42 protein-coding genes, 2 rRNA genes, 1 other RNA gene and 1 pseudogene (1 of these 46 running past the window's edge) are annotated in these 56,824 nt (G+C 31.5%); 25 read left to right on the plus strand and 21 right to left on the minus strand.

Features of this window, described 5'->3' with window-relative positions; all coding sequences use genetic code 11:
* The 5 genes and pseudogenes from AJ936_RS04895 to AJ936_RS10575 all read left to right on the plus strand — a co-directional run.
* Positions 1–1,673: the 3' portion of an L-lactate permease gene (locus tag AJ936_RS04895; protein WP_070210398.1), read on the plus strand. It extends 10 nt beyond the left edge of the window; only the last 1,673 of its 1,683 coding nucleotides appear in the window; its start codon lies beyond the left edge, outside the window; the stop codon is at positions 1,671–1,673.
* A gap of 119 nt (positions 1,674–1,792) precedes the next feature.
* Positions 1,793–2,533 carry a (Fe-S)-binding protein gene (locus AJ936_RS04900; protein ID WP_074470023.1) on the plus strand — a complete coding sequence of 247 codons (741 nt, stop codon included), beginning with the start codon at positions 1,793–1,795 and terminating at the stop codon, positions 2,531–2,533.
* Entirely contained in the window at positions 2,530–3,969 is a 1,440-nt protein-coding gene (locus AJ936_RS04905) for a LutB/LldF family L-lactate oxidation iron-sulfur protein (protein WP_070274135.1), read from the plus strand. Before AJ936_RS04900 ends, AJ936_RS04905 begins: the two co-directional genes overlap by 4 nt.
* Entirely contained in the window at positions 3,962–4,618 is a 657-nt protein-coding gene (locus tag AJ936_RS04910; RefSeq protein WP_070274136.1) for a lactate utilization protein C, read from the plus strand. Before AJ936_RS04905 ends, AJ936_RS04910 begins: the two co-directional genes overlap by 8 nt.
* A 138-nt stretch (positions 4,619–4,756) precedes the next feature.
* A pseudogene (locus AJ936_RS10575) lies at positions 4,757–5,374 on the plus strand (bacteriohemerythrin).
* 241 nt (positions 5,375–5,615) lie between these two features.
* Here the strand turns inward: AJ936_RS10575 and AJ936_RS04930 are convergent.
* From AJ936_RS04930 to AJ936_RS04940, 3 genes are all read right to left on the minus strand, one after another.
* Complete coding sequence (locus AJ936_RS04930; protein ID WP_002933934.1) at positions 5,616–6,647, minus strand: Cj0069 family protein; 1,032 nt, start codon at positions 6,645–6,647, stop codon at positions 5,616–5,618.
* Positions 6,648–6,725: 78 nt separating this feature from the next.
* The gene (gene sppA, locus AJ936_RS04935; RefSeq protein WP_044779857.1) at positions 6,726–7,622 is read right to left on the minus strand and encodes a signal peptide peptidase SppA; all 897 of its coding nucleotides are present in this window, start codon (positions 7,620–7,622) and stop codon (positions 6,726–6,728) included.
* Positions 7,610–8,839, minus strand: coding sequence for a metal-dependent hydrolase (locus tag AJ936_RS04940; protein WP_044779858.1), 1,230 nt, complete (start codon positions 8,837–8,839; stop codon positions 7,610–7,612). The genes sppA and AJ936_RS04940 overlap by 13 nt, the downstream gene beginning before the upstream one ends.
* Before the next feature lie 90 nt (positions 8,840–8,929).
* Here AJ936_RS04940 and aroQ point away from each other — a divergent pair, with 90 nt between their 5' ends.
* The 8 genes from aroQ to fliY are packed head-to-tail and all read left to right on the plus strand — an operon-like array spanning position 8,930 to position 15,174.
* Positions 8,930–9,409 carry a type II 3-dehydroquinate dehydratase gene (gene aroQ, locus AJ936_RS04945; RefSeq protein ID WP_002860905.1) on the plus strand — a complete coding sequence of 160 codons (480 nt, stop codon included), beginning with the start codon at positions 8,930–8,932 and terminating at the stop codon, positions 9,407–9,409.
* Between the two features lie 2 nt (positions 9,410–9,411).
* Complete coding sequence (folK, locus tag AJ936_RS04950) at positions 9,412–9,885, plus strand: 2-amino-4-hydroxy-6-hydroxymethyldihydropteridine diphosphokinase (RefSeq protein ID WP_070274138.1); 474 nt, start codon at positions 9,412–9,414, stop codon at positions 9,883–9,885.
* A 9-nt stretch (positions 9,886–9,894) separates the two neighbouring features.
* Positions 9,895–11,349, plus strand: coding sequence for a flagellar biosynthesis protein FlhF (gene flhF / locus AJ936_RS04955; RefSeq protein WP_070274139.1), 1,455 nt, complete (start codon positions 9,895–9,897; stop codon positions 11,347–11,349).
* On the plus strand, positions 11,342–12,208 hold the full coding sequence (gene flhG / locus AJ936_RS04960) for a flagella biosynthesis ATPase FlhG (RefSeq protein ID WP_002854691.1): 867 nt from the start codon (positions 11,342–11,344) through the stop codon (positions 12,206–12,208). The genes flhF and flhG overlap by 8 nt, the downstream gene beginning before the upstream one ends.
* Positions 12,209–12,226: 18 nt before the next feature.
* Positions 12,227–12,583, plus strand: coding sequence for a hypothetical protein (locus AJ936_RS04965; protein ID WP_002854547.1), 357 nt, complete (start codon positions 12,227–12,229; stop codon positions 12,581–12,583).
* Entirely contained in the window at positions 12,564–13,256 is a 693-nt protein-coding gene (locus AJ936_RS04970; protein WP_002871494.1) for an RNA polymerase sigma factor FliA, read from the plus strand. The genes AJ936_RS04965 and AJ936_RS04970 overlap by 20 nt, the downstream gene beginning before the upstream one ends.
* Positions 13,256–14,335 carry a flagellar motor switch protein FliM gene (gene fliM / locus AJ936_RS04975; protein ID WP_002851710.1) on the plus strand — a complete coding sequence of 360 codons (1,080 nt, stop codon included), beginning with the start codon at positions 13,256–13,258 and terminating at the stop codon, positions 14,333–14,335. The genes AJ936_RS04970 and fliM overlap by 1 nt, the downstream gene beginning before the upstream one ends.
* On the plus strand, positions 14,332–15,174 hold the full coding sequence (gene fliY, locus AJ936_RS04980) for a flagellar motor switch protein FliY (RefSeq protein ID WP_002860902.1): 843 nt from the start codon (positions 14,332–14,334) through the stop codon (positions 15,172–15,174). The genes fliM and fliY overlap by 4 nt, the downstream gene beginning before the upstream one ends.
* 48 nt (positions 15,175–15,222) lie before the next feature.
* Here fliY and AJ936_RS04985 read toward each other — a convergent pair whose 3' ends face one another.
* Together AJ936_RS04985 and AJ936_RS04990 are read right to left on the minus strand one after the other, a co-directional pair.
* Complete coding sequence (locus tag AJ936_RS04985) at positions 15,223–15,822, minus strand: C39 family peptidase (protein WP_070274140.1); 600 nt, start codon at positions 15,820–15,822, stop codon at positions 15,223–15,225.
* Entirely contained in the window at positions 15,807–16,661 is an 855-nt protein-coding gene (locus AJ936_RS04990; RefSeq protein ID WP_044779860.1) for a hypothetical protein, read from the minus strand. Before AJ936_RS04990 ends, AJ936_RS04985 begins: the two co-directional genes overlap by 16 nt.
* A 129-nt stretch (positions 16,662–16,790) precedes the next feature.
* Here AJ936_RS04990 and AJ936_RS04995 point away from each other — a divergent pair, with 129 nt between their 5' ends.
* The 4 genes from AJ936_RS04995 to mnmA all read left to right on the plus strand — a co-directional run bounded on the left by AJ936_RS04995 (position 16,791) and on the right by mnmA (position 19,920).
* Positions 16,791–17,378 (plus strand): hypothetical protein, encoded by a 588-nt coding sequence (locus AJ936_RS04995; protein ID WP_044794145.1) that lies wholly within the window; start codon positions 16,791–16,793, stop codon positions 17,376–17,378.
* Between the two features lie 20 nt (positions 17,379–17,398).
* Positions 17,399–18,178 carry a hypothetical protein gene (locus AJ936_RS05000; RefSeq protein ID WP_052858888.1) on the plus strand — a complete coding sequence of 260 codons (780 nt, stop codon included), beginning with the start codon at positions 17,399–17,401 and terminating at the stop codon, positions 18,176–18,178.
* A gap of 120 nt (positions 18,179–18,298) precedes the next feature.
* Complete coding sequence (locus AJ936_RS05005; RefSeq protein ID WP_002851677.1) at positions 18,299–18,904, plus strand: TIGR00730 family Rossman fold protein; 606 nt, start codon at positions 18,299–18,301, stop codon at positions 18,902–18,904.
* Entirely contained in the window at positions 18,904–19,920 is a 1,017-nt protein-coding gene (gene mnmA, locus AJ936_RS05010; protein ID WP_002870919.1) for a tRNA 2-thiouridine(34) synthase MnmA, read from the plus strand. The genes AJ936_RS05005 and mnmA overlap by 1 nt, the downstream gene beginning before the upstream one ends.
* A 27-nt stretch (positions 19,921–19,947) precedes the next feature.
* Here the strand turns inward: mnmA and AJ936_RS05015 are convergent, their stop codons facing one another.
* Positions 19,948–21,756, minus strand: a complete 1,809-nt coding sequence (locus tag AJ936_RS05015) for a DASS family sodium-coupled anion symporter (RefSeq protein ID WP_070274141.1) — start codon at positions 21,754–21,756, stop codon at positions 19,948–19,950.
* A 190-nt stretch (positions 21,757–21,946) separates the two neighbouring features.
* An RNA gene (ffs, locus tag AJ936_RS05020) (signal recognition particle sRNA small type) lies at positions 21,947–22,044 on the minus strand.
* A 190-nt stretch (positions 22,045–22,234) separates the two neighbouring features.
* On the opposite strand from ffs, the gene AJ936_RS05025 reads away from it, so the two are divergent.
* Positions 22,235–22,912 carry a hemerythrin domain-containing protein gene (locus AJ936_RS05025; protein ID WP_070274142.1) on the plus strand — a complete coding sequence of 226 codons (678 nt, stop codon included), beginning with the start codon at positions 22,235–22,237 and terminating at the stop codon, positions 22,910–22,912.
* A 2-nt stretch (positions 22,913–22,914) separates the two neighbouring features.
* On the plus strand, positions 22,915–24,786 hold the full coding sequence (locus tag AJ936_RS05030; protein WP_070274147.1) for a flagellar assembly protein A: 1,872 nt from the start codon (positions 22,915–22,917) through the stop codon (positions 24,784–24,786).
* A gap of 3 nt (positions 24,787–24,789) precedes the next feature.
* Here AJ936_RS05030 and AJ936_RS05035 read toward each other — a convergent pair whose 3' ends face one another.
* The 4 genes from AJ936_RS05035 to AJ936_RS05050 are packed head-to-tail and all read right to left on the minus strand — an operon-like array spanning position 24,790 to position 29,570.
* Positions 24,790–26,427, minus strand: a complete 1,638-nt coding sequence (locus AJ936_RS05035) for a flagellar hook-basal body complex protein (protein WP_070274143.1) — start codon at positions 26,425–26,427, stop codon at positions 24,790–24,792.
* Positions 26,428–26,430: 3 nt separating this feature from the next.
* Positions 26,431–27,309, minus strand: coding sequence for a flagellar basal body rod modification protein (locus tag AJ936_RS05040; RefSeq protein WP_141080068.1), 879 nt, complete (start codon positions 27,307–27,309; stop codon positions 26,431–26,433).
* 58 nt (positions 27,310–27,367) lie between these two features.
* Positions 27,368–29,230 carry a flagellar hook-length control protein FliK gene (locus AJ936_RS05045; RefSeq protein ID WP_079861668.1) on the minus strand — a complete coding sequence of 621 codons (1,863 nt, stop codon included), beginning with the start codon at positions 29,228–29,230 and terminating at the stop codon, positions 27,368–27,370.
* 16 nt (positions 29,231–29,246) lie between these two features.
* Positions 29,247–29,570, minus strand: coding sequence for a hypothetical protein (locus AJ936_RS05050; protein ID WP_002782892.1), 324 nt, complete (start codon positions 29,568–29,570; stop codon positions 29,247–29,249).
* A 134-nt stretch (positions 29,571–29,704) separates the two neighbouring features.
* On the opposite strand from AJ936_RS05050, the gene typA reads away from it, so the two are divergent.
* From typA to AJ936_RS05065, 3 genes are all read left to right on the plus strand, one after another.
* Positions 29,705–31,513: a translational GTPase TypA gene (typA, locus tag AJ936_RS05055; RefSeq protein WP_070274145.1), complete on the plus strand. Its 1,809-nt coding sequence runs from the start codon at positions 29,705–29,707 to the stop codon at positions 31,511–31,513.
* Complete coding sequence (locus AJ936_RS05060; protein WP_070274146.1) at positions 31,513–32,160, plus strand: poly(A) polymerase; 648 nt, start codon at positions 31,513–31,515, stop codon at positions 32,158–32,160. The genes typA and AJ936_RS05060 overlap by 1 nt, the downstream gene beginning before the upstream one ends.
* Positions 32,161–32,337: 177 nt before the next feature.
* Positions 32,338–33,381: a c-type cytochrome gene (locus AJ936_RS05065; RefSeq protein ID WP_052949435.1), complete on the plus strand. Its 1,044-nt coding sequence runs from the start codon at positions 32,338–32,340 to the stop codon at positions 33,379–33,381.
* A gap of 23 nt (positions 33,382–33,404) precedes the next feature.
* Here the strand turns inward: AJ936_RS05065 and AJ936_RS05070 are convergent, their stop codons facing one another.
* Positions 33,405–34,754, minus strand: a complete 1,350-nt coding sequence (locus AJ936_RS05070) for a DUF2130 domain-containing protein (RefSeq protein WP_014516886.1) — start codon at positions 34,752–34,754, stop codon at positions 33,405–33,407.
* 103 nt (positions 34,755–34,857) lie between these two features.
* On the opposite strand from AJ936_RS05070, the gene AJ936_RS05075 reads away from it, so the two are divergent.
* Positions 34,858–36,060 carry a multidrug effflux MFS transporter gene (locus AJ936_RS05075; protein WP_002930130.1) on the plus strand — a complete coding sequence of 401 codons (1,203 nt, stop codon included), beginning with the start codon at positions 34,858–34,860 and terminating at the stop codon, positions 36,058–36,060.
* Positions 36,057–36,758 (plus strand): SIMPL domain-containing protein, encoded by a 702-nt coding sequence (locus AJ936_RS05080; protein WP_002872991.1) that lies wholly within the window; start codon positions 36,057–36,059, stop codon positions 36,756–36,758. The genes AJ936_RS05075 and AJ936_RS05080 overlap by 4 nt, the downstream gene beginning before the upstream one ends.
* 82 nt (positions 36,759–36,840) lie before the next feature.
* On the opposite strand, the gene AJ936_RS05085 is transcribed toward AJ936_RS05080, so the two are convergent.
* The 3 genes from AJ936_RS05085 to AJ936_RS05095 are packed head-to-tail and all read right to left on the minus strand — an operon-like array spanning position 36,841 to position 43,608.
* Positions 36,841–38,037 carry a hypothetical protein gene (locus AJ936_RS05085; protein ID WP_014516884.1) on the minus strand — a complete coding sequence of 399 codons (1,197 nt, stop codon included), beginning with the start codon at positions 38,035–38,037 and terminating at the stop codon, positions 36,841–36,843.
* A gap of 58 nt (positions 38,038–38,095) precedes the next feature.
* Positions 38,096–39,904 (minus strand): pentapeptide repeat-containing protein, encoded by a 1,809-nt coding sequence (locus AJ936_RS05090; RefSeq protein ID WP_014516883.1) that lies wholly within the window; start codon positions 39,902–39,904, stop codon positions 38,096–38,098.
* On the minus strand, positions 39,904–43,608 hold the full coding sequence (locus tag AJ936_RS05095) for an Eco57I restriction-modification methylase domain-containing protein (protein ID WP_044779352.1): 3,705 nt from the start codon (positions 43,606–43,608) through the stop codon (positions 39,904–39,906). Before AJ936_RS05095 ends, AJ936_RS05090 begins: the two co-directional genes overlap by 1 nt.
* A gap of 229 nt (positions 43,609–43,837) precedes the next feature.
* Between AJ936_RS05095 and ggt the strand changes: the two genes are divergently transcribed.
* The gene (gene ggt / locus AJ936_RS05100) at positions 43,838–45,508 is read left to right on the plus strand and encodes a gamma-glutamyltransferase (protein ID WP_044779351.1); all 1,671 of its coding nucleotides are present in this window, start codon (positions 43,838–43,840) and stop codon (positions 45,506–45,508) included.
* Positions 45,509–45,542: 34 nt separating this feature from the next.
* Here ggt and ccsA read toward each other — a convergent pair whose 3' ends face one another.
* From ccsA to AJ936_RS05130, 6 genes are all read right to left on the minus strand, one after another.
* A complete protein-coding gene (gene ccsA / locus AJ936_RS05105) occupies positions 45,543–48,248 on the minus strand; it encodes a cytochrome c biogenesis protein CcsA (protein WP_044779350.1) in 2,706 nt (901 codons plus the stop codon).
* Positions 48,241–48,825, minus strand: coding sequence for a thioredoxin family protein (locus AJ936_RS05110; protein ID WP_044779349.1), 585 nt, complete (start codon positions 48,823–48,825; stop codon positions 48,241–48,243). Before AJ936_RS05110 ends, ccsA begins: the two co-directional genes overlap by 8 nt.
* 42 nt (positions 48,826–48,867) lie before the next feature.
* Positions 48,868–50,937: a rhodanese-like domain-containing protein gene (locus AJ936_RS05115; protein ID WP_079396991.1), complete on the minus strand. Its 2,070-nt coding sequence runs from the start codon at positions 50,935–50,937 to the stop codon at positions 48,868–48,870.
* A 40-nt stretch (positions 50,938–50,977) separates the two neighbouring features.
* Positions 50,978–52,948: a cytochrome c3 family protein gene (locus AJ936_RS05120; RefSeq protein WP_044779347.1), complete on the minus strand. Its 1,971-nt coding sequence runs from the start codon at positions 52,946–52,948 to the stop codon at positions 50,978–50,980.
* Between the two features lie 418 nt (positions 52,949–53,366).
* Positions 53,367–53,483: ribosomal RNA gene (gene rrf, locus AJ936_RS05125) — 5S ribosomal RNA — on the minus strand.
* A 279-nt stretch (positions 53,484–53,762) separates the two neighbouring features.
* Positions 53,763–56,821 (minus strand): 23S ribosomal RNA (locus AJ936_RS05130).
* Between the last annotated feature and the right edge of the window lie 3 nt (positions 56,822–56,824).

Below are 56,824 nucleotides of genomic sequence, written 5' to 3' on the forward strand. Positions count from 1 at the left end.
TTTTAACATGGCAACAAGTTTACGACCCTTTTTCAAACATTTGGCTAAGTGCTTTAGTGGCATTTTTACCTATACTATGTTTTTTAGTTTGTTTGGTTGTTTTAAAACTTAAAGGTTATCAAGCAGGTTTTTTAACTGTTATACTTGCTACTTTGGTAGCTTTATTTGCCTATAAAATGCCTTGGAATTTAGTGGGCGCAAGTTTTATTCAAGGCTTTACAAATGGTATGTGGCCTATAGCTTGGATTATCATTGCGGCAATCTTTCTTTACAAACTTTCTATTAAGTCGGGTTCTTTTGAAATCATTAAAAAAAGCGTGATGAGTATTACTCCAGATCATAGAATTCAAGTGATTTTAATAGGTTTTTGTTTTGGTTCATTTTTAGAGGGTGCTATAGGTTTTGGTGGCCCTGTGGCTATAACTGCTGCACTTTTAGTAGGACTTGGTTTGCGTCCTTTGCAAGCTGCAGGACTTTGTCTTATCGCAAATACCGCTCCTGTTGCTTTTGGTGCGGTGGGAATTCCTATTATTGCTATGGCAAATCTTGTCGGCATAGAACAGCATTCAGTTTCTGCCATGGTAGGTAGAATGCTAGTTCCTTTAAGTCTTACTATACCTTTTTTCATAGTTTTTTTAATGGATGGATTTAAAGGCGTTAAAGAAACTTTTCCAGCTATTTTAGTTGCGGCACTAAGTTTTACAACTACTCAATTTTTAAGCTCAAATCACTTAGGAGCAGAATTACCTGATATTATCTCAGCTGTAGTTTCTTTAGCGGTTACAACTGTATTTTTAAAATTTTGGAAACCAAAAAATATTTTTAGATTTGATAATGAAAGCAATTTCACTCAAGATAACACCTTAAGTTTTAATCAAATTTTAAAAGCTTGGTCGCCTTTTATTTTACTTATTGTTTGTATTATCATTTGGACACAACCTTGGTTTAAAGCTCTCTTTGATAAGGACGGAATTTTAAGCTATACAAGCATTACTTTACAATTTAGCAATATCACAACTGGAATTTTAAGCCCTTCTATCACAGGCATAGGAGAAGCTAAGCCTTTATCTTTGGCCTTGGGTGTAGATTTAATCAATGGAAAAACCGTAGCTCAAGCAGGAACAGCGATTTTACTTGCCGCTTTTCTAACTATAGCTATTTTAAAAATCAAAGCTGAAGATGCAGCAGAATGCTTTTGGGCTACTTTAAAAGAAATGGCTATACCTTGTATCACCATAGGTTTAGTTGTGGCTTTTGCTTTTATTTCTAAAAATAGTGGTATGAGCACTACTTTAGGACTTGCTTTTGCACATACAGGTGATGCTTTTTCTTTCTTTTCACCAATCATTGGCTGGATAGGGGTATTTTTAACAGGCTCTGATACAAGTGCTAATTTACTTTTTGGAACCTTGCAACAAGTAAGTGCTCAAAAACTAGGTGTTAGTGAAGCTTTATTTTTAGCAGCTAATTCAGTAGGTGGAGTCGTTGGAAAGATGATCAGTCCACAAAGCATTGCTATAGCTTGCGCAGCAGTTGGGCTTGTAGGAAAAGAATCTGATCTTTTCAAATTCACATTAAAATATTCTGTAGCTTTTATTATTTTAATAGGAATTTGGACTTGCATTATAGCTTTTTTCTTACAAGAAATCATCCCTGAAGCTATAGTGAAATAATTAAAAATTTAAGTTTTGCTTCAACAAATATTCGTTTTTAGAATATTTGTTGGAAAATTTACTTTGCTTTTATTTTTACAGGATTAAAATATTTATCCTAAATTATCCCAAAAGGAGAGATCATGAAAAAGGTGTATTTTTACGCCACATGCTTAGGAAGTGCTGCTATGCAACAAAGCGTTTTAAATGCAATAAAACTTTTAAGGCGTGAAGGTATTGAAGTGATTTTTAAAAAAAATCAAACCTGTTGCGCTCAACCTTCTTTTAACTCAGGTTATTTCGATGAAAGTCGTGAGATTGCTTTATATAATGTGGATTTATTTGATAAAGATTACCCCATCGTTGTGCCAAGCGGATCTTGTGCGGGTATGATGAGTCATGACTATAAAGAACTTTTTAAAAACAAACCTGAATTTTCTAAAGTCAAAGATTTTAGCTCTAGAGTCATAGAACTTTCACAATACCTTGATGAAGTTTTAAAAGTAGATTATGAAGATAAAGGTGCACCTATAAAAGTAACTTGGCATTCTAATTGCCATGCTTTAAGAGTGCAAAAAAGCATACAAGCGAGTAAAAATCTTATCAAAAAACTAAAAAATGTAGAATTAGTAGAACTTCAATACGAGGAAGAATGTTGTGGTTTTGGCGGAACTTTTTCAGTAAAAGAGCCTGAAATTTCAAATGCTATGGTAAGAAGTAAAATTAAAGATATACAAAATAGCGGTGCAAAATATCTCATCAGTGGCGATGGAGGTTGTCTTTTAAACATAGACGGCACAATGAAAAGAATGGGTTTAGATATAAAAGGCATACATTTATATGACTTTTTACTTAAACGCTTGGAAGGAGAAAGACTATGAGTCAAAAAATTCCTCACGAACAAATCGTTCAAATTAAACTCAATGACAAGCAAATGCAAGAAAATTTAATGACTGCCATGCATACTTTACAAAAAAATAGACTCAATGTTATTGATGCTAGATTTAAAGACTGGCAGGGTTTAAGAGCTAAAGCTAAACAAGCTAAAAACAATGCCTTAATGAGTTTAGAAGAAAGGCTTTTAGAATTTGAAAAAAATGCTACAAAAAATGGCATTAAAGTGCATTGGGCAAGTAGTGATGAAGATGCCTGTGAAATCGTCTATGAAATCATGAAAGAAAAAAATATTACCAAGCTTTTAAAAGGTAAATCTATGGCAAGCGAAGAAATAGGCCTAAATCACTACCTAGAAAAAAAAGGTTTAAAAGCTATAGAAACCGATCTTGGAGAGCTTATTTTACAGCTTAATGAAGAGCCTCCTTTACATATAGTTGTACCTGCTATACATAGAAACCGCCATGAAATCGGAGAAATTTTCAAAGAAAAATTAGGAGCAAATTTAGAGAACGATGAACCTGAAAGTTTAAATGCGGTAGCTAGAGAACATTTAAGAAAAGATTTTGAAGACTTAAAGCTTGGACTTAGTGGGGTCAATTTTGCCATGTCAAGAGAAGGGGCTTTTTGGCTTATAGAAAATGAAGGAAACGGTAGAATGTGCACTACAGCACCTGATATTCATATCGCACTTTGCGGCATAGAAAAAGTCATGGAAAGCTTTGAAGATGCGGCTACTATGGTTTCTTTACTCACTCCTTCAGCCACAGGACAATTTATACCAACTTATAACAATATCATCACAGGCCCTAGAAAAAATGGGGATTTAGATGGTCCTAAAGAAGTGCATGTGATTTTATTTGATCACCATCGCTCTAAAATGTTAGCTCATGAGGATTATTATGAGGCTTTGCGTTGTATTCGATGTGGGGCTTGTATGAATTTTTGCCCTGTTTATGATCAAATCGGTGGACATGCCTATCAAACCACTTATCCAGGACCTATAGGAGAAGTAATCAGTCCTAATATTTTTGGTATAGATCATACAGGAGATATTTTAAATTTCTGTTCACTTTGTGGGCGTTGTTCTGAAGTTTGTCCAGTGCAAATTCCTTTGGCTGATCTTATTCGCAAATTAAGATGTGATAAAATAGGACAAGGTAAAAATCCACCTTTAGGAGCAAATAATGTTCATCACAATGCCTTAGAAGCCTTTGCTTTTAAACAATTTAAAAATATCGCAACCAATGGTAATAAATGGCGTTTTTCACTTTCAAAAGCACATTATTTTAACTGGACGGTACAAAATTTCGCAAGCGTTTTGCCTGTGATTAAAAAATGGTACGCTTTTAAAGAATTACCTCAAATTAAAATGGATCTTTATAAAGAAGTGCAAAAACTAGAAGGAGTAAGCTATGAGTAAAATCGATGAAATTTCAAGCAAAAGTAAAGCAAGCATTTTAGAACATCTTAAAAAAGCTTACAAAGAAACAACGTTCACACGCATTGAAAGTATAGATCCTGTAGAACATATCCAAACCACCCAAGATATGCTTGCAGAAATGAAACAAAAAATGAGTGATAACAAATATATCGTTGAAAATGCTACAAAAGACACCTTAGAAGAAAAAATCAATGAAATTATCGCAAAATATAGCTTTAAAAGTATGATTTATGGGGCGGAATTAAATTTAAATTTAGAACAAATCAAAGCAGAAAAAAAGATTTGCTTTGATAAAGAAATCGAAAATTTAAGATCTGAGGTTTTTCATAGTGATTTTTCCATCATTCATGCAAGAGCAGGGGTAAGCTCTCACGGAGTTGCACTTGTACCTTCAAGCAAAACTCAACCTAGAATGCTAAGCCTTGCACCTAAACTTTGTATAGTGCTACTTAAAAAAGAAAATGTTGTTAAAAGTCTTAGCGAGGCTTTAAATTTGGTAAAAAAAGAAAATGAAATCTTACCTACTAATATCTTACTTATAGCAGGGCCTTCAAGAACAGCAGATATAGAACTTATCACTGTTTTTGGTGTTCATGGGCCACAAATTGCACATATTATTATTTACTGATTCTATACTAGAATCAGTAAGTCTTAATTTTTAATATTAATTATATATATTTTTTATATTAACAAATATAAAAAAAATATAATATTTCACTCAAATATATGAAATTAATTTTAAATACAAAAATTAAAGAAGGTGCTTTTGGATAAACTAATTCCAACTTGGAATGAAAAATACAGTATTCATGACACAATGATTGACATTCAACAGCAAAAACTTTTTGAACTTGCAGCAAAAATAGAAAATATGGTTTATAAATTTGTTCAAAGAGATGAGTTAAAAGAAATTTTAATAGAACTTTTTAATTATAATAAAAGAACATTTTAGCAACGAAGAAGATTATATGCAATAAATTCATTATCCTTGTTTAAATGAACACAAAATCATGCATAAAATATCCTTCATGATATGTCTTATCTTATACAAAACATAAAAACCACTAATGATTTAAAAGAGAAGCTTTACACAGTTTCTAAAAAATGGCTTTTAGAACATATACTCTATGAAGATACGAAAGTTGAACAATACAGAAGATCTTCTTTAGCTTCTGAAGATGATGGGGAAGTAAGCTTTGAAGAAGTCAAAGAAGAAAAAGATGATGAAAATGCAGTTTATCTTTATACATGTGAATGCATAGGACAAATGTATGATGTACCTTTTGGAATTCATCAAAAAATTCAACTTAAGAGTGTAAAATTTAAATGTAAAAAATGTAAAGAAGCCATACAGTTTTATAAAAAATATTCAGAAAATTTCTAATTAACTATTTATGCGTTAAAATAATAAATAAAGTATAAGTTAGACAAAGAAGGAAATTTAATGGATAAAAAATAAAATATTTTATTTTGGATAAATTTGACTATTCCTATCCTGTACCAACCAAAGATATAAAATGCTCGTTTTGTAAAAATTTTTTCCCAATAAAATATAGCTCAAACTTAAAAACAATAGAAAAAGAATGTCCATTTTGCAATAATAAAATGGACATTAAACTTAAAAACTAAGCCTTAGTTTTACTTACAATATTAATAATATTTGAAGCCACTTCATCAGCAAGCTCTAAATGAGAAGTAAAGCCTACACAAGAACAATTAATCTCGCCTAAAACATATTTATCATTGCCCTTTTCATCAGTATCTAAAATAAAATCAGCCGTCCAAATCAATGGTAAGTCGTAATTGCCTAATCTTTCCCTTACCTTAGGAAGCTCGCCTAAAAACATATCCACCAAAGTTTTCCAATCTTCTGGCTTATCATAACGATATTTTGCCCCACTAAAAAGCGTAGCAGAAAAAGCATCGGCATCTTCGGCTGGTTTTTTATGTACTACATTTACAGGAGTGTTATAAAGCATTAAAAGTCTGATTTCACCTTCTTTAATGCGCGGTAAAAAAGTCATATCCACAAGCATACCATTATCACCTATGATATATTGCTCACAAAAATCCATAAATTCCCCAAGCTCTCTATGTTCTACATGATTATCCTTAGCTTCCGTACACTTGATTTTTGTGTTTAAAGGCAAACTATCTCCACTAACGCTACCCTCTACACTCACACGCCAAATTCCCTCTCCTGTAGAGCCACGATTTTGCTTTAAAACCCTTTCACCTTTAGCCAAACTTTTTGGAAAATTTTCTTTAAAAGTCTTAATATCATAGTAAGCATAAGTATCGCTTGGAACAAGATCAGTATCTGCTAATTTTGTAAGTGCATCTTTAGCACCATAACCTATCATAGCATCAGGATGAGGCATACCTACAAGCTTATCAGCACAAAGTTTTCTTAACATATCAAAATACTCATTTTCTTCTTTAAGATTACCAGGATTGATGCGAGAAACATAACCATCAAAATTTTCTTTCACATATTTGTAAATTTCATCTTTTTTACTCACTTCAAAAAAAATCACCTCAGCATTCCAACCCTTAGCTTTTAAGGCATTTACCATAGGTATAGTATCTTTTCTATAACCATCTTCACCTTTATCACTCCCACCTTTAACTTCAAAAAAAACAATATTTTTTTTCATTATTTTACTCCTTATCTAAAATATAAATAATTATTGCATAAAAATATTACAAAAATTAAATAAAAATATTTATATATTTTATCTAGCGTTTATAAAACTGCTATTAGTCTTATAAGCGATTTCGATTAAGCTTTTACTTATCAAGCTTGATACTTGTCCTTCTAGGCGGTTAAGAAATTTATCAATCTTATTTTCTTCTTTCCAAACGGGATTTGAAACATTAGCAAGTTTTTCAAGCTCCTTTTTAGCATTTTCATAATTACTAAGCTCATCTATAAGACCAAGCTCCTTAGCCTTGGCAGCTAAAAACACTCTTGCATTTGCCCATTGGTCTTTTTTGTTAAGATCTAATGCTCTTTCCTTAGCAACAAAACCTGTAAAAAGATCATAACTTTGATCAATTAAACCCTGTAAAAAATTTCTTTCATTCTCATTCCAAGCTCTTGCAAAAGTTCCAGCACTTTTAAATTCACCTGCTTGAATAGTTTGTTCTTTAATACCGAGTTTATTAGCCAATCCACTTAAATCAGCTCCTTGCATAATCACACCGATAGAGCCTATAAAACTTGCCGGATTGGCTAAAATTTTATTGGCTCCAACTCCTGCTAAATAACTTCCACTTGCCATAGTTCCGCTTGCATAGACAAGCACGGGCTTTTTAATTTTTAAATCCTTTATAGCTAGAGCTAGTTCCATACTAGGAGCAAAAGCTCCACCAGGAGAGTCTATAACAAAAAGCACTCCTTTGATATTGCTATCATTTTTAGTATTGATAATTTTTTCTAAAACCGCAGAGCTATCAAAAATTTCACCCTTTAAATCAATGCGTTCTAAATTTGCAAGATTGGAGCTTGAATTTGCACTAGGCATTAAAATCCATATAACAATCAACAATAAAACAAAGGTTTTAAAATAAGTATTGATAAATTTTATTCCACACCCTAAAGCCTTAAAAAATGATTTTAAAATTTGCATTCTTTTCCTTTTATAAATAATTTATCCACTTCCTTAGCATTTAAAATAAACTGCAAAGGAGCTTGCTTTTTATCACATTCTCCTAGCTCAAATACGCTAAAATCAGCAATTTTACCTTTTTTAAGCTCTCCTAAATTTAAATTTAAAGCCCTTGCAGGATAAAGTGTTACCATTTGCAAAAGCTTAGATGCTAACTCTAATAAATCAAAATTCTTATGTATAAGCAAATTCGCGCGCATTTCATCAAGTAAGGACAATGAAATATTTGAGCTAAGTCCATCGGTTCCTAAATGGATATTTAATCCACTTTTTAAAGCCGTTTTTAAATCTAAGCTTTTTTGACTTAAAAGACGATTTGAAAATGCACAATGTGTAATAGAATGTAAATTTTTATCTAACCATTCATATTCTTTTAGATAAACACAATGCGTAAAAAGAGTCCTTACTCCTTTAAAGAGTTTAGCAAAATCCTTTGGTGTATAAAGAGGCTTAGGATGAAGTGTGAAATTTTCAAGCCATTTTTTAAACCTCCCTTTAGACTCTCTAAGCCAGATATTTTCAGCCTTACTTTCTAAAAAATGCGTACTAACTAGTAAATTTTGCTTTTTAGCTAAATCAAGAGCAAAATGAGCCAAACTAGGATGAGTTGAATAAGGAGAATGAATCGAAATTGCTGGGATAAAAAAATCATTTTTAAATTTCGAAGAATTTTCAAATCTTTTTAAAAATTCTTGTTTTTTATCTTCAACTTGATTTTCATTTGTGCCTAGAATTTCATTAAAAAATACTACACGTATACCCTTTTGACTAGCCTTTAAACAAGGATCTAAATCACTCCCAAAACTTGAAATTTCACCTATGGTGCCTATGCCGCTTTTTTGCATTTTTTTAATGCTTTGAAGTATTAATTCTTCTTTGGCCTGCGCATTTAACATGGAACGAGAATTTATAACACTTTTAAGCCAAGTTAAAAATTCTCCAAAATGCAAAGTTGTTGAATTTGCACTAAATTCTAAGTGTGTGTGAGGATTTATAAAAGTAGGTAAAATAACCGAATTTTTAGGTGTTTTGATGATTTTAGCCTTAGGATATTTTTTTCTTAAATTATCCAATTTACCTAATTCTAAAATTTTATCTTCAAAAACAAAGGCTTGATTTTCTAGTATCGTAAAATCTTCATCACATAAAAAAAGATATCTTGCAGCAGCTATAAACACGATTTTCCTTTCAAAAATTACATTGTAGCAAAAATTTATTTTTAAAATGTTATAATATAAGGTTAAAAATAAATTTTTAAGGTTAAATCCATGAAAATAATGATTATCCAAGGCCCAAATGTTAATATGCTTGGCGTAAGAGAAGTGGGAATTTATGGTGCTATGAAAATGGAGCAAATTCATGAGCAAATGAAAATAGCTGCCACTCAAAGCAATGTAGAACTTGACTTTTTCCAAAGTAATTTTGAAGGTGAAATCGTAGACAAAATTCAAGAATGCCTTGGAACAGTTGATGGAATTATTATCAATGCAGCAGGCTATACTCATACTTCAATAGCTATTCGAGATGCTATTGCAGCGGTAGCTTTGCCTACAATTGAAGTGCATATTAGCAATGTTTATCGCAGAGAAGAATTTCGCCAAAAAAGTCTTATAGCGCCTGTATGCTCTGGAACTATTGTTGGTTTTGGTCCTTTTGGCTATCACTTGGCTTTAATGGGTGTAATTCAAATTTGCGAACAAATAAAAAATTTGCACGCAATGCAACAAGCACAACAAACAAATAAATAATAATGCTAAAAATTCAAGGAGTAAAACACTTTGAAAAAAGTCGTTTTTTTCCTTTTTTTAGTCAAAATATACGATCTTTTAAATATTTAGCCCTTATAGGCTTAGGAAGCAATATAGAGCCTGAAAAAAAAAGATTTGATATGCTTTTTCGAGTAATGATGGATGATAAAAGATTTAAAATTTTATCCACATCTCCTATGTTGATAAATGAAGCCTTTGGTTTTAAAGAGCAAAAAGATTTTACCAATGCTGTTATGTTGATGCAAACTAATTTGCATGCACGAGCACTTTTGAAAGTTTTACTTTATTATGAAGTAAAATTTAAACGCAAGAGAACTTTCAAAAACGCTCCTAGAACGCTTGATTTAGATCTTTTATACTTTTCACAAAAAGTCAAGCGTGATAAGTGGTGTGAGGTGCCTCATAAAGGGGTTAAAGAAAGAGTGAGTGTAATTTTGCCTTTAGGCATGATATAAGGATATAATATGGGACAACTTATACATACTTTTACTGTTGAAGATACAGAACAAATTATACCCAAAGTAAAAGAAGATTACGGAGATAAAGCTTTAATTATAACAAATAAACAAATTCGTCCTAAAACCTTAAATCGCAATGCACTTTATGAGGTTATGGTAGCCATAGAAGAAAGCGACTATGAAGAACACTTAAAAAAACAAGGAAAATCTTTACCTGCAAAAAAAAGCTCGCCAAAACCATCTTCTACCTCTCTTACAGAAGAAAAAATTAGATCTCAAATCCCTCAAGAAGATGAAGATGTAGTCTTGGATTTCTCAAACACTCGCTTAAATACAAATTTAAACACTGTAAAAAACAATGACTTAACTAAAAAAACCTATCAAGATTTTCCACAAAACAAAATCAACCCTCATCAAAATAAGACTCTAGGCTTTGATGATTTTAAAGAAAAACTAAGTGAAGTTAGCAATGAAATTTCTAAAGTCACAAACACACCTTTAGAAAATTACACCCCTAATCCAAATTATAATAAAAAAATAGAAAATTTTGAAAAGCAATTTGAAAAACAAATCAACAAGCTTAACGATAAAATAGATCTTCTTGCAGATATGATGTGGGATGATAAAGCTGAAGCTAGAAAAAATCTTATGATACCTCCTGAATTTGCAAGTATTTATAAGCAAGCCAAAGAAAGTGGAATGCTTGAAAATCATCTAGAAGCGATTATGAAGGCAACTATAGAAAATATGCCAGCTGCTATGAAAACCAACAAAGATGCGGTTCAAAGATATTTTCACTCACTTTTAAGAAATATCTTGCCTTGTCGCGTTGAAAGCGATATAAAAAAACAAAAAATCATGATGCTAGTGGGCCCAACAGGAGTCGGAAAAACAACAACCTTAGCTAAGTTAGCTTTTCGCTATGCTTATGGAGATAAGCGTTATAAAACAGGTATTATTACGCTTGATACTTATAGAATCGGTGCGGTTGAACAACTTTTTCAGTATGCAAAAATGATGAAACTTCCTATTATTGATAGCATAGAACCAAAGGATTTAGATGAAGCAATAAAAAGCTTAAATAATTGCGAAGTAATTTTGGTTGATACTATAGGAAATTCACAATACGATCAAAGTAAACTTTCTAAAACTAAAGAATTTTTAATGCACTCAAATGCAGAAATTGATGTAAATTTAGTGGTTTCTGCAAACACCAAACATGAAGATTTAATGGAAATTTATAAAAATTTTTCATTCTTAAATATTGATACTTTGATTATTACTAAATTTGATGAAACAAAGGTTTTTGGAAATATCTTCTCTCTTATTTATGAAACAAATATTCCTCTAAGCTTTTTCTCTACAGGACAAGAAGTGCCAGATGATTTAGAAGTAGCCAATAGTGATTTTCTAGTTCATTGTATTTTAGAAGGGTTTAATAAAGGAAAAAATAATGAATAACCAAGCAAATAAACTTCGCAATCTCATGAGTCAAAATGGAACCAAAAAATCCCAAAATACTCATTTTATAGCTATTACAAGTGGAAAAGGTGGTGTTGGAAAAAGTACGATTAGCGCAAATCTAGCCAATGTTTTAGCAAATAATGGCTATAAAGTTGGGCTTTTTGATGCTGATATTGGCTTGGCAAATTTGGATGTCATTTTAAATGTACGCATACAAAAAAATCTCTTGCATGTTTTACGTGGAGAATGCTCCTTGGAAGATATTTTAATAGAAGTTAAGCCAAATTTATGGCTCATCCCAGGCGAAAGTGGAGATGAGATTTTAAAATATAATGATAAAAATATTTACGAGAGATTTTTAAATCAAGCAAGTATTTTAGATGAGCTTGATTTTCTTATTATCGACACAGGCGCGGGTATTGGTGGAAATATTTTAAATTTTTTAGAAATGGCTGATGAAGTTATAGTAGTAACTGTTCCTGATCCTGCAGCAATCACTGATGCGTATGCAACCATAAAAACAACTTCTAAGACAAAAGAAAATTTACTAATGCTCTTTAATGTTGTAAAAAACGAAAATGAAGCTTTAAAAGTGTTTGAAAATATTAAAAAAGTTGCAGATGCAAACATTAAAAATCCTTTAAATTTAGAATTCTTAGGTCATTTAAGCGCTTCTAAAGATGTAAGTGGTAGTATTAAAAAAAGAACTTTATTTAGCGATGAAAACACAGCCTCAAGTGATGAGCTTAAAGCCCTAGCTTCCAAGCTTTTATATAGATTGGAACGGAAAGTGCTTGATAATGTTTCTAATCGTAGTTTTTCAAGTTTTTTTAGAAAAATTATTGAAAGATTTTAGCAATAAAGAGAAGAGATTATGAGGCCAGAAAATTACGTAGCATTTTTTACTGTTTGTGGATTTTTTATAGGACTTGCATTTAGCATTATTAGTATAGATGAAGCCTTTGATATACTGATTTTTACTTGTTTTATTACTTTTATGTTTTATGTTTTTGTTCATATTGCCATTATGAATTTTATAGATGTAAAGAAAATTAGCGGTAGAATCTTTAATAAACACGATTATGAAAAAACTAGCAATAATATTATCAACGATTTAGTTATTCGTGAAAAGAAAATGGATATAATTTTAGAAAAGCTCAATGAAGAAAGAGAAGAGCTAAAGAAAAATGAATCCAAAGAAAGACGAAGAAATGCTAAAAGAGCCGCCTAAAGCTTATGCACAAATGCTAAAGAAAGAGCAAGATGAGCTTGTGCTTTCTTACATGCCAGCTCTGCGTGCTATGGCTTTTAGACTAAAAGAACGCTTGCCTTCAAGCATAGATGTTAATGATCTTATTAGCATAGGCGTTGAAGAAATGATAAAGCTTTCACGCCGTTACGATAAAGAACAAAATGATAACTTCTGGGGTTTTGCAAGAAAAAGAGTTAATGGCTCTATGCTTGATTATCTTAGAAGTCTTGATGTAATGAGTCGCAATAATCGCAAAATTATTAAAGATATTGATGTAATCATGGATGAATATTTCCTTGAGCATGAATGCGAACCTGATGATGAATATCTAGCCAAAAAACTTGATTTGGATGTAGAAAAAATCAAAGAAGTAAGAACAGCTCATGCTATTAGCTATACCCTGCCCATCGATGAGCAAATCGAACTTTACAACGAAGACAATACTTTAGAAAAAATTGAAAAAGAAGAACTTTTAGAAAAAATTCACGAAGTGCTAGATGATCTTAAAGAGCGCGATCAGTTAATCATTCAGCTTTATTATTATGAAGAATTAAGCCTAAAAGAAATCAGTGAAATTTTACAAATCAGTGAAAGTAGAATTTCACAAATTCACAAAAAACTTCTTAAAAAACTTAGAGAAAGGCTAATGTAATGGCTGAGATACTTTCCCAAGAAGAAATTGATGCCCTGCTTGAAGTTGTTGATGATAACACCGACACACCCATAGCCTCAAATTCAAAAGATGAAAAAGATGAAAGAAATATCGTTGTATACGATTTTAAGCGTCCAAACAGAGTTTCAAAAGAACAACTTAGGACAATCAAAGGCATACATGATAAATTAGCAAGAAATTTAGCCTCTCAAATTTCATCGATGATGAGAAGTATTGTTGAAACTAAACTTCATTCAGTCGATCAAATGACTTATGGAGAGTTTTTAATGTCTTTGCCAAGCCCAACAAGTTTTAACGTTTTTTCTATCAAACCTTTAGATGGAAACTGTGTTTTAGAAATCAATCCAAGCATAGCTTTTCCTATGATAGACAGGCTTTTAGGTGGTCAAGGTGATAGCTATGAAGCTTCGCGTGAGCTTACGGATATTGAGCTTAATTTGCTTGATTCTATTTTGCGTATCATTATGCAAAGACTTAAAGAAAGCTGGGCTACTGTAACTGAAATTTATCCTAGTATTGAAGCTAAAGAATCAAGTCCAAATGTTGTGCAAATCGTATCTCAAAATGAGATTGTTATCATGGTGGTAATGGAAATCATCATAGGAAATTCAAGCGGTATGGTAAATATCTGCTATCCTGTAGTACATTTAGAAAGTATATTAAGCCGTTTAGCAAACCGCGATATTATGATGGGTGAAACCTCAGCCAAAAAATCACGTAACAAAGAACTTAAAACTTTAATCGGTCGTGCTGAAGTGGTATATGAGGCAATTTTAGGAAAAACCTTAATTAATGTTCATGAATTTTTAGAACTTAAACAAGGTGATATTTTAAGGCTTGATAGAGAAGCAGATGATAAAGCTATAGTAAGCATCGATAAAAAAGATGTTTTCTTAGCACAAATTGGATTGCATCGTTTTAGAAAATCTATTAAAATTTTAGAACTCATACGCACAGATAAAGATGAAATCAAAGAAATTTTGGAAAAATACGAAGAAGAACGTAAAGCTAAAGCTAGTGTTTATGATGAGCCTGAAGAGGAGGATGAAGAAATATGATCAATGATTTTTTAAAAATGTTTACAAATGAATGCATCAGCACCATTGAAGGTTTAACAGGAAAAAGTGCTGAATTTAGCGAATATAAAGAATTTGATGTCAATGCAAGTGATACTTTAAAAGCACCTTTAGTGTATGCTATATTTGATATAGCAAATGGTGGAAAAATAGGAATTTTAGCCGGTGCTGTTTTAATGAGTGCTATTGGTGAATGGATGATGGGTGAAGAAGAGATCACCAAAAACGATAAACTAGGTCCTGATGAAATGGATGCAGCTAAAGAAGCCATCCAAAATATCATTTCAGCATTTTCTACAACTTTAGGAGCTCAAAAAGACATTCCAAAAATGGATTTTAGTATAGAATCTTGTGAATTTGTGCCTGAAAGCGTAGATTTTAAAGATTTTAAAAAATTATTTTTATATGATGTAAAAATAGGCGATTTAGAAGAACAAGTTTCTTTAGCCATGGATCAAACACTTCACAACATTCTAAGTGGAAAACCTGCTGAAACAGGAAATACAAGCACTGATTCTAATCACAACGCTGAAGAAAAAGCGATAATGCTTAGCGAAGAGCTTAAAAATATCAATCTTATCATGGATGTGCGTTTGCCTGTTCGTGTGCGTATAGGCAATAAAAAAATGCTTTTAAAAGATGTTTTAACTATGGATATAGGCTCAGTTGTGGAGCTTAATCAACTTGCAAACGATCCGCTTGAAATTTTAATCGGAGATAAAAGAATTGCTTATGGCGAGGTAGTAATTGTCGATGGTAACTTCGGCGTTCAAATTACAGAAATTGGTTCCAAAAAAGAAAGATTAGAACAACTAAGATAAAAAGTTTTAGCCTACAAATTAAGAATAATAAATATAAACGAATTAAAACTAAAACAAACTAAAAGGGCTGAAATCAAAATGTAAAGATTTTGGAGTATTTAACTTAAAAGGTTTTAGCTCTTTTTTAGGAGCAACAATTAAAGCATAACCACCTTTATTATATCTATCCCAAATACTAAAAAATTGACTTTTAGAACTTATATATTCTCCATGACTTGGATCAAGCACTTGTAAATAATTACCTTTATGATTGATAATTATAACAAAATGTGGAAAGCGTGGATCATCTTCAATTTTTACAAGCATTGGAATATTTACAAGTTTATCCAAGTTTTCTCTATTGATTTGATATGAATTGCTTTGAAAGCCCAGTTTTTTAACTGCATCGCTTAAATCTGCAAAGCTTACCATATCCGTATAAAGTTCTTGTCCGCTCATAATCTTTAAAAGTTCAAGTTCATCAAACTTTTTTTGATCATCAAGTATATTAAGTAAAGTTGCTAAAGATGAAGCCCCACAAGATTGCTCATAAGTTTGTCTTATTACTCTTTCGTTTTTAATTTCTTGATAAGACTTAACTACCCATTCGGCTTTTGCACTCAAAGCAAGAATGAGTAAAAATAATAAAATTTTTAGAATTTTTTCCATAAGCTTATCCCAAATATACTATCAGGAGAAGCAGAGCTTCCTCCAAAACTAGCATTAACAGAAACTGCGGTATCTGAATTAATGCTATAAGTCGAACCTAGACTTAAAGTTGGAATAGAACGCACTTCAGAATTTTGATAACCATTAATTTTTTGCTCGGTTTGAAATCTTTGCTCTGCTCCTAAATCTAAAGTAATTTTAGGACTTAGAATAATAGATAAATCCCCACCCACATAAATACTATTTCCATACTCTATTTTAAGGGTTTTAAATTTTCTTGATTGATTATAACCAAATCCTGTATAAATACTATAAACCACAGGATCGCTATATCCCCTTAAACTAGCTTGTAAGCTTTGTGATTTTAGATAAAAGTTTTTGGTTTGATTGATTGCTTTTTCTCTTTGAACGACTGCAGTTTGAAAGGTAATTTGTGGAATTAAATCTGCAATGCTATCGCCTGTATAAATAAAACCTAGCCATAAACTATCAAAACCTATTCTGTTTTTACTAGAATACTCATTTGTAAAAAAGTTTGTATATTCTTGTCTTGCATAACTTCCGTCCCCTGAAATAAGTATGTCAAACTTAGGTGTTATGGTATAAATGAAAGTTTGAGTTAAAAACACCTGCTTTGTATCATTCCAAATTGTAGGATCTCCGCCTATTGTTATATTAGGATAAAGAGAATACGAGTTTGCATTTCCTGTGCTAAGCAAAGAAAAGCTTGTAATGCTTCTTAAGCCTATTTGCTTTTTAAATAAACTGTCTATATTTAGTTCATCACTAGCAAAAACACAATTAACTAAAACCATAAATGCTAAACAAATCTTTTTCATTGTTGCCTTTCTAAATATTTTCAAATTTTTTTAAAAGCAATGAATGTTCCAAATAAAAAAATTTGATTTTAATATATAATTTGTGATATTATTCAAATAAAGAGTAAAATAATTAAATAAGGAGAAATTATGCTTAAAAAATTAGCAAGTTCATTGATTTTAGGTTCTTTGTTGGCAAGTTCTGCTTTTGCTGGGGATTTTTTAGCTAAAGTTAGTAATGGTGCTTTAAGTGATAATTCTCAAGGGGTTAAAGCTCTTAATTTAGATGAGATGAAACAAGTTAAGGGTGGGTATGTTTTTGGGGATTATAAAATTTTTAAAGACAGACGCAATTTAACCTCAGAAGTTTATGCTATTGTAGATTTTACGCAATATGAACTCGAAAATCTTAACAAAGGTTTGTGCGGTGCAGGAGAAGATAAATGTCAAAATCCTAGTAGAGACAGATTATTTGCTTGGTTGCAAGTCAGTGCGAATTCCCCTGCTGATTATCGTCCTGTATATAAGGTAAAAAGACAAATTAAATATTCAAATTTAGGACAGCCTTATGTTTTATTTACTTATGGGGTTGCTGTTTATAATGTAAATAATGGACAAATCTATCAGTATAATTCCTCTCCTATGTTAAATAACAATAGAATTATAAGAGAATTCGCCCATCAATATAAGAGCGTGATAGAAGATGCTATGGGTGGTTGGAATCCAAGGTTATTTTAGTATTTTAAAAAAGGATTTTTATGATAAGTCTTAATTCTCACTATCCTAATATCAATTATCCAAATAATGCTTTAAGCATTAAAAAAGATGAAAATAATGAATATACTTATACTAAAAAAGATGAGCCAAAAAGTGAAGAAGATGCTTATTGGGAAGATTTTGTGCAAAAATATTTTGGAGAAATGCTTAGTGAAGAATATGCGAACAAATACGGCTATAATGGAGACCCAGATGTTAAAGAAGTTGAAAATTCCTTGCTTGAGCGAATGCGAAAAGATAAATTAACTGAAGAGGAATGGGAAATTCTTAACGGAGCGTATGACATTGATAATATTGAATTTATTCCAAGAGATAAGATTGCCAGAATACGCGAAGCCAATCTTCTAAAAACTCTTACAAGTGCGAGTGAATTCGCAAGAATATGGGTTGCTGAAAAAGATGAAAGAAAAAAACGATTTATTGACGCACTTGATGTTAAACCACTTACTCAAGAAGAGATAGATAGGTTTTTAAATAAACAACAAAGCTCAAATTCTACCCAAGAAAGCAACGAAAATGGTCAAAACCCAGATGAAAAACCCTTCAAAGCCATTCAAGGCGAAAGCAAAAACAAAGAAACTTATAAAGATAATAATATAAGCAGCGAATTCTTAAAAAAGCTTTTAGAAAATAGTTTTAATAAGGCTAAAGAATTAGAACTTCTTTTTGGTATGAAATTTAGTGATGATGATGATGCAGGAGAATTTAACAAAATCCTTTCTTCAAATTCTGCACCAAAAAGTATAGATATTAAGGCTTAAGGATTTAAAAGTCTTTAAATTCCTAATCTTAATAAAATAAACCTATTAAAACTTATATAATAAAGAACTTATTATAAATTTTTAGCTAGAATGGAATTTATTTTAACTAAAGGTTGAAAAATGAATGAAAAAATAAGCCAAGATTTAGAAAAATTTGCTAACATACCAAACCTAAAAAATGCCGTAACTTTTTTTGGTTCAGCAAGACTTAAAGAAGATAATTTTTATTATCAGCAGGCTAAAATTTTGGCACAAAAATGTGTTCAAAATGGTTTTTGTGTGATAAGTGGTGGAGGAGGAGGCATTATGCGTGCAGCCAACGAAGGTGCTTTTTCACAAAAAAATAATACAAATTCAATGAGTTCTGTAGGGTTTAATATATTTTTACCTCACGAGCAAAAACTTAATGATTTTGTAGAATATAATATTACTTTTGAGAGCTTAGCCATACGCAAAATGGCTCTTATTGAAAAGAGTCTAGCTTTTGTGATCTTCCCAGGCGGCTTTGGAACACTTGATGAATTGTGTGAAATTCTTACATTAAAACAATTAGAATTTAAAAAAGATGTTCCTATTATTTTGTTTGGGAGTGAATTTTGGCGAGGTTTTGATGAGTTCGTCAGAAATTCTTTACTCAAACTTGAAGTGATTTCTAAAGGAGATGAGTTAAAGTATAAAATCACTGACGACTTGGATTTTATAATTAATACTTTAAAGGAAATTTAATGAAAATTCTAGTCGCTATGAGCGGTGGAGTTGATAGTACAGTCACTGCTTATAAACTTAAAAATTTAGGTCATGAAGTTATAGGTTGTTATATGAAGCTTCATGGCAAGCCAAATTACCACGAAGAAAATATCAAAAAAGTAGAAAAAGTTGCAAACTTTTTGCAAATTCCTTATCATATTTTAGACTTACAAGAAGATTTTAAAAACAAAGTTTATATGCCTTTTGTAGATACTTATAAAGAGGGTAAAACACCAAATCCTTGCGCTTTATGCAACCGTTTTATCAAACTTGGAAAACTTTTAGAATTTGCTAAAAGTTTAGGTTGTGAAAAACTTGCCACAGGGCATTATGCAAGACTTGAAAACAACTTAATAAAAACCGCAGTAGATGAAAGCAAGGATCAAAGCTATTTTTTAGCTAGTGCAGATAAAGAAGCTTTAAAATATCTTATTTTTCCGCTAGGCGAAATGAAAAAAGAAGATGTGAAAAAATTTGCTTCCACTATAGAGGTTTTAAAATCTTTTGCCACTCAAAAGGAAAGTTCTGAAATTTGCTTTGTTGAAGATACTTATGTGCAAGTTTTAGATCAGTTTATGGATACAAAAATTCCTGGAGAAGTATTAGATAGTAGCGGAAAAGTAGTAGGCAAACATGAGGGCTATATGCACTATACCATAGGCAAAAGAAGAGGCTTTGAAGTGCGTGGGGCACATGAGCCACATTTTGTTTTAAAAATCAATCCTAAGCAAAATCAAATCATCGTAGGAACCAAAGAAGAACTTAAAATCAGTGAATTTAAGCTAAAAAATATCAATCTTTTTATAGACACTAAAGAGCTTGATTGCGAAGTAAAAATCCGCTATCGTTCAAAATCTACACCTTGTAAGGTAGAAATTTATGAAGATAAAAGCGCAAAAATCACTCTAAAAGATCCTGTTTATGGACTTGCTAGCGGACAAATGGCAGTCTTTTATGATCATGATAAAGTCATAGCAAGCGGTTTTATAGAATAATTTCTAGGAATTAATTCCTAGAAATTATTAATAAAATCCTAAAATTTTCCACCAAATAAGTCCAACAGCTATCATCACTACTATATCAACTATGGAAATCACAAAACCTATACTCCACCATTTTTTAAGAGTTACATAGCCTGTTCCAAAAATAACAGGAGCTGTTCCTGTTGCATAGTGAGTTAATGCCATCATAACATTACCTGAAGCTATCATAATAAAAGCATAAAGAAGTGGTGGTGCTCCTAAAGCAAGCCCTGCACTATAAAAAACAAAAAACATTGCTGATATATGAGCTGTAGTAGAAGCAAAGAAATAGTGTGTATATAAAAAAGCAAGGCTTAAAAATATCATAATAGAAATTTCCCCAAGTCCCATAGCAGAAGCAAATTCACCTAAAGCTTCAGCTAAAAACTGTGTAACACCAAGTTTGCCAAGTAAAGTTGCCATCATTACAAGAGCTGAAAACCATACTAAAGTATTCCAAGCAGCTTTTTCAGCTAAAACTTCCCCAAAAGTTAAAACTCCGCTAATCAACACCAAAGACAACCCAAGCAAAGCCACGCTAGTCGCATCAAGAGAAATTCCAAAAAACAAGCCCAAAGTTCCAGCCCATAAAAGTAAAAGCGAGACAAAAACACTGAGCATTATTTTTTCACTATTTTTCATTTTTCCAAGTTCTTTCAATTTATCTTTAGCAAAAGTGGAAGCATTAGGCGTGGATTTAATTTCTGGTGGAGAGAGAAAATAAAGCACCAAAGGCATCAAAAGCATAGCAGCTATACCAGGTAAAAACATTCCTAAAGCCCATTGCCCCCAAGTTAAATGCACTTCTAAATTTGTAGCTTGTGCTATAAGATCAACCACCAAAGGATTTGGAGCTGTAGCTGTAATAAACATAGCTGATGAAATAGGATTAGCTTGATAATTTACCAAAGAAAGATAAGTGCCTATTTTATTTTGCGTTCCATCTTCAGGAGTGGATTTAAAACTTCTTGCAATAGCTTGAACTATAGGATTTATGATAGCCCCTGCTCTTGCAGTATTTGAAGGAGTAACTGGAGCTAAAATGGTTTCACAAAAAGCTATAGAATAAGCAATACCTAAGGTTTTTTTACCAAAAATACTGATAAAATGATAAGCCAAACGCTCTCCAAGTCCTGTTTTAATAACTCCACGAGCCACAATAATAGAAATCACTATAAGCCAAATAAGAGAATTTGAAAAACCACTTAAAGCATCTTTTATACCTGTTTTAGATTTTAAATTTGATATAGCAGTATTTACCTTTTCATCTATACTCTTTTGAGATAAAAAATCAAGTGCTAAAGTATTTAAAGCTGAAATTTTAGTCTCATCAATAAGTTGTTGCGTAGAAGTTTTTGAAGTAGCTTTGGTGTAAATTTTACTTAGATTTTCAATTTGATAATTTACATCTGTACTTGATTTTAAAATTTCATCAACCTTTGCTTTTAAATTTCTACTTATATTAGCATTGATTAAAGCCTGCAAAGTAGCGGCTTCAACTGCCTCATCCATAGTTGTTTTATAGATATTAGAATTATCTCTTAAAACAATTCCTTCAAGAGTTTTTATATGTGTAGCGCGCACAGAACTTTGGGTAGTGGTAATGCCACTAAGAGCTATTATGGCAATAGCTATCATACAAACAGCCCCCAAAGGCATTACTTGTAAAATCACTGCCATAATCACAGCAATAAAAAGCCCAAGAAAATGCCAAGAATTATCTTCCAAACCTACAGGAGTAGGTATAAGCCAAAACACAGCTGCAATTAAAATACACAGCACCAACAAGGGAATTTTCTTTCTATCCATTGTTTATCCTTTGATATTGGTAATGTAATTTACAATGCTTAAATTTTAATTAACTAATATTTTAATAAATCTTAAAATTACAATTTTTAAATAAATTTTTAATTTATTGTTACAAACATACATAATTTTTTACATTATAAAGAAGCTAGTCTAATTGAAAAATAAATAGGGAATTTTAAATGAAGAAAACCCTTCCCCAGATAACTGCGGCACACACTAAAATCAAGTGCTCTGCTGTGTTCCCACCCTGAAGCGGTGCTTAAAAATAGCATTGCACAGGTCTAAGAAAAGGCAAAGAAATTATATCATAATATACTTAAAAAGTGTTGAGCTATAAAAACTAAATATAAAAATGTATAAATATGTAACAAATTGGTTATATTTTATATAAATTTTTAAATTTAATTTGCAAAATTATTGTTTTTTTCAAGGAAATACGATTATATAGATATATTATATAAATTTTTAAGGAAAAATCATGGAAATCAAATGGAGTAAAGATTTTAGCATTAAAAACATACAATTAGATAAACAACACGAACTAATTTTTGAAATTGCTGAAATTGCAAACGATTTAGCTTTAAAAATTCAAGATAATGATGTGCAACACAAAAATGATTTAAAACAAATTCTTACAAAATTATTTCAATATATTAAAATTCATTTCAAAGATGAAGAAAAATTTATGGAAAGCATTGATTTTCCTTTAATTGAAGAACATAGAAAATCTCATCAAATATTATTAAAAAAGACTAAAGAACTTTTAGAACACTCAAATGATATTGTTAAAATGTCATTTGAACTTTCAACATTGACCAAAGATTGGATTTTAGATCATTTTGCTATTGAAGATTTATGGATAGCTAACTTCACAAAAAAAGCTCTACATCTTCAAGAGATTCATTATAATCTAGAGCAATACATAAAATTAAAATCAATTAGGCAAGATTTAAAGACTGAAAAAACCTATGATTATATTTGCAACTGTTATTTGCGTACTCATGCAGTTCCACAAACCATACACGAAGAACTTGTTAGCAAAGAAAATACTTTAAAATGTGAAAAATGTGGACAAATTTTAGTGCATTTAGATCATATTGATTTAAATCAAAATTATGAAATGTTAAATCATATCCTCGAAAACATAGGAGTGTAATGATGAGCTATGAAATAAAAACTTTAGAAACTTTTAATCCTTTTGAAAGTTTAAAATATGAACAAGCCAGCACAGATCAAATTCTTGATTTTAGAATTATAGATTTTAAACTTCTGTGTTCTAATATAAAACCAGCAAAAACAAAAACTTATGAAAGAAAGGATTTTGACTTATTTTATGCGGATGATTTTTTTGTAAAAAATTACAATACCATGGTGCAAAAATTTCTTATAGAAATTTATCCAAAAACACAAAAAAACTGTTTCATGGTTAAGCTTAAATCTAATCCTAGTTTAACTTATCTTAAGGTCAATATTAATTTTTTGGATAATTTTAAATACTATCCAAATTTAAAATTTGACATTTTACAAAATATTTATAAAGTAATGATCAAACAAAAATTTTTAATCTTAAGACTCGATAAAAATTTATTTGACAAGATTGATGATTTTATCTTATCAATACAAAAAAGTCCATCTATTAAAGAAATAGAGCTTGAAATTGCCAAAGGTGTAGATAAGATTGAACATAAAAGTGATGAAATTATTTATCATAGAGATGTTAACGAAGAATGTTTTGACGAAAATATTAACTATGATGAAGGAAACTACTGTAAACCTATTGAAAAAAATGAGCTACTTTTTGAATACATTTATAGAATTCTTGGCAAAGAAGGTAGAAATTTAAGAGGAGAAATCCTTCATTTAAATCCAATAGCTTTTTTTGATAATCCTTTTATCATAAAAGATGAAAGTATTTACACAGAAGAATTAGAAGATAGGATTAAATACTTTAGTGCAAATTATGGGTTTTTAAATAAAGGTCGTTCAGGATATAGCGTTACAAATGATTTAAAATTATCACAAGTAGGGCTTAAAACAACCGGTTCAATCAAAACAAATATCGATGAAAATATAAACTTAGAAATCACTTATTTTGATATAAGCGATGATGCTGTTAAATCAGGCATTGTAAATGTTCAAGCTTCAGATATAAAAGTAAATGGAAGCATTGGAGCGACAAAACTTTATGGAAGAAATATCAGCATCAAAGGCCTAACTCATGCAAAAAGCGAAATTTTTGCACAAGATATTTTTATTACAACACACAAAGGAACTTTGCAAGCTGATACTGTGTATATAAAAAATTTAGAAAACGGGATAGTTATAGCCAAAAATGTATTTGTTGAAAACTGCATGGGCGGAAAAATAGAAGCAGAAAATATTTATATTTGCAATTTATTAGCAGATAATATCTTATATCCCAAAAAAAATCTAATCATAACAAATAATATAAAATTTAAAAATAATATTGTAATTTCTCCACTAGATTTTATTAACAATAAATCAAACTCAGAAACTGAAAATCTTACAAATTTAAGCCTTAAAACAAAGAGTAAACTTGATAATATCATAAGTCAAATGCAAAATTACTATGATTATCTAATCAAAAATCAAATCAAGATTATCAAACTTCAAAAAACTGAAAAACTTAATGCTATAGATATGAAATTTTCAAATCTTTATCGTGATATCATAAAAAAATATAATCATCTTAGTGTCTTGTATAAAAAACTTATAAAATTAAAATATCATATTGACGCAAAGCTAAATTTTTTAGATGAAATGGTTTATAATGTAAAAATATACATAAAAGCCGAAAATATTGGAGAGGATAATTTTTTAAAATTTTATCCTAAAACAAACACCGAGCTTGAACTAAAGCATCAAATAAATTTAAAAGATTATGAAAAAGTTTTATACCTTGAAAAAGGGCAACAAGCAAGCTATATTAAATCAAGTCATGATTATAGCGAAAGCGATATAGAAGAAATTAAAATTATTTTTGAAAAACTAGAAAAAGATAATTCCTAAAAATTATCTTTTCATATTAATAGCCTTTTGTATCATTTGATCGCTTGTGGTAATGCTTTTTGAGCTTGCATCAAAGGCTTTTTGAGTTACTATAAGATTTGAAAGCTCTACACTTAAATCAACATTAGATTGCTCTAAAAAACCACCTTTAAATTTAGCTGTATTAACAATCTGTCCATTTTTCATAATAAAACTTGCATCACCACTATTAGCTGTTGCAGCAAAGATATTATCGCCCATAGCAGCCAATCCTTGCTCATTGATAAAATTATATAAAGCAAGCTTTCCAACTATAGCATTTTTACCATTGCTAAATTGTGCTACAATACTTCCATCATCAGATATATCATATTGTTTAAAAAATCCTTCGGCTACACCATCTTGCTGTGTAACTACATTTTTTTCAACGCCTTCTTTAATATAAATCCCACTATAACCCGAACCAGGTTTATTAGCATCATAAGGAGAGCCTAAATCAATATTAATTGTTCCGCCATTTGGGTTTGCAATGCTTGTAATATTGTTTTGAAGCAAAGCACCATTTTTATCAAAAACCATATTTCCTTCAGTTGGATTGCTTACGGCATTGCCATTAGAATCATAAATTTGGGCAATGGCTTTATATTGTATATTATCGCCTTCTTGCGGCAAAACCCTTTCAAGCGTAACCCTTAAAGTACTTTTACTTCCATCCGCATTATAAATAGGGGATTCTAAAATATCTTTATTGGCTTTTTGTTGTTCTGTTGAAATTTGAGCTGTATCAAGCTTGATGCTATTTTCATCCAAACCCTTTAAATCAAGCTCATTGCTTTTAAAATTAAGATTTTCATCTAAAGTTGCTTCAAAGCTTTTTTTTACGCCATTATCGTCAGTGAAATTTAAAATGATCCTATCACCCACTTTAGCACTAAACACATCTTCTTTGCTAACACTACCGCTAACTACATATTTTCCATCTTCGGTTTTTGTAATGTTAAATTTACCAGGATCAAGATCTACTTTGACCACTTCTGTTGTTGTGTTAGTATTTAAACTTCCACTCCATTTTACATTTTGAGTTACTTGAGGAGGTAAATACATATTCACAGGTACTTTAATAGCCCCTTGAGAAGCAGTTGTGCCTATACCGAAAGAATTATTTGAATTTACGGTAAAACCATTATTTACCGGAGTTCCTGTGTTAAGATAATCCCCCATAAGCCCCGCAACCCTATCGCTATAGTTGATACCGGTAAAAGCAGGGTTCATTGTTCCTAAAACAAAATTTCCATAAGAATCTACCAAATATCCATTTGCATCTCTTTTAAACGATCCATTTCTAGTATAGTAAGCATTACCATCCGCTCCCAAAACCCCAAAAAATCCTTTTCCTTGTAAAGCCACATCAAATTCGCTATCGCTTGCCACAAGAGAACCTTGCTCAAAAACCACATTAGAAGAAGCTGATCCTGAGCCATATCCACCTTGAGCAGGATTAGTTGATTGAGTGGTTATAGTGCTATAAAAAATATCTTTAAATTGAGCATCAGAATACTTAAAACCTGTAGTATTAACATTAGCTATATTATTTGCATAAATATCAATACCAAAACTATTTGTTTTAACTCCAGAAATTCCATTATAAAATGAATTCATCATGGCTTATGCCTTTTCCTCTTTATCACCATCTTCTGTAGATCCAGAATTAGAAGAATCTCCATCACTTGAGTCTCCACTTGAACTATCTCCAACGGAAGTTGAAGATGAACCAAGTTTATAATCACTAATTTCACCAATATCATCAAAACTTACATATTGACCACCCATTTTTGCATAAGCAACCCCATCAACAAATTTAATACCCTCTATAGGATAAGTTCCATAATTTGCAGTGATCTTTTCCCCGTTTTTATTATTATAAACCACTTTAACACTATACTCTCCATCCCCAGCATAAACACCATCATTATTTCTACCAGGCCACTCTAATGTAAATAAACCTTTTGATACTTCTTTTCCCTCATTACTTTTTTCACTAAATACCAACTTATTATTTTTATCATAAACCTCTAAGGTGATTCCTTTATCATCCGAATCTTCAGGCAAATACATTTTTAGTGCAATAACCTCATCTGCGCCTGTTAATTTGACTTTGTTTTCATTTACCGTAGCCATTTTTCCTATAGCTCCCACTGCTGCAGTACTCATGCTCGTACTAAAAGAATTGGAAAGTTTTTCCATAGTTTCAACCATTTTTTGCATAGTTGTATTGGTATTTTGCTGCATTTCAAGTGCACTAAGCTGTGAAGTTTGAGTAAGCATTTTATCGCTATCCATAGGATCTGTTGGATCTTGATGTTGAAGCTCTATCAAAAGAAGTTTTAAAAACGCATCTTTGTCTAAAGTAGCATTTGGATTACTAACCACACCAGAGCTATTACTACTAGATGAATTATCCACTTTCGTATCCTTGTTGCTTGTTTGGTTAGTATTAGCAGTATTTGTCCAGTTAAGATTGCTATTCCAATTTGTTGTCGCCATGATAAAATCCTTTTTTTACATTCAGTCTTTTTTAATTAAAAGCAATAAGTGTTCCAACTTAGAAATACTTCGCTAAAACAAGCTCTAGATTGACTTTTTCACTTTCATTTTTTCCATCTAAAGCATCTTTAAAACCATATCCGCTACGATTTTTTCCTTGATTTTGATTTTGCTCTCTTTTACCTTGATCACTAAAATTCATTTCAAGTCCAGTAAATCCCATATTTACAAGAGAATTTTTAAACTCGACTTGATTTTGGATAAACAAATTCATTGCATTGGTATTGGAGTTGAAATTGATATGAAGGTTATTACCTCTTTGTATCAAAGTTACTTCCACTTCTCCAAGATTATTAGGATTTAGAGTGATACTAAGTTTAGTGATAGGTGCTTTATATTGATCTACAGCCTCTTTTAAATCTTGTGAAAAATACTGCAAAGTCTCTTTAGGCGTGATATTGCGAGCATTGTTTTGTGTTACTTTACTTAAATCTTTGACTAAAGAATTTAGCTCATCTAAATTATTTTTATCTACATTTTCACTGTGCGTTTTTGTTTGCTCTTGAGTAAAAGTTTCTTTATTGGTATTGTTGTTAAAATTAGCATTATTCTCTTTGTTTTGAACTGCTTGAGTTTTATTTAAATTTTCAAAATTTAATTTTTGATCAAAGAAATTCTGTTTTATATCTTTATTTTCTTTGTTGTTGTTTTTAGGCTCTTTATTTAAACTAAAATCTTTTTGTGTTAAATTTGAAACTAAATTCTGAGCATCTTTGACAATTTCTTGATTTGAATTTTTATCAAGATTTAAATTTTGATTATTGCTCTTTAAATTTTTATTTTGATCTTGTATATTCTCTTGATTTAAATTGTTTTTTTCTTGATTTTTATTTAACTCTTTATTAAAATCTTTGTTTAAGTCTTTGCTTTCTTTATTTAGGTTGTTTAATTCTTTTTCATCTTTTTTTATTTGCTCATTATTTTTTGCATCTTTTGTGTTATCTTTATTTAAATTATCTTGGTTTTTTTTATCTTTTATATTTAACTCTTCTGTTAAATTTTTTGCAAACTCATCATTTTTGATATTTTTTAAAGTATTTTTAACATCTGTGGTATCTTCTTCTATTTTTGATTTAACTTTATCATTTTTTTCGTGTTTGCTTTCTTTGGATGAAAGCATGGAATCTAAATTTTTTAAAGTTTGAGAAAGCAAAGAACCGCTATCTTTAGAATTTGCTTTTTGCGTAGAATGAGTACTTGTAGTATGAGTTGTATTTTGTAAATTGTGATTTAAATTTTTACTCACATTGGAAATTTTATTATTGATGATTTCTTTAAAAACATTATCCACAGCACCTTTAAAAAAATCAGCCTTATCTAAATTTGGAAAAGTTGCTTTAAGATCAAGAAGACGATCTACTTTAATATTTTTTACATTTAAACCCAAATCTTTAGCTATGTCCAAAAGCTCACTAAGATTTGATGCACCCTTTAAAGCATTAAAATTAGCCTCTGTTTTGATAAGACTTGAAAGTTGAGTAGAAAGATTTGCCAGTTTAACATCTGCTGTATCTGTTTTTAGCTTATCCAACAAAGAAAGAATTTGCATAAAAGAAGCAGATTCGAAAATGCTTATCTTATCACTCTCATCAAAAGCTCCTTTTTGAAGCCTGTTCATCGCTTCATTAACAACTTCTTTTTGACTGATTTTCATATGATCAGGTAAAAATTCATTGGTTTCATCGATAGAATTAAGCAAAGAATTTAAAAAACTCTCCGTATCATCTTTAGTTGAATTTTTGCTATCGCTACTTTCATGTTCCTTATTTTTACTGGTTTTGCTAAAAGAACTGCTAGTAGTAGAAGTTTTACTCGGCGTAAGATTTAAAACATCATTTTGCGGAGCTAAATTTGACATCACTTTTCCTTCAAAAAAATTATTTTAAAAATTTATCTACCATTACATTAGGAAATTTTTCTTTCAAATAAGAATCTTCATATACTTTAATCATCTTATCTTCATTTAAAGCAGTTAAGATATTTAAAAGCTCTTCTAAATTTTTAGCATTTAAAATTTTCTCTAAATTTTCTTCATTTTCTAAAATTTCTGTAAGCTCGCTTGAAATTCTTGCCATTTTTTCGTTTTCATCTGATCTAAAAGTTTCTAAAAGTTCTAAAACTTGAAGCAAAACTTCATTTTTTCTCTCAGCTAAATCGCTTTTAAATTCAACAAAAATCTCTTCATTTAATGGTTTTGACATTTTAACTTCCTTTTTAAAATTTTAATTTCATAAGTTTTTGAAGCAAGAAGTGTTCCAAGTTTTGATACTTTGTAGTTTAAGTTAAATTTTTGTATAATCTAAGCTTTTAAAAATTTAGCTTTGGAGAAGAAAATTTGGAAAACATTAGAAATATAGCAGTTATAGCTCACGTTGACCATGGTAAAACCACTATGGTAGATGAATTGTTAAAACAATCAGGCACCTTTAGCGAAAGAGAACAAATTTCAGAACGCGTTATGGATAGCAACGATATAGAAAAAGAACGCGGTATTACCATACTTTCAAAAAACACAGCGATCAATTACAAAGACACAAAAATCAACATCATAGATACTCCAGGGCATGCTGATTTTGGCGGAGAAGTAGAACGCGTTTTAAAAATGATTGATGGAGTTTTGCTTTTAGTAGATGCTCAAGAAGGTGTTATGCCACAAACTAAATTCGTTGTTAAAAAAGCTTTATCTTTAGGGCTTAAACCTATAGTTGTAATCAACAAAATCGACAAACCAGCTGCTGATCCTGAAAGAGTGATCAATGAAATTTTTGATCTTTTTGTAGCCCTAGATGCAAACGATGAGCAACTCGACTTTGCCATAGTTTATGCTGCAGCAAAAAATGGTTATGCTAAGCTTGATCTAAACGATGAAAGTGATAATATGGAGCCACTTTTTAAAACCATACTTGAACGCGTTCCAGCACCAAGTGGCACAAATGACAATCCTTTACAACTTCAAGTTTTTACTTTAGGGTATGATAATTTCGTAGGTAAAATAGGCATTGCTAGAATTTTCAATGGGGTTGTGAAGAAAAACCAAAGCGTAATGCTTGCAAAAGCTGATGGCACCAAAGTAAATGGTAGAATTTCAAAACTCATTGGCTTTATGGGCTTAGAAAAAATGGATATTGAAGAAGCAGGAAGTGGAGATATCGTAGCTATAGCAGGTTTTGAAGCTTTAGATGTGGGTGATAGCGTTGTAGATCCAAACAATCCTATGCCACTTGATCCTTTACACATTGAAGAGCCGACTTTAAGCATAGTATTTTCTGTAAATGATGGCCCATTAGCAGGAACTGAAGGAAAACATGTAACTTCAAATAAAATCGCTGAACGCTTAGAAGCTGAAATGAAAACTAATATCGCTATGAAATACGAAAGCACAGGCGAAGGCAAATTTAAAGTAAGCGGTAGGGGCGAACTTCAAATCACTATTTTAGCTGAAAATATGCGTCGTGAAGGTTTTGAGTTTTGCATGGGAAGACCTGAAGTTATCGTAAAGGTTGAAGATGGGGTTAAAACAGAACCTTTTGAACATTTAGTTATCGATGTGCCTGAGGAATTTAGCGGTGCAGTAATAGAAAAACTTGGCAAAAGAAAAGCTGAAATGAAAACCATGGCGCCAACAGGCGATGGACAAACAAGACTTGAGTTTGAAATTCCAGCACGCGGACTTATAGGTTTTAGAAGTCAGTTTTTAACCGATACCAAAGGCGAAGGCGTGATGAATCATAGCTTTTTAGAATTCCGTCCTTTTAGTGGTGCGGTTGAAAAGCGTAATAATGGAGCTTTAATTTCTATGGAAAATGGCGTGGCTTTAGGGTATTCTTTGTTTAACCTTCAAGAGCGTGGAGTGCTTTTCATAGAGCCTCAAACTAAAGTTTATACCGGTATGATTATAGGTGAGCACTCTCGTCCAAATGATTTAGATGTTAATCCTATCAAAGGAAAGAATCTTACCAATGTAAGAGCAAGTGGAAGCGATGATGCAATCAAGCTTGTACCACCTAGAAAATTAAGCCTTGAAAGAGCTTTAGAGTGGATAGAAGAAGATGAACTTGTAGAAGTTACACCTGTAAATGTACGTGTTCGCAAACGCTATCTTGATCCAACTCAAAGAAAAAGAATGGAAAAAGCAAAATCTTAATGGATTTAAAAAGCTTAGAAAATAATAGACTTTATATACTTAAACGCTTAGGAATTTTAAGATTCCTAAGCGTTATCGAAGCCTTACTTGTAGGCTTTTTAGCCTTTGTTTTTATAAGAGATGTCTTAATCGCAGTAATTTTAGCTGTTTTTGTAGGTGTTTTTTTCTTTCGTTTTACAGCCAAAAAACTAAAACTCGCACAAAAAGAATTACAAATTGACGCTTTAAATTTATTTTTGCGTCGTTTTGGGGCGAAATTTAAAAAGCAAAGTTTAAGCCAAAAAGACTTTTTAAAACTAGGACTTACAAAGGATTTGAAAGAATTTAAAAGTCAAAACTGCTTTGAATTTAAGGGTTTTAAAATTTATGATATTCAGTTTTTAGACGAAAATAAACGCTTTTTTTGCGGAATTTTACTCGAAATTTTAAGTGCAAACAAAAATCCTAGCTTTGAAAATGAAGAACAAATTTATATCAAACTTAAAGATAAAAATTTCACTTTAAATCATATCTTTTCTAAAGAAAATCATTATCTTATCGCTACTTTAAGCAATCCTTTCTTTATAGATATAAAAAAAGATTTAGAAAACAATTTCAAAAATTTAGAAGAAAATCTAAACTCTATAAAAAACAAACTATTTAAATAACTAACATAAAGTTAATATCATAAAATTTTAATAAATATTAATTATATACTTTAAAAATATATTACTTTTAGTAACACTTTAAAATTTAATTTTATTTAAATTATTCTTATTATGCTTAATATTTAAGAAAAAATACACTAAAATCAATTTGAACTACAAATAAAAAGGAGGAAAATCATGAAAAAACACATTTTATTGCTTGGTTTATGTCTTAGTTTGAGTCTTAGTGCTAAAAGCGTGAGTGACTACAAAGTAGGAGAAGAATTAAGCGACAAGGAAGGAGTAGAGTATTTTAAGGAACTTTCTAAAAGACCTGTGCAAGAATGGCCAAATAAAAATTTAAGCATCAATGATGTTCCAAAAGGCAAACAAGGGGATTTAATCCGTTATGGTATAAAGCTTTTAAGCAAGACAGAAAGCACTCTAGGACCCTATAGCAAGCTAAAAAAGACAAGCAACGAAGTAAACTGTATTTCCTGTCACATGGACAATGACGGCAATGGTTTACCAGGGACAAAAAAATATGTTATTCCATTTTTAAATGTCCTAAACAATTATCCAAGACTTGATATAGAAACGATGAAAATCATCTCTATTGAAGATAGAATTCGCGGAATGGGTGGAACTGACTCTCATAGATTTCCTAATGATTCTAAAGAAATGAAAGCAATTTTAGCTTATTTTAAATGGCTAAAAGAAGCTTATGGTATCAAAGACGGCGTAAAGCTTGAAGGAGATTTTTTCGCTAAGATGAATTTTCCAAATCGCCCAGCTGACCCTGTGCGTGGAAAAAAACTCTTTGAAGAAAATTGCGTTGCTTGCCATGGCGAAAGAGGACTTGGGGTAAAAAATGATAATTACGAACAAGGTAGCGGACATTTATATCCATCTTTACTTATCTATCCTGATGGTGGACACATGGCTATGATACCATTTTTAGCAAGATTTTTAAAATCAGCCATGCCTTTTGGTGCGAGTGCGGATAATCCTATATTAAGCGATGAAGATGCACTAGATATAGCAGCTTATGTCAATACAGGTTTTGTAAGAATGCCTATAACCACTACAGAAAATCGTGCAGGACTTGATACAGCTTATAGCAAATCCCCTTCATTAAAACCTGAGTATTTTGCCTCACCACAACAAAATTTAGACCCTAAAGAATACATAAAAGTAAAATACGGACCTTGGAAAAATCCAAATCACTTCCCAGGAGAATGATTAATTTTGGGCTTAGCCCAAAATTAATCCTCATCTTTGGCTAAATTTTCAAGACTTTTAATCCCTTCTTCGCCTATCAAATTTCCACCTTGTAAGTCGCTAAATATCGCATTTAAAGAACTCACTATGGCAGTGGAATTAAAACTTAGATTTTCTATAGCTCTTTCTCTTTTTTTCCATATATTTTGCAAAGCCCTTTTTTCAGCTTCTAACTCTTCTTTCATATTTTGGTAAGTTTTGAGTATAAAAGTGATTTGCGTGTTAAATTCCTTAGAATTTAAGTATTCGTATAAAATGTGATTTTTTTCATCTTTGTTTTGTAGGGCATTTTTGAGTTTATAAGCGTTTATAATGCTTTCTCTAAGCACTGCTAAAACACCTTTGAATTCATTAAAAGTACAGATCAAAATTCCTTCTTTAAAATGCGTTTTTTCTTTATCTTTTGGCATAGTTTTTGTGATCAAAACCGCTATATCACTTTTTGCGGCTATACTGTCTAGTTTAAGTTTATCAAGCCATTCTTTATTAAATTCTTTAGTGCGCTTGCTCTCATATAAAATACTTCCGCAAATATTTCCAAAATTATCCTTTACTATATGCTGACAATCAGCTCCATTTACGCCCTTTGGCACTTCTTTTACTTCATCACTTAAATACTCACTTTGTATGTATTCTTCTATGAGTAGTTCAGCTGCTTCGCCTTGGAGTTGCTGTGAGCCTTGTTCTATCCTGCGTTGCGCGTCTTCTAGCTTTTGGGCTACGCTTTTAAAATTCGTTTCTAGTTCTTTGTATTTAAGATCTTGCTCTTGAGTACTTTTTTGAAATTCAAGACGCATTTTTTCTCTTTCAAATTCCAAATTTTTGTTTTCTTGTTCTTTAAATTCTTTAAAAGCCTCTTCTTTGGCTTGAAATTTCAATCTTTCTTCATTTTCTTTTTGCTCTCTTTTTAGTCTTTCATTTTCAGCCTTTATGCTTAAAAACTCGCTAAGCTCTTTGCTTTTTTTCTCGAGTTCTTCTTGCATGATTTTCATTTCATTTTCATGCTCTTTGTTAAATTTCTCGCTGAATTCTTTTTGGAAATTTTGCTTTTGCGTGAGAAGTTCTTGTTCAAATTTTTGCTTTTCTAAAAGAAGCTTTTGGCTTACTTGCTCGCTTATGAGTTTTTCTTGTTCTATCTTTTGAGCTTTTAAATCATTTAAAGCTTTGGTGTATTCAGCTCTTTTAGCATTTACCTCATCATCAAATTCTTTTTTTTGTTTTAGCATTTCTTGCTTAGCTTTATCTAAAATTTGAGCATATAAAGCAGTGCCGATATCGATAAAACTTCCACAACTTGGGCATTTGATTTGTTCATTTTGGTTTAAATTTTGCATAAAAATTTCCTTAGAATTTTTCCCTAAATTTAACATAGAAAAACAAAGATTATTCTAAGATTGACTTGTTAAAATCATTCTTTTAGAATAATTAGGATTACAAATGCAAAAACACACCAAAATTCACGGCTTTGCTAAATTTAAACTCATCGTTATCCTTGCTTTGATGTCAAGCATAGCACCGCTTTCTACAGATATGTATTTGCCTGCACTTTCTCATGTGGAGCAAAGTTTTCAAACTAATTCTTTTTTAACCCAACTTAGTATCGCAAGTTTTTTTATCGCTTTTGCTTTAGGACAGCTTATATATGGGCCTTTAAGTGATATTTTTGGGCGTAAAATTCCAGCTTTGGTAGGGATATTTTTCTTCATCGTTTCGAGTTTGTTTTGTGTGATTATCGATGATATTTATGCTTTTATCGCTTTGAGATTTTTTGAAGCACTTGGGGGATGTGCAGGTGTGGTTATCGCAAGGGCTATTGTCAATGACTTGTTTGAGATCAAAGAAGCTGCAGGAATTTTTGCTTTGATGATGGTTTTTAGTTCTCTTGCTCCTATGCTTTCGCCAACTTTTGGGGGAATTTTGCTAGAGTATTTTTCATGGCATAGTATTTTTGCGACTTTGTTTGCTTTGGGAATTTTGCTTTTTTTGATGATACTTTTTGGCTTAAAAGAGTCCGCACCTCATCTTAAAAACAAAAAATTTTCCCATCATGAAGCGATGAAAAGCTACAAATTTGTTTTAAGCGATAAACGCTTTTTAGTTTATATACTATGCGCTTCTTTTGCTTTGGCGGCGATGTTTGCTTATATCACAGGATCAAGCTTTGTTTTTACGCAGTTTTTTGGCTTAAGTGAGCAAAAATTTGCTTTGCTTTTTGGGGCAAATGCTTTAGGTTTTGTCATCTGTGCAAATATCAATGCGAGATTGGTTTTAAAATACGAAAGCGAAAAGATCTTAGCAAAAGCTTTGATGATAATGTTTATATCGACCGTGATTTTACTTGTAAATGCCTTTTTTCATCCAAATTTCCTGCTTTTTGAACTTAGTATTTTTACAAGTATCGCTATGCTTGGTTTCATCGCACCCAATACCACAACTTTGGCTATGGCAAGGTTTAAAGAACATAGCGGAACTGCTTCTGCGGTGCTTGGAACGGTGCAATTTGGTTTTGCAGGGCTTATTTCTTTTGTGGTTGGGGCTATTAACGCAAATACGCCGATAATCCTTGCTTTTGTAATGTGTGCTTGCGTATTGGTTGCAAATATGATATATTTTCTAATCAAAATAAAGGAGAAAAAATGAAAACAAATAATATCTTTATGGCTTTAGCCATAGTTTTAGCAAGTTTGATTCTAGCTTTTGGATTTAACAAGGCTTTAAGCGATTTTAAAACACTTGAAAGAAGTGTAAGCGTAAAGGGTTTAAGTCAAAAAGAAGTCGAAGCGGATACTTTGATACTTCCTATAAAATTCACAAGATCAAACAACAATCTTACAAATTTATACGAAGAACTAGAACAAGATAAAGAAAATATCATCAAATTTTTAGAAAAACAAGGCATAAAAGAAGATGAGATCAGCTACAACTCGCCAAATATCATAGATCGTTTAAGCGATCCTTATAGCAACGACACTCAAGCTACATACCGATACATAGGCACTGCGAATTTACTCATCTATACTCAAAATGTAAAGCTTGGAAAAAGCATACTAGAAAACATTTCAAGTCTTGCAAAATTTGGCATAGTAACAAAAATCGATAATTATGACATAGAATACCTTTATACTAAACTCAATGAGATAAAACCACAAATGATAGAAGAAGCAACGCTCAATGCTAGAAATGCAGCGATAAAATTCGCACAAGATTCAAACAGCCATCTAGGCAAGATAAAAAAGGCTTCTCAAGGACAATTTAGCATCAGCAACAGGGATAAAAACACACCTTACATCAAAACCATAAGAGTGGTTTCTACTATAGAATACTATTTGAAAGACTGATGATAAATTTTCAAGCTAAGCTTTAAGGCTTAGCTTGGCACTATGGAATTTTTTCGTGCGGTTTTTAAATAGTTTTTTATAATTATTTTTCTATTTTTGCTTTAATTTTATCTTGAAGTCTTTTCAATGTATTAAATGGAAGAATATCAAGCATTTTTTCAATCAAGCTTAAACTAGGAATTTCACCTTTTTTATCAAGTATCTTGCTTGGATTATTTTCTGCAGAATCTAGCATAATTTTTAAAAGTTGATTTTTTAGTTCCTCGTTCTCTGTTTCTTTTATTTGAGTTTCATACCCTTTATAAGTTTGATTTAATCTTTGTTTATAAGCATACTCACTTGCTATTCTTTTATATTCTGCAATTTGCTTTGTAGAATAATAAGTAAAAAATCCGCTAAAAAATAAAAATGGCAAAGCTCTAAGAAAATTTATATATGTAAAATTTTCCTCAAATGAAAAGCAAAAATAAATACCAAAAACAATAATAAAAACGAATATAGACACTCCAAAAATTATATTCCAAGTTTTGATATTTGTTTGTGCAACCTCTCTTTCATCTTTATAAGCCTCGGCTAATCCCGCAGAAGTTGCACCTGGTAATAATTCATCTATTTCATCATTTTTTTCTTTATACAAATTTTCAAATTTATCTTTATAGTCATTTAAACAATTTTCTAATTCTTGTTTTTTACTAGAAATTAAATTGTTTATTTCAGTCCGTTTTTCATTTAAATATTTTTCAAGAGATAACTTTCCACCTTTTCCATTTTCATCTGCTTCAACACCAATAAAAATTTCATTGTAAAATTTTTCAAATTTTTCTATTTTATCTTTATTTTCTTCGATATCATCACAAGCTTGTTTCAACTTCGAAATAATCCCTTCGGTAACATTGCCTTGAGAATCTTCCTGATCATAAAATTTCATATAATCATTTTTCATTTTATTTGCACATTCTTTAGCTTTTTCAATTTCAATTAAAGCACTGCTTTTATTTTCACCATCGGTTTCAATATCAAAAATTTTCCAATAAATTTCATCTATATCTTTTTGTCCGATTTTTATATCTTTAATCATATCTTTTACGGACATTTCTTCATCATTGCCATTTCCATTATAAACAGAATTAAATTCTGCAATATCTTTTAATGAATTTTGTATAGCATTATTTTCGATTAGATTAAGAAATTGTTCTAATTGTTTTAAAGAATTTTCATCTTTGATATTTTTTATAATTTTATAAAATAACTTTTTTTGTTCTTTAATTAAATTTTCCATTTTTATTCCTTATTTTTTATATTTTGTTGCAAATTTTCATCACAATACCTTAAATTTTTCAACTTGGCACTATGGAATTTTTGCGTGCGGTTTTTTGGAGTGAAAAAAGAACTAAAAATATTAAAATAGTATAAGCAAATGTTAGATATATAAACAAAGGATCATTTGAAAATATTTTATCATTGATAAGTTTTCCAATAAAAGGATTTAAAATAGTTATATTAGCACCCATAGATATAATAACAATAATATAACTTATACATATAAAAATATATCTTAGAAATAATGTATTTAAACATACCATCCATAAATAAAAAATACAAAATGTAAAAAATATTCCTATATTAGATAAAATATTTAAATTATTTTGATTTTTTGGAATATAAATGTTTATATAAATTAAGATAATTAGCAAAAATAATAAATAAACACATAAAATTAATATACTTTTAATTATATCTTTAAATATTATATTTTTAATTATTATAAAATCTAATTTTATATTTTTGAAAATCTTATAAAATATTACTATAAGACAAATAAAACAAACAACAACAAAAGAAATTAAAATATGATTATAATATTGTTGCATAAATGAAAAATTTATAATTACTTCCTTGACTTTTGTCAAATAAGAAAACATATCTGAAGTTTTGTTTAAATTTTGTATAGATTTTTTTTCCAAATCAAACTCAAAGCTTCCTACAAAAATAAACAAAATATATAAACTAATTAGTAATATAAGATTATTAAAAACTTTTAAAAAGTCTGTGTGATGATCGCAAAGTTTTCTATAAAATCCTAAAAGTAAAAAATCCACAAAATCCCGAATTCTCGAAACATTTTTTTCTAAATCTGTCGTATTTTTTACATTCTCACCTTTTTTATCCCAATTTTGTTTTAGCTCTATCTCTTTACAATAAAGCTCGTATTTATGAAAATTTGAAGCGTCTAAAAGATTGTTATCTTTTATCAAAGCATTTTTAAAAGTCCTAAAAGAATCTCTAAAATCATTGGCAAATTTATCTAAGGATTTTTCTTGATATAAATTTGGTATAACGCCTGCTTTTTTAGTTGTTCTTTGACTTTCGTAAGAAGTGCATTCTTGTTTGACTCTCTCTTGTAAATCATCAAAAGTAAAATTTAAATTTATATTAACCACATTTAAATTTCCTTTGAAAATCGCTTGAGAAAAATTTGGAGTTTTATCAAATCTCACTCGATAAAAACTAGCTGTTTTTTCAAATTCACACTCGTGGAAATCAGCGTAATTTTTAAAAATAGAATTATTGAAATAAACATTATCGTTAAATTTTCCTTTAATGGTAACCCTATCTTCAAATACACAATTATCCATTTGAAAAATATCTAAGCATTCTTGAAAATTTAAATAAACTTCTTTTTTAAAATTACAATTTAAAAAAGATATTTTTTTAATATTTGTTATTTGATTAAAATATCCTATTCTTTGGGTAAATATACAATGATCAAACACTAAAGGATAGGTTTCAAATAATGATAAAATATCTACAACTCCATGAACTTGTGTCTTTAAATTTGTTCTAGATAAACCAAAAATATAAAATACACCAGATATGTATCTTATATTATCCTCAATATTTAAAATTTGTTTTATTTCTTCTATTGCTATAACTTCATAGGAAATTTTATCAATTTCGGTTATATTTTTTTCAATAATTGTCAAAAAATCAAATCCAATATCGTAATGTGATTTTATTCGATTTATAATCGTTTTATAAATTTTGTCAATGCAGTATTGCCTATCTAAAAAAGTATTAAAATTTTCAACCTCTTGTTTGATTTTGTTTTCTATGATTTGTCTTTGTTCTTTTGTTAGTTCTTTCATTATTTCCCTTCAATGATTTTTATTTCTTCTTCGGTTAAGTTATAGAGTTTATAAGTCAAAGAATTGATTTTGTTTTCTAGTTCTTGGGTATTTGCGTTTTTGTCTTGCTCTTTGGCTTTTAAAATTTCATCGACTAAACTTATAAGCTTGTTTGCTAATTTTTCATTTTTAGAATTTATATTTACTACAGGGATATTTAGCAAAGGCTCTTTATCAATTTTGAATAGATTTCCTTGTATTTTTCCCTTGTGCTTTAACCAAAAAGCTATGAGCTTTGAATTTAAAACTCCAGTTAAATATTTCAAATTAATTCTACAAGTCTGAATAAAAAACAATGCTCTAGAACCATAAAAATTTTCATTAGAATATACAAAAATTGGCTCTATACATCTAACTTGTGAAATAATTTTTTCTTCACCTTTTTTAAAAAATTTTTCTTCTCGTTCTCTATGCAAATAAAAGTATGGCTTATTTGGAGTTTTATATTTAATTTTTGATTCTTTCAGTATTTCTTTATATTTTTGAAAATGTTGCTTCAAATTAGGTAAATCATCTAAATTTCCAGAATAATTTTTATTAGACAAATAAATCAAATATTTATCAGTAAAGCTAGAATAAAATTTTCCACTCAATCCTGTGTAATATTCTTTTATAAAACATTGTTCATTTTTGGAAAAAACATTTTTATCTTTTATCACAAAAGCTTCATCTATAGCTGGAACTATCCCTTGTGCCACTTCACTTTCTTCAAGGTAAAATTTTCCATATTTTTGGATTTTGTTAAAAAGTTCTTCATAGTCGCTTTTTGTGAAATTCAAAGTTTTATCTATAAATTTTTTTGGAGTTAAATTTATGCTTAAAATTTCATTGTTTTGGGTTTTTTCATTTTTTAAAAGATTTATAACATCTTCATAAATTGGAGTTTGGGTTGTGATTTTAGCAAAATGAAATTCGTAATTTTTAGGCGGTTTTATTTTTTGAAATTGCATTATCATAGTTTGTATGCTTGCAGAATCAAACACCATAAAAGAACTAAAATCAACAAGGCTTAAAATTTGAGATTCTTCTAAAACTATATTGCGTAGTTTTTTAGCCCCTGAATTTGTAACCCAATTATTTGTAGCGATAAATGCTAAATATCCATTATTCTTAAGTATATCAAATCCACGCCCTACGAAATGATACCAAATATCCATTTTTCCTTGATAAGTTCTTAACTTTTTTGTATTGGTAAAAAGATCTTTATTATCATTTTCTTTTATATAAGGCGGATTGCCGATGATGAGATCAAAGCCTTTGAAATTTCCATCATCGTCCAAAATTTCAGGGAATTCAAAACGCCATTCAAAAGGATGATTGCTTTCTAGGTTGAAGATATTGTCGTATTCTTTTTTAAGATTTGCAAATTCTTTTGTGGCTTCTTTTTCATCAAAGTCAAAAAGAGTCAAATTCGCACTAACAAAGAATTTCAAATTTTCATCATCTATGGCTAAGAAATTTCCGTATTTTTTAGAGTATTTTTCACATTTATCGTTAAAGCTTTTCATTTCTTTTTTAAATTTATCTGCAAAGCAGAAATTTTTAAAAGAAATTTTGAGATTTTTTATCTCTTGGTTGATGTGGCTTTTATCTGTGTAAAAGCCTTCTTTATAGTCTTTTACTATGCGTTTGTATTTGTTAATGCGTTCTTTGATGTTAGGATAGTGGTTTAGGCTTTTGCCTGTTTCAAAGTAAGATACCAAAGAATTTCCGCATTTTATGTTTATATCGATGTTTGGCAGGGTTTTAAGATCGTGATAATTCTCATCATCAAAGCTTTGATAAAAACTATGTTTTAAAAGCTCTATCCAAAGCCTTAGCTTGGTGATCTCGCATGAGTTAGGGTTGATATCGACTCCAAAAAGGTTGTTTTCTATGATGTCTTTTTTGGTATGAAAAAGTTCTTGCTGGATAAGATGGGCTTTATCTTTAGGTGTTTTTGGGCGTTTATACTCTATAAACTCACCTTTTCTACCCGTGATGAGAATTTCATCGTTTTGCACTTCTAGATAAAATTCTTCATCAAAAAGATTTAGCTCATCATAAATGCTTAACATAACATTTAAAGCAGAAACCAAAAAATGCCCGCTTCCCACCGCAGGATCGCAAATTTTTATAGAGTTTAAAAGCTCTTTTTGTGCTTTTTTATCTTCTTTTCTTAAAGACTTTCTTAGTTCGCTTATATTTTTAGCATCAAGATCAAATTGAGCGTTGAATTTATCAAGCACAACTTTTGTGATGCTTTCTTTACACATATAAGAAGTGATAAAGCTTGGCGTGTAAAAGCTCCCTTCTTTGTAGCCATTGAGTTTTTCAAACACATTTCCTAAAACGCTTGAACTTATGAGTTCTTTTTGGCTTAAAATTTCGCTTTGCTCATCATCGCTACCAAAATCAAAGCTATCCAAAAATTCAAACAAGTATTCTAAAAGCCTCACTTGTCCTTTTTTAGCCTTGCATTTATCATCTTTTAGCACGGTGTTTTTATAGTAAAAAAGCTTTAAGTCATTGCTTAAGCTTGAAATTTCAAGTGTGTTTTCTATGCTTTGTTTTTCAAACAAAGAAGAATTTAGATAAGGCAGATAAGCAAATTCGCTTTTCTTTCTCGTGCTTTTTTCTTTGGCTAAAACTTCAAAGAAAAGTTCGCTAAGCTTGTCAAAATCAGGGATTTTTTTGAAATTTAAAAATTTCAAATTTTTATCATCATTAAAACGCACCAAATTTGACTCTATAAGCTTTAAAAACAAAATGCGATTAAGCCATAAGATCAAAAGTTTTAAGATGGTTTCAAAATTTTCTTCTTTGAGCTTAGAGTTTATAGCGGTGTAGAAAGTTCCTTGCTCTTCTTTACTTTCTTCGCTTTTTGTGATGATGAGTTTTGAGTTTTGTTTGCTCTCATAAAGCCCTAAGATATATAAAAGTTCTTTGTAAAAAGCGTTGTTGAGTGAATTTGCATCGTTGGGGTTAAACTCACCTAGCAAACAATCTTTGCTAAAAATTTTAAACAAAGGCTTAAGCTTACTAAAGCTTAACTTATCTTGTTCTAAGATAGGTTTTAAATCCACAAAAAGCCCTTTTAAAGTGCTATCGCCATTTAAAATCTTTTCAAATTCTTTATAAATTTCGTCGGTATTGCCTTTAAAAAGCGAGTTTTTGCTTTCAAAATTTTCAAAAGCTTCTTTAAAATACTTGTTTTTGTTAAAAAGCTCTTCAAACAAATCCGCCTTAAAGATAAAAAAGCTATAAAAATCCGTGATGATGATGTGCTTAAGCGATGAATTTAACGCTTTTCTTTCGCGAAGATAGTATAAAATGCACTCATGCAAAGCCTTGCAATTAGGTTTGCTTGGGCTAAAAAATTCTCTAGAATGAGGCAATTTTGCTTCAATGATGACTTGGGCAAGGCCATCTTTTTTTAAGGCCAAGTCTATACCGCTGTTGCCTTTGTGTATGCTTTTGACTTCGCATTGGAAAGATAAATTTTCAAAAAATTTGCTAAGAGCATTTGCCACAAGGGAATCTTCGTTGTTTTTGAGATTATTCTCTAAATTTATTTTATAGTCTTTTAAAGTTTTGATAAATTCGTTTAGTTCTGTTTCTAAGATAGGCTTTTTGCGGTGGTAGGGATTTAAAAATTCTTTTTCATTTATAGCTTCAAATTTCATATTGCACTTTCAATAAATTTTAAATATTTTAGCAAAAAAATCTCAAGTTTGGTATAAAATTTAAAAGTTACTTTTTGTAATTTTATAAAAAAATAATTATATAAAATGAGAATATTTGATACAAAATTTTAAAATTTTAAATATTTTTATAAAAATATATCATTTTTTAAATTTATCAATACCCCTAGTTTTGTTACAATAATTCTATATATCATTAAAAAGGAGTAAAATGCGTTATTTAGCTATATTTGCGATTTCAATCACGCTAAGTTTTGGTGCAGCTAATCCACCTATACAAGATAGAACAGGCACAGGACTTGTTTTATCAAGTCATGAACTAGCCAATAAAATAGGCAAAGAAGTTCTTGATAAAGGCGGAAATGCCATAGATGCAGCTGTAGCAGTAGGTTATGCTTTGGCTGTAGTGCATCCTGCAGCAGGAAACATAGGTGGTGGTGGCTTTGCAGTCATTCATCTAGCCAATGGAGAAAATACCACGCTTGATTTTAGAGAAATGGCACCTTTAAAAGCAAGCAGAAATATGTATCTTGATAGCAAAGGAGAAGTTATAAAAGATGCTTCAACTATAGGTTATCTAGCTGCTGGAGTACCAGGAACGGTTAAAGGTATGAGTGCTATGCTTGATCGCTACGGCACTATGAAACTAAAAGACTTGATGGCTCCTGCTATAAAACTAGCTGAAAAAGGTTATCTCATCAACGATAGACAAGAACAAACCATGCTAGAAGCTAAAGATATGTTTAAAGAATTTCCTAGTTCAAGCAAATATTTCCTTAAAAAAGATGGCAGCACTTATAAAAGTGGGGATTTGTTTGTCCAAAAAGATCTAGCAAAAACTTTAAAACTTATCGCAAAGGAAGGTCCTGATGCTTTTTATAAGGGAAAAATCGCTGATTTAATAGCAGCGGATATGGCTAAAAACAAAGGCATTATCACTAAAGAAGATCTAGCACAATACCAAGCTATTTGGAGAAAACCCGTAGAAGGCACTTATAGGGGTTATGATATCATTTCCATGTCACCACCTAGCAGTGGGGGTGCTCATATCATCGAAATTTTAAATATCATGGAAAATGCCAATATAGAAAATTTAGGCTTTGCAAGCTCTAAAACTTTACACATAATGACTGAAGCCATGCGTCAAGCTTATGCGGATAGATCAGAATACATGGGCGATCCTGATTTTGTAAAAATCCCACTTGATAAACTTACAAGCAAAGAATACGCTAAAGAAATTTATGCAAAAATTCCAAAAGATAAGGCTTTACCAAGCTCAAAAGTAAAACCTGGTTTAGGACAAATTCACGAAGGACATAATACCACTCATTATTCTGTACTAGATAGCAAAGGCAATGCTGTAAGCATTACCTATACGATCAATGCGAGTTATGGTTCAGGCGCTGCGGTTGAAGGGGCAGGGTTTTTACTCAATGATGAAATGGATGATTTTTCAATCAAACCAGGCGTGCCAAATTTATACGGACTTGTAGGCGGAGAAGCTAATGCTATAGAACCTAAAAAAAGACCTTTAAGCTCTATGAGTCCAACTATCATACTAAAAGATGGAAAAGTATTTATGGTAGTAGGTAGTCCAGGTGGTTCTAGGATCATCACGACAGTTTTACAAGTGATTTCAAATGTGATCGATCATAAAATGGATATATCAACAGCGGTAGAATCTCCAAGATTTCACATGCAGTGGCTACCTGATGAAATCAGAACAGAGCCTTTTGGAATCATCAAAGATGCGCAAAACAATCTTGAAAAAATGGGCTATAAAATCACCAAAGAACCTTATATGGGTGATGTAAATGCTATCATGGTCGATCCAAAAACTGGAAAAATCGTAGGCTCTATGGATACAAGAAAAGAATTCTAACTTCTTATTTACCCTTGAAATTTCAAGGGTAAATTTATACAGGATTTTTAAGTCTTCTTTTAAAAAATGCTCCTAAAATTAAAATCACTGTAAAAGCAATGAAAAAATATAAAAATTTAGGCACAGGCACAGGATCTCCTGCTGCATAAGAATGCAATCCTGAAAGATAGAAATTTACCCCAAAATAAGTCATCAAAATAGAATAAAATCCTATAACACTCGCACTTGCAAAGGCGTAAGGATTGTTAAATTTTGAGATAAATCTAAGATGTAAAATCATAGTATAAACAATAATAGAAATTAAAGCCCAAGTTTCTTTAGAATCCCAACCCCAGTATCTTCCCCAGCTTTCGTTTGCCCAAACTCCACCTAAGAAATTTCCTATAGTGAGTAAAGCAAGTCCTATTATCATCGCCATTTCGTTGATACAATGTAAGTTTAAAATACTTTGATCTATTTGAGCTTTTTTTGGATTTCTTAACATAAATAAAATCAAGCTAAATACTCCAAGCAAAAAGCAAAGTCCTAAAAATCCATAGCTTGCAGTGATGATAGAAACATGGATATTAAGCCAATAGGATTTTAAAACGGGCACAAGATTTGTAATTTGTGGATCCATAAAACCAAGATGTGCTACAAAAAGAGAAATTCCAGCCATAATACTTGCAGTACAAAGTGCTAAAGAAGATCTTTTATAAAAAACAAGTCCCGCAAAAGCACAAGCAAAAGCTATATAAACCATACTTTCATAAGCATTACTCCAAGGAGCGTGATCTCCTACATACCAACGAAAGATTAAAGCTAAAGCATGAGCCAAAACACTTAAAGCAATGAGAATAAAAATGGCATTTTTAAGCATTTTTGGAGCTTTTTTAAGGCTTAAAATTTCATAGACTAATAAGATAAAAAGCATACTACCTAGTAAAAGATAAATAGGGGTGAGATTGTCAAAAATATTATAATGATTTAAAAAAAGCTCTAAAGAAATTTGAGTAGGTGTAGGGATAAGATTTGATCCATAAAAATTTTGGAAATTTTTAAGTCTTTCTAAACTTTCATCGGCTTTAGAAAAATCTTTGGTACTAAGAGCTTGTTCAAAATCAAAAAAATATTTTGCCAATAAGCTTTGTATATTTTCTATATCCTTTAAATCAAAAGGCATAGGTGTAGCAGGAGAATACCAAGTATAGGTTTTTTGGCTTGGATCAGGAAATATTCTAAAAATTTCTCCGCTATAGATATAAAAAGCGGTGTTGATTTTTTCATCAAGAGCTAAAATATCTTTATCAAACTGATCTCTTAAAGTAGGTTTTTTACGGTTTGCTTCTTCTATATAGTTTGAAAGTTTGTAAAAATCTCCATCAAAAACATCATCATAAGCAAGATATTTTTCATTTTTATCCACGCCTAAAATTTCTTTTAGCTTTGCAGTTTTTACGCTAATCATTTTTATTTGTCTAAAATGTTGTGGATACATCATCATACCAAGAAAAATTTGATTATAGTTTAAACCCAAAAAATCATTTTTTTTGGTAATCTTATGGATGTAATTCATCGCTAAAGTATCGATAGGTTTTATCCTGCCATCAAAGTCTTGCACAAGTAAGCTTCCAAAAAGCATAGAATGTTTTGCAGAATTTTCTTTGATATTTTGTATAAGCTTTAAGGTGTTTTCATCGGCAAAACTTTTTATGTTAAAAGCAAAAAGACAAAAAAGAATTAATAAAAGATTTTTTTGATTTTTAAGATAGTTTGATAATTTTTGAAATCTTGAGTTTTGAGCAAATAAAATCCATAAAAAACCTAAAGTCAGCAAAGTATAGCCTATATAGGTTGGAATTTTTCCAGGATCTTTATTGACTGAAAGTATGGTGCCTTGTTCGTCTTGATCATAAGAACTTTGAAAAAATCTATATCCGCCATAATCTAAAACATTATTCATAAAAATTTTATACTCAAAACTTTTATCTTGATCGATCACTTCTATATCTGAAGCATAAGAAGAAGGACTCATAGAACCTGCGTAGCGATCTAGGATAAAATCTTTTAAAGCCAAAGAAAAAGGCAGTTTGATCTCTTCAGGACCCCAGTTGAGTGCAAAAATTTCACCTCCTAGTCTAAAAGGTAAAACATTTTCATTGTTGTAATTTGGAGTGAGTAAAATTTCTTTGCTTTCATTATTAAAAGAAATTTGCATTTTGATGATAGGATTGCTCATTGCATTAGGAGCTTTTTCATAATCAAGTAGTTTTAAATTTATAGTTTTATTTTGCTGCATGGAAACTTTTTTTTCAAAACTATTATGGAGTAAAGGATTAAAAGCTACTCCAAAGGATTGATATTCTACAACCTTACCTTCATCATTATAAAGCATTAAGGCTATAAATTCATCTCTTGTCACAATGATATCAGAACTTTGTCCTTCTCTAATGTGCATACCTCCTTCTATGCCAAAATAACGCGTGATTGCAGCGCCAAGTAAAATTACTATAAAAGCACTATGCAAGAGCAAGGAAGCATATTTTTTTCTTTGTAAAAGTTTGTGTATAAAAATAATACCTATAAGATTGATTAAAAGCAAAAGGTGTAAGATATCAAACCATAAAGCATTATAAACTAAGGCTTTAGCAGCATTTGTGCCAAAATCATTTTCGACAAAAGTCGCTACTGCACAAGAAAGAGCATAGATAAAAAGTAAAATAAGACTCATCCAAAAGGAAAAAAAGCTTTTCTTAAACATTTTTCTCCTTGTATGCTAGAAAAAGTGTTTTAAAAAGCTTATCTTCATTAAGCTTTTGATTTTTTTCATCTTTTAAAATTTCCATAGTCAAAGCAAGGCGTTTAGCACTCATAAAACCAGGATAAATCAGTAAAGTTTTATGTTTAGGAGTAAAAAATACCAAAGTAGGCGTAGCGTCTATATTGAATTCTCTTGAAAGTTCTTCTGTGCTTGTTTTTTTATTATCGTAATTATGAATTTTATGATAACTTGTATTGATATAATAAGAATTATATGTGTTTTTTAAGATATTTTGAACTTCTTTGTTGTTTTGAATTTCGTGTTTTAATTTATCGCAATAAACACAATTATTTGCACTAAAAATAATTAGCACAGGTTTGTCAGAAAAAACAATATTTTGATTGTCTTTAAAAAATTCTGCGATTTCTTTGTAAGAATTGAGATCAAGATTGTTTGCATCTTGTTTGTATTGTTCTGTAGTTTTTGTTCCTTTAGAAAGAATATTTTCATCTATTTTTTCATTATTACAAGCACAAAATAACAATATTATAAATCCTAAAATCAGTTTTTTTAACATCAAATCCTTTCATTTAAATTGCCTAGAAAACCTAGGCAATTATTATTTTAACAAATCCACTATAAAAGCATAAATCATCAAGAATAAAAAGATCATTCCCGTAATCAGCATCAAATAACCTGCTAATTTAGCAATGCTTTTATAAGAATTAAATTTAGAGTTTTTCTCATATAAACTTTCAAGCCTTCCGCTTTCTTTTAGGCGTTGATAATACGCATTTCTTTCTTGTTTAATCTCGGCTTCACTTTGGGTTCCTGAGAAAATTACCATATCCATAGGGAAGCGATCTGCTCTAAAATGAGTATTGAAGAAGTGGATTGCAAAGATAAATCCTGTTGCAAGTAAAGCTTCATCAGAATGCACTAAAGAACAAAGATTGATCATCCAACCTGGTAAAAAGGTACTAAAGAAAGTAGGGAACCATAAAACCAATCCTGAAAGTCCTATAACAAACATACCCCAAAATACTGCTAGATAGTCAAATTTTTCCCAATAAGTCCAGCGGTCAAATTGTGGTCTTTCACCCATGCCAAAGAACCATTTAAAATGTGCTTTCATATCTTTAAAGTCCTGCCAATTTGGCATTAAAGAATCAGGCCCAAAAAGGGCTTTTAAAATTTTCATTTTATCAAGTTTTCCTGTTTGTGGATCACGCACTAAATCTCTTCTTTTCCAGTTTACAAGTATGATTTCTCCAATATGAGAGAAAAAGACTATAAACATAACAATAGCACTAATATGATGCACTATGGTTGCACCGATTGGTCCGCCCATAAGATCTATCATGGTTTGTGCCCAAGGAGCGGTATAAAATTTTTGCGGCAAACCCGAGAAAGCAAGTCCTAAGAAACTTACCGCCATAAAGAAATGCTGAATTTTATGGAAGGTTGAAAAACGTTTGATTAAAACCTTGTCATTGTGTGCATTTTCTTTTGCTTTTTTCCATTCTGCAGGATGTGAAAATCTTGCTAAAATCAGTCTTATACTCCAAAGTAAAGTATGCAAACCAAAGAATACAAAAACTCCTATCACTAAAGCGGTCATAAAGATATAAGCACCGTGAAGTAAAGGATAGTTTTCTCCATCACTATGATCAGCATGTGCAATAAAATTGGCAAAATTTTCATTAGAATTTGGATGACACTGTGCACAAGTTTGAACACGATTTAAAGACGATAGGGTTGAGTTTAAATCTTCAACTTTTAAAATATTGTGTTTGCCGTGACAATCATAACAGGCTGCGATTTTTGGAGCACTACCAGGACTATTTAATACCATAGCCTTACCATGAAAAGTATCATGATAGCGATCTTGTTTATCTTGATGACATTCACCACACTTAAAATCACTTCTTTGTTTTAAGGTCATTGCATTCATTAATGGATCGTTGTTGTGGATATCATGACAAGTGGTACAAGTTGGAATTTTTTTCTTTTTTCCATCTTTATCAAGTTGTATTTGGCTGATATTTTGATGAATGCTGTGTTTAAATTCTTTATCTATATCTTTATGACAACTTGCGCAGTTTTTATTGATAAGATCTAAATTTGCAGCATTATTATAGCGAATAGATTTTTTATCTTCGCCTTTTCCGTGGCAATCCCTACAACTTGGAACATCTCCAAAATACATTCTTGAATGAATACTATCTTTAAAATCATCTAAATTTTTAGCGTTTTGCCATTTTTCTATTTGTTCTTTTTGAACTTTTCTTCCAGAAAGCACCCAAGATTCTATACCATCTAACATAACATAAACATGGGTATAGCCTAATTTTTGGCTTAAATTTGCAATATTAGAAGCATCAAAAGTAAAACGATTCGACCCATAAAAAATTAAAGTTGCATTAAAATCATCAGGTAATAAATTTTGCCAATTTTGCGCATCAACTAAAACAGCATTAGGTATATTACCTGCAACTTCTCTTTCTTCCTTGGAATTAACATCCACAAAATATACATTTTTTTGCCCTAAAAGTTTTTCAGCATCTTTCATGCTGATAGGAGTTACACCTTCAACTATACCTATTTGAATTTTTCCGTCGGCAAGTAAAAAAGGGGTTGAAAAACAAAAAACAGCAAGCAATATAAATTTTATTAAACTTTGTTTCAAAATTTACTCCTTAAACTCGCCCAAAAAATGGGCGAAAATTTTATTTTAAAATATTTTTAGCTTCTTGTATATAAACCAAAGCCTCATCTACTATTTTTTTGGAGTAAACAGGACCATGCACACCCCAAGAACCATCTTTTTGCAATTTTTCTGCAATAGCCCTTGCTTGATTTGCCAAAGTAATAACACGAGATTTTTTCTCTACAGAAAGTTTAGGATTTTCAGCCATAGCTTTATCAATTTCTTTCACGCCTTTAAGAATATTTTCATATCCATCTTTTACAGGTTTTTGCCAACCTACAACAATGTCATAGATAGTCTCTTGATCTGTAAAATGAAGTTTTTTAGGTAAATTTGATTGAACCGCACTGTGACATCCACTTGCACCTGGCCCCATTAAATTTGGATCACTAAAACTTGTACGTCCACAAGCCCACATTAAATCAAGGAAAAATCTTCCATCATCATCTCTAGCGATGGTCCATCCTGGAGTTTTTGGAGATCTTTCTTTACCTTCTGGCGGATTAAGAGTTTTAGCAGTTTTATCAACTTTTATTTTCCAAATGTGAGAAGCTCTAACATTATCAAATCCACCTTTATCGGGATTTTGAACTGCTCCAAAGTTTTCACAACTCATCATATTTGGCATGTGACAAGCTGTACAATTATCTTTTGAATGAATTCCTCCTTGTTTAAAGAAGCTAGCTTGTGTGTCATGACAATCTGTACAAGTTTTTTTAAGCCCTACTTTAGTATATCCATCTTTCCAATCATTGAAAGTAACCTCATGAGGATCGTGGCAAGTAGAACATCTCATACCCTTATCATAGTGAGCTGAACTATACATTTGCGCACCTTCAGTTCCACAAGCTGGACAGCTAGATTTAAAGAAGGCATTAAATGGTTTTCTAGGATTTTTCTTAGCATCTTCTTCATTATAAGAAAATCTTTGATGACATCTTTCGCAGTTTGATGGCATACCTGCACCTCTAGCACCATAAAGATGAGCACCTGCACCATGACATTCTTCACAAGAAATACCTTTTGAAATTGTATGTTTTCTAAGCTCTTGAGTATTTCCTAAAGCTTTATAAAATTCTTCTTTGCTTTTAAAATCAAATTTAAAACTATGACAGGTTTCACAATAAGAACTTGCAGGCTGAAAAAGCATATTTTTACGATATTGTGCTGCATAAGAATTTGTTCCCCAAACTTGAGAGCCATTACCTCCAAATTGTTCCATAGTAGTAGGGAAACCTGGAGAAAATTCTGCTATTTTTTTGGTCATTTCAGGTGTTAAAAACTCACTCCAAAGCCTTGAGAATTGATTGCCGCCAGCTACAATTTTTCCTGTCATATTACTAAGATTTCCATCTTCAACATGATAAGTTCCACGAACCAACCATCTATCAATAAAACCATATTTTGTTCTAGGTGTTCCAATTACAGCATAGACATCATCAGGATAAATTCCATCTGGTAAAATAGTAGATTGTGAGTTATACATAGGTTTTTTTAAATCATTTCCTACTTCTTCAAACTCATCAGGAAAACGAACGGTTTTTGCATGACGTGATCTTTCCCAAGCTTTATATTGAGCAGGATGACATTCACCACATTTTTTTGGACCTACAAATTTGTTTGGAAAATCTAAAAAAGATTCCATTCCTAAACGATAAGTCACTGAAGTATGAGCTAGATTGTTTTGCTGTGCAAAAGTAGGACCATTAGAAAATTCTACATATTCTTCTTCCCTATCACTAATGGCATATTTACCTACTATACGACCTTCTTTTTCATATTTAAACATAGGATGATGTTCTTTAAGATATTTAAAAAACGCATCTTCTTGGTGCACATAACCCCCAAGCGTTCTTGGTTTAGTATCGCCATCTTGTGCAGCTTCTCCTTGAATAAGAACATTTGAATTTTCTGCACTACTCACATTTAAAGCAAATCCCACCCCAAGTAATAGGGTTAAAACCTTTCCCTTAGAAATAAGCTTTTTCATAAGATACACCTTATAAATAAAATTTTTAAGATAATATAATTATGAAATAAATAGTTTAAGATATAAATTATCTTATTTAAATTATATTAACTTTTATATATAAAGTTTATGTTAATTAAACTTAATAATTAATAAAATTAACAATTTCATCGTGAATTTATATATTAATTTCTATTTTTTATTTAAAATTATATCAATAAACCAAGTAGCCGATCACCCAAACAACTTTTTTAAAAGAACTAAATTTATACAATCCATACAAATATACTTAACTTTCCAAACCCCTAACACCCTATTCTCTTAAAAACCCTAACCAGCAACAAACTCTTTTTTAAACACTATTCTAAGTGTCATCTAAAACAACAATAAAAATAAACATAGGATTTATATATAAAGTAAGTAATGAAGACATTTAACAAGTCCGCAATGAGCTACTTTCCCCCTGCCAGTAAGGCGTAGTATCATCACCCACGATGTGCTTAGCTTCTTGGTTCGGGATGGAGCAAGGCGTTTCCACATCTGTATAATCACGGACATTGTTATTTAAATATTCTTTGAAAGATTGAATTTAAAAAATAAAGCTTAATCTTTTATTTCTTTACTTTTTTTTCTTTATTCTCTTTCTTCTTTACTTATCTTTTATCTTTGATAAGTTTTTATATAGAATACTTAAAAAACAATGTTAAGAGCAAGTTCTAATACAAACTTTACTTGAAAGATTTTATTAGCTTAAAAACATAATGTTTATATAAACATTTCATATAAAACATTCAAAGCTTTCTTAAAAACCTTAACAAGGAAGTGATGCTTTATTAAAGATAAGCCAAACGCTCTATTAGTACTGGTCAGCTAAAGGACTTTCATCCATTACACACCCAGCCTATCAAACTAGTAGTCTTCTAGAGAGCTTAGAGAAGATTCATCTTAGAGTTGGCTTCACGCTTAGATGCTTTCAGCGTTTATCCTTTCCAAACTTAGCTACGCTGCGATGCTCTTGGCAGAACAACAGCTACACCAGTGGTTTGTTCAACCCGGTCCTCTCGTACTAGGGTCAAATCTCTTCAATCTTCTTACGCCCACGGCAGATAGGGACCGAACTGTCTCACGACGTTCTGAACCCAGCTCGCGTACCGCTTTAAATGGCGAACAGCCATACCCTTGGGACCTGCTCCAGCCCCAGGATGCGATGAGCCGACATCGAGGTGCCAAACCTCCCCGTCGATGTGAGCTCTTGGGGGAGATCAGCCTGTTATCCCCGGGGTACCTTTTATCCTTTGAGCGATGGCCCTTCCACACAGAACCACCGGATCACTAAGACCGACTTTCGTCTCTGCTTGACTTGTATGTCTTGCAGTTAAGCTGGCTTATACCTTTATACTCTACGAACGATTTCCAACCGTTCTGAGCCAACCTTTGTAAGCCTCCGTTATTATTTGGGAGGCGACCGCCCCAGTCAAACTACCCACCAGACATTGTCCCACTTGAGGATAACTCAAGCTGGTTAGCTACCCAAATAAGAAAGAGTGGTATCTCAACAACGGCTCATATACAACTGGCGTCATATACTCAAAGCCTCCCACCTATCCTGCACATTCTTATCCAAGTAGCAGTGTCAAGCTGTAGTAAAGGTCCACGGGGTCTTTCCGTCTTGCCGCGGGTAGGAGGAATTTTCACCTCCACTACAATTTCACTGGATCCCTCTTTGAGACAGCTCCCATCTCGTTACGCCATTCATGCAGGTCGGTATTTAACCGACAAGGAATTTCGCTACCTTAGGACCGTTATAGTTACGGCCGCCGTTTACTCGGGCTTCGATCAAGAGCTTCGCTAATGCTAACCCCATCAATTAACCTTCGAGCACCGGGCAGGCGTCACACCCTATACATCCTCTTACGAGTTAGCAGAGTGCTGTGTTTTTGGTAAACAGTCGGGAGGGACTCTTTGTTGTAAGTTTCTTCGCTTTCGGAGTAAATCCTAGTACGAAGCTAACCACACCTTATACCGAAGATACGGTGCTATTTTGCAGAGTTCCTTAAAGAGAGTTCTTCCACGCGCCTTAGAATACTCATCCCACCCACCTGTGTCGGTTTACGGTACGGGCAACATTAGCTAAACTTAGAAACTTTTCTTGGCTCGACGGCATCAGGGGTTCTTCTATCCATCCGAAGACTTCAAAAAGCCTTTCAGTTCTCGGAGTGTTCTTATACGGATTTGCCTGTATAAGCTCCTACAACCTTAGACTAGCACTTCCATCCGCTAGCCCCCTTAGCCCTAAGCGTCCTTCCATCGCACACTAATGTTGGTATTGGAATATTAACCAATTTGCCATCGTCTACCCCTTTCGGACTCGACTTAGGACCCGACTAACCCTACGATGACGAGCATCGCGTAGGAAACCTTGGGTTTACGGCGTTAATGATTCTCACATTAATTATCGCTACTCATGCCTGCATGCTCACTTCTATTCGCTCCAGCACTCCTTACCGGTATACCTTCGACGCAAGTAGAACGCTCTCCTACCACTTGCACACAACTTAAACTACTTAAACTTTAAACCAAGAATATTTTTACTGATTTTACTAAGTTTTATTTCTATCTTTACTCTATAAAAATCAGTAAAAATATAACTTAAAACATATAACTTAGTTTTTTATATTCTAAACTTAAATAATCTAAGTTGTGTGCAAGTCTACAGCTTCGGTACTTACTTTAGCCCCGTTATATTTTCCGCGCAAAATCACTAGACCAGTGAGCTATTACGCTTTCTTTAAAGGATGGCTGCTTCTAAGCCAACCTCCTGGTTGTTTAAGTAACTTCACATCGTTTTCCACTTAAGTAAGATTTAGGGACCTTAGCTGGTAGTCTGGGTTGTTTCCCTCTTGACGACGGATTTTATCACTCGCCGCCTGACTGCTGTGATTACATATAAGGTATTCGGAGTTTGATAGGGTTTGGTACATTGGTGTATGCCCTAGCCCATTCAGTGCTCTACCCCCTTATATTACGACACAACGCTATACCTAAATATATTTCGGAGAGAACCAGCTATCACGAAGTTTGATTGGCCTTTCACCCCTATCCACAAGTCATCCCGGGGCTTTTCAACGCCTATGGGTTCAGTCCTCCACTAGTTCTTACACTAGCTTCAACTTGCTCATGGATAGATCACTTCGTTTCGGGTCTGCAGCATCTGACTAAGCGCCCTATTCAGACTCGCTTTCGCTACGGCTTCGCGTTTGCTTAACCTTGCCAGACACCACAACTCGCAGGCTCATTATGCAAAAGGCAGTCCATCACACTGTATTGCTACATAGTGCTCTGAATGATTGTAAGCAAATGGTTTCAGGTTCTATTTCACTCTGATCACCTCAGTTCTTTTCACCTTTCCCTCACGGTACTTGTGCACTATCGATCTGGTATTAGTATTTAGGGTTGGATCGTGGTCGACCCGGATTCAGACAGGATTCCTCGTGTCCCGCCCTACTCAGGATACTGCTAGCTAAGCTTTGTTTTTCGCATACGGGACTATCACCCTCTATGGCTATACTTTCCAGAATGTTCTGCTAAACTCAGCTCTTGCACATTGCAGTCCTACAACCCCCAGTGCAAGCACTGGGTTTGCCCTCTTGCGCTTTCGCTCGCCGCTACTGACGCAATCTCTATTGATTTCTTTTCCTGAGGGTACTAAGATGTTTCAATTCCCCTCGTTCGCTCCTATATAGGTAATGTATATCTCTATACATTGGGTTGCCCCATTCGGAAATCTACGGATCAAAGCTTCTTGACAGCTCCCCGTAGCTTATCGCAGTCTAGTACGTCCTTCATCGCCTTTACCAGTCAAGGCATCCACCATTCGCTCTTAGTAGCTTACCTTTT

The sequence above is a fragment of the Campylobacter sp. BCW_6877 genome, assembly GCF_001762445.1.
GTDB lineage: Bacteria > Campylobacterota > Campylobacteria > Campylobacterales > Campylobacteraceae > Campylobacter_D > Campylobacter_D jejuni.

What these genes read in the sequence shown, in the direction of transcription:
- AJ936_RS04930 (WP_002933934.1), bottom strand. Translation starts at nt 6,647, where the DNA reads ATGAAAAAAAATATTGTTTTTTTTGAAGTTAAAGGTGGGAGTGATAAA.
- AJ936_RS05025 (WP_070274142.1), top strand. Translation starts at nt 22,235, where the DNA reads ATGGAAATCAAATGGAGTAAAGATTTTAGCATTAAAAACATACAATTA.
- AJ936_RS05110 (WP_044779349.1), bottom strand. Translation starts at nt 48,825, where the DNA reads ATGTTAAAAAAACTGATTTTAGGATTTATAATATTGTTATTTTGTGCT.
- AJ936_RS04990 (WP_044779860.1), bottom strand. Translation starts at nt 16,661, where the DNA reads ATGAAAAAGATTTGTTTAGCATTTATGGTTTTAGTTAATTGTGTTTTT.
- ccsA (WP_044779350.1), bottom strand. Translation starts at nt 48,248, where the DNA reads ATGTTTAAGAAAAGCTTTTTTTCCTTTTGGATGAGTCTTATTTTACTT.
- AJ936_RS05050 (WP_002782892.1), bottom strand. Translation starts at nt 29,570, where the DNA reads ATGTCAAAACCATTAAATGAAGAGATTTTTGTTGAATTTAAAAGCGAT.
- AJ936_RS05095 (WP_044779352.1), bottom strand. Translation starts at nt 43,608, where the DNA reads ATGAAATTTGAAGCTATAAATGAAAAAGAATTTTTAAATCCCTACCAC.
- AJ936_RS05030 (WP_070274147.1), top strand. Translation starts at nt 22,915, where the DNA reads ATGAGCTATGAAATAAAAACTTTAGAAACTTTTAATCCTTTTGAAAGT.
- ggt (WP_044779351.1), top strand. Translation starts at nt 43,838, where the DNA reads ATGCGTTATTTAGCTATATTTGCGATTTCAATCACGCTAAGTTTTGGT.
- AJ936_RS05000 (WP_052858888.1), top strand. Translation starts at nt 17,399, where the DNA reads ATGATAAGTCTTAATTCTCACTATCCTAATATCAATTATCCAAATAAT.
- AJ936_RS05085 (WP_014516884.1), bottom strand. Translation starts at nt 38,037, where the DNA reads ATGGAAAATTTAATTAAAGAACAAAAAAAGTTATTTTATAAAATTATA.
- AJ936_RS05060 (WP_070274146.1), top strand. Translation starts at nt 31,513, where the DNA reads ATGGATTTAAAAAGCTTAGAAAATAATAGACTTTATATACTTAAACGC.
- fliM (WP_002851710.1), top strand. Translation starts at nt 13,256, where the DNA reads ATGGCTGAGATACTTTCCCAAGAAGAAATTGATGCCCTGCTTGAAGTT.
- flhG (WP_002854691.1), top strand. Translation starts at nt 11,342, where the DNA reads ATGAATAACCAAGCAAATAAACTTCGCAATCTCATGAGTCAAAATGGA.
- mnmA (WP_002870919.1), top strand. Translation starts at nt 18,904, where the DNA reads ATGAAAATTCTAGTCGCTATGAGCGGTGGAGTTGATAGTACAGTCACT.
- AJ936_RS05070 (WP_014516886.1), bottom strand. Translation starts at nt 34,754, where the DNA reads ATGCAAAATTTAAACCAAAATGAACAAATCAAATGCCCAAGTTGTGGA.
- AJ936_RS04905 (WP_070274135.1), top strand. Translation starts at nt 2,530, where the DNA reads ATGAGTCAAAAAATTCCTCACGAACAAATCGTTCAAATTAAACTCAAT.
- flhF (WP_070274139.1), top strand. Translation starts at nt 9,895, where the DNA reads ATGGGACAACTTATACATACTTTTACTGTTGAAGATACAGAACAAATT.
- AJ936_RS05080 (WP_002872991.1), top strand. Translation starts at nt 36,057, where the DNA reads ATGAAAACAAATAATATCTTTATGGCTTTAGCCATAGTTTTAGCAAGT.
- AJ936_RS05015 (WP_070274141.1), bottom strand. Translation starts at nt 21,756, where the DNA reads ATGGATAGAAAGAAAATTCCCTTGTTGGTGCTGTGTATTTTAATTGCA.
- AJ936_RS04970 (WP_002871494.1), top strand. Translation starts at nt 12,564, where the DNA reads ATGCTAAAAGAGCCGCCTAAAGCTTATGCACAAATGCTAAAGAAAGAG.
- AJ936_RS04995 (WP_044794145.1), top strand. Translation starts at nt 16,791, where the DNA reads ATGCTTAAAAAATTAGCAAGTTCATTGATTTTAGGTTCTTTGTTGGCA.
- folK (WP_070274138.1), top strand. Translation starts at nt 9,412, where the DNA reads ATGCTAAAAATTCAAGGAGTAAAACACTTTGAAAAAAGTCGTTTTTTT.
- AJ936_RS05120 (WP_044779347.1), bottom strand. Translation starts at nt 52,948, where the DNA reads ATGAAAAAGCTTATTTCTAAGGGAAAGGTTTTAACCCTATTACTTGGG.
- AJ936_RS04910 (WP_070274136.1), top strand. Translation starts at nt 3,962, where the DNA reads ATGAGTAAAATCGATGAAATTTCAAGCAAAAGTAAAGCAAGCATTTTA.
- AJ936_RS05065 (WP_052949435.1), top strand. Translation starts at nt 32,338, where the DNA reads ATGAAAAAACACATTTTATTGCTTGGTTTATGTCTTAGTTTGAGTCTT.
- AJ936_RS04985 (WP_070274140.1), bottom strand. Translation starts at nt 15,822, where the DNA reads ATGGAAAAAATTCTAAAAATTTTATTATTTTTACTCATTCTTGCTTTG.
- AJ936_RS04965 (WP_002854547.1), top strand. Translation starts at nt 12,227, where the DNA reads ATGAGGCCAGAAAATTACGTAGCATTTTTTACTGTTTGTGGATTTTTT.
- sppA (WP_044779857.1), bottom strand. Translation starts at nt 7,622, where the DNA reads ATGCAAATTTTAAAATCATTTTTTAAGGCTTTAGGGTGTGGAATAAAA.
- AJ936_RS05075 (WP_002930130.1), top strand. Translation starts at nt 34,858, where the DNA reads ATGCAAAAACACACCAAAATTCACGGCTTTGCTAAATTTAAACTCATC.
- fliY (WP_002860902.1), top strand. Translation starts at nt 14,332, where the DNA reads ATGATCAATGATTTTTTAAAAATGTTTACAAATGAATGCATCAGCACC.
- AJ936_RS05040 (WP_141080068.1), bottom strand. Translation starts at nt 27,309, where the DNA reads ATGGCGACAACAAATTGGAATAGCAATCTTAACTGGACAAATACTGCT.
- AJ936_RS05005 (WP_002851677.1), top strand. Translation starts at nt 18,299, where the DNA reads ATGAATGAAAAAATAAGCCAAGATTTAGAAAAATTTGCTAACATACCA.
- aroQ (WP_002860905.1), top strand. Translation starts at nt 8,930, where the DNA reads ATGAAAATAATGATTATCCAAGGCCCAAATGTTAATATGCTTGGCGTA.
- AJ936_RS05090 (WP_014516883.1), bottom strand. Translation starts at nt 39,904, where the DNA reads ATGAAAGAACTAACAAAAGAACAAAGACAAATCATAGAAAACAAAATC.
- AJ936_RS05035 (WP_070274143.1), bottom strand. Translation starts at nt 26,427, where the DNA reads ATGATGAATTCATTTTATAATGGAATTTCTGGAGTTAAAACAAATAGT.